This window comes from Pseudomonas sp. BCRC 81390 (genome assembly GCF_030341915.1).
In the GTDB taxonomy this organism is placed as follows: Bacteria; Pseudomonadota; Gammaproteobacteria; order Pseudomonadales; family Pseudomonadaceae; genus Aquipseudomonas.
The window spans coordinates 114211-170186 of the sequence record NZ_JATAAG010000013.1 but is presented as its reverse complement, the minus strand read 5'-3'; the positions used below and the strand labels follow the sequence as shown (position 1 = coordinate 170186).

At 63.4% G+C, this 55976-nt stretch carries 54 protein-coding genes and 1 pseudogene (1 of these 55 running past the window's edge); 31 read left to right on the top strand and 24 right to left on the bottom strand.

The genetic code is table 11. From position 1 onward, the window contains the following. The first annotated feature begins 369 nt into the window (after positions 1-369). From QSV36_RS07415 to QSV36_RS07405, 3 genes and pseudogenes are all read left to right on the top strand, one after another. A pseudogene (locus tag QSV36_RS07415) lies at positions 370-1520 on the top strand (IS3 family transposase). Between the two features lie 401 nt (positions 1521-1921). After that, positions 1922-2164, top strand: coding sequence for a hypothetical protein (locus tag QSV36_RS07410; protein ID WP_225778766.1), 243 nt, complete (start codon positions 1922-1924; stop codon positions 2162-2164). A 96-nt stretch (positions 2165-2260) separates the two neighbouring features. Continuing rightward, positions 2261-2557, top strand: coding sequence for a DUF3077 domain-containing protein (locus QSV36_RS07405; protein WP_289131013.1), 297 nt, complete (start codon positions 2261-2263; stop codon positions 2555-2557). A gap of 44 nt (positions 2558-2601) precedes the next feature. On the opposite strand, the gene QSV36_RS07400 is transcribed toward QSV36_RS07405, so the two are convergent. Continuing rightward, positions 2602-3903: a mechanosensitive ion channel family protein gene (locus QSV36_RS07400; protein ID WP_289131012.1), complete on the bottom strand. Its 1302-nt coding sequence runs from the start codon at positions 3901-3903 to the stop codon at positions 2602-2604. Positions 3904-4006: 103 nt separating this feature from the next. Between QSV36_RS07400 and QSV36_RS07395 the strand changes: the two genes are divergently transcribed. Next, the gene (locus QSV36_RS07395) at positions 4007-5368 is read left to right on the top strand and encodes a DEAD/DEAH box helicase (protein ID WP_289131011.1); all 1362 of its coding nucleotides are present in this window, start codon (positions 4007-4009) and stop codon (positions 5366-5368) included. Between the two features lie 169 nt (positions 5369-5537). Here QSV36_RS07395 and QSV36_RS07390 read toward each other — a convergent pair whose 3' ends face one another. Continuing rightward, positions 5538-5810: a hypothetical protein gene (locus QSV36_RS07390; protein ID WP_289131010.1), complete on the bottom strand. Its 273-nt coding sequence runs from the start codon at positions 5808-5810 to the stop codon at positions 5538-5540. A 245-nt stretch (positions 5811-6055) separates the two neighbouring features. Between QSV36_RS07390 and QSV36_RS07385 the strand changes: the two genes are divergently transcribed. The 4 genes from QSV36_RS07385 to QSV36_RS07370 all read left to right on the top strand — a co-directional run bounded on the left by QSV36_RS07385 (position 6056) and on the right by QSV36_RS07370 (position 8072). Further along, the gene (locus QSV36_RS07385; RefSeq protein WP_289131009.1) at positions 6056-6334 is read left to right on the top strand and encodes a BrnT family toxin; all 279 of its coding nucleotides are present in this window, start codon (positions 6056-6058) and stop codon (positions 6332-6334) included. Then, positions 6312-6566: a BrnA antitoxin family protein gene (locus QSV36_RS07380; RefSeq protein WP_170031305.1), complete on the top strand. Its 255-nt coding sequence runs from the start codon at positions 6312-6314 to the stop codon at positions 6564-6566. The genes QSV36_RS07385 and QSV36_RS07380 overlap by 23 nt, the downstream gene beginning before the upstream one ends. A gap of 77 nt (positions 6567-6643) precedes the next feature. Further along, entirely contained in the window at positions 6644-7039 is a 396-nt protein-coding gene (locus tag QSV36_RS07375) for a transcriptional regulator (RefSeq protein WP_225778760.1), read from the top strand. A gap of 106 nt (positions 7040-7145) precedes the next feature. Beyond that, the gene (locus QSV36_RS07370; protein ID WP_289131008.1) at positions 7146-8072 is read left to right on the top strand and encodes a DMT family transporter; all 927 of its coding nucleotides are present in this window, start codon (positions 7146-7148) and stop codon (positions 8070-8072) included. Positions 8073-8138: 66 nt separating this feature from the next. On the opposite strand, the gene QSV36_RS07365 is transcribed toward QSV36_RS07370, so the two are convergent. After that, positions 8139-9308, bottom strand: a complete 1170-nt coding sequence (locus QSV36_RS07365; protein ID WP_289131007.1) for an MFS transporter — start codon at positions 9306-9308, stop codon at positions 8139-8141. 105 nt (positions 9309-9413) lie between these two features. On the opposite strand from QSV36_RS07365, the gene ptrR reads away from it, so the two are divergent. Then, on the top strand, positions 9414-10307 hold the full coding sequence (gene ptrR / locus QSV36_RS07360; protein WP_289131006.1) for a putrescine utilization regulator PtrR: 894 nt from the start codon (positions 9414-9416) through the stop codon (positions 10305-10307). A gap of 124 nt (positions 10308-10431) precedes the next feature. After that, the gene (locus QSV36_RS07355; protein WP_009683677.1) at positions 10432-10560 is read left to right on the top strand and encodes a PA1414 family protein; all 129 of its coding nucleotides are present in this window, start codon (positions 10432-10434) and stop codon (positions 10558-10560) included. Positions 10561-10688: 128 nt separating this feature from the next. Here the strand turns inward: QSV36_RS07355 and QSV36_RS07350 are convergent, their stop codons facing one another. Further along, positions 10689-12068, bottom strand: coding sequence for a sodium:solute symporter family protein (locus tag QSV36_RS07350; RefSeq protein ID WP_289131005.1), 1380 nt, complete (start codon positions 12066-12068; stop codon positions 10689-10691). A 132-nt stretch (positions 12069-12200) separates the two neighbouring features. Continuing rightward, positions 12201-13151, bottom strand: a complete 951-nt coding sequence (speB, locus tag QSV36_RS07345; RefSeq protein WP_289131004.1) for an agmatinase — start codon at positions 13149-13151, stop codon at positions 12201-12203. A gap of 217 nt (positions 13152-13368) precedes the next feature. On the opposite strand from speB, the gene QSV36_RS07340 reads away from it, so the two are divergent. From QSV36_RS07340 to QSV36_RS07330, 3 genes are all read left to right on the top strand, one after another. Further along, positions 13369-14262, top strand: a complete 894-nt coding sequence (locus QSV36_RS07340) for a LysR family transcriptional regulator (protein ID WP_051099419.1) — start codon at positions 13369-13371, stop codon at positions 14260-14262. Between the two features lie 138 nt (positions 14263-14400). Then, positions 14401-15966, top strand: coding sequence for a methyl-accepting chemotaxis protein (locus QSV36_RS07335; protein ID WP_289131003.1), 1566 nt, complete (start codon positions 14401-14403; stop codon positions 15964-15966). A gap of 64 nt (positions 15967-16030) precedes the next feature. Further along, positions 16031-16630, top strand: coding sequence for a tRNA-uridine aminocarboxypropyltransferase (locus QSV36_RS07330; protein ID WP_289131002.1), 600 nt, complete (start codon positions 16031-16033; stop codon positions 16628-16630). Positions 16631-16670: 40 nt separating this feature from the next. Here QSV36_RS07330 and QSV36_RS07325 read toward each other — a convergent pair whose 3' ends face one another. The 3 genes from QSV36_RS07325 to QSV36_RS07315 form a co-directional block, all read right to left on the bottom strand. Beyond that, positions 16671-18029: a TolC family outer membrane protein gene (locus tag QSV36_RS07325; RefSeq protein ID WP_289131001.1), complete on the bottom strand. Its 1359-nt coding sequence runs from the start codon at positions 18027-18029 to the stop codon at positions 16671-16673. A 310-nt stretch (positions 18030-18339) separates the two neighbouring features. Next, positions 18340-18705 (bottom strand): YbaN family protein, encoded by a 366-nt coding sequence (locus tag QSV36_RS07320; protein WP_225778753.1) that lies wholly within the window; start codon positions 18703-18705, stop codon positions 18340-18342. Between the two features lie 7 nt (positions 18706-18712). Further along, positions 18713-19300 (bottom strand): YecA/YgfB family protein, encoded by a 588-nt coding sequence (locus QSV36_RS07315; RefSeq protein ID WP_289131000.1) that lies wholly within the window; start codon positions 19298-19300, stop codon positions 18713-18715. A 246-nt stretch (positions 19301-19546) separates the two neighbouring features. On the opposite strand from QSV36_RS07315, the gene recQ reads away from it, so the two are divergent. Beyond that, on the top strand, positions 19547-21694 hold the full coding sequence (recQ, locus tag QSV36_RS07310; RefSeq protein WP_289130999.1) for a DNA helicase RecQ: 2148 nt from the start codon (positions 19547-19549) through the stop codon (positions 21692-21694). 149 nt (positions 21695-21843) lie between these two features. After that, positions 21844-22281 (top strand): MarR family transcriptional regulator, encoded by a 438-nt coding sequence (locus tag QSV36_RS07305; protein WP_087502739.1) that lies wholly within the window; start codon positions 21844-21846, stop codon positions 22279-22281. 33 nt (positions 22282-22314) lie between these two features. On the opposite strand, the gene QSV36_RS07300 is transcribed toward QSV36_RS07305, so the two are convergent. Then, positions 22315-24501, bottom strand: a complete 2187-nt coding sequence (locus QSV36_RS07300; protein ID WP_289130998.1) for a patatin-like phospholipase family protein — start codon at positions 24499-24501, stop codon at positions 22315-22317. A gap of 67 nt (positions 24502-24568) precedes the next feature. On the opposite strand from QSV36_RS07300, the gene QSV36_RS07295 reads away from it, so the two are divergent. After that, entirely contained in the window at positions 24569-24850 is a 282-nt protein-coding gene (locus tag QSV36_RS07295; RefSeq protein ID WP_289130997.1) for an Rdx family protein, read from the top strand. On the opposite strand, the gene QSV36_RS07290 is transcribed toward QSV36_RS07295, so the two are convergent. Together QSV36_RS07290 and QSV36_RS07285 are read right to left on the bottom strand one after the other, a co-directional pair. Beyond that, the gene (locus QSV36_RS07290) at positions 24851-25741 is read right to left on the bottom strand and encodes a DMT family transporter (protein ID WP_289130996.1); all 891 of its coding nucleotides are present in this window, start codon (positions 25739-25741) and stop codon (positions 24851-24853) included. A 116-nt stretch (positions 25742-25857) separates the two neighbouring features. After that, positions 25858-26628, bottom strand: a complete 771-nt coding sequence (locus QSV36_RS07285; RefSeq protein WP_289130995.1) for a helix-turn-helix domain-containing protein — start codon at positions 26626-26628, stop codon at positions 25858-25860. A 127-nt stretch (positions 26629-26755) separates the two neighbouring features. Between QSV36_RS07285 and QSV36_RS07280 the strand changes: the two genes are divergently transcribed. Then, positions 26756-27568, top strand: coding sequence for a UDP-2,3-diacylglucosamine diphosphatase (locus QSV36_RS07280; protein ID WP_289130994.1), 813 nt, complete (start codon positions 26756-26758; stop codon positions 27566-27568). 39 nt (positions 27569-27607) lie between these two features. Here the strand turns inward: QSV36_RS07280 and QSV36_RS07275 are convergent, their stop codons facing one another. Next, a complete protein-coding gene (locus QSV36_RS07275; protein WP_289130993.1) occupies positions 27608-27919 on the bottom strand; it encodes an Mpo1-like protein in 312 nt (103 codons plus the stop codon). Positions 27920-28062: 143 nt separating this feature from the next. Between QSV36_RS07275 and QSV36_RS07270 the strand changes: the two genes are divergently transcribed. Further along, on the top strand, positions 28063-29124 hold the full coding sequence (locus tag QSV36_RS07270; RefSeq protein WP_289130992.1) for an AraC family transcriptional regulator: 1062 nt from the start codon (positions 28063-28065) through the stop codon (positions 29122-29124). Here the strand turns inward: QSV36_RS07270 and QSV36_RS07265 are convergent. Next, positions 29081-30535: a TrkH family potassium uptake protein gene (locus QSV36_RS07265; RefSeq protein ID WP_289130991.1), complete on the bottom strand. Its 1455-nt coding sequence runs from the start codon at positions 30533-30535 to the stop codon at positions 29081-29083. The genes QSV36_RS07270 and QSV36_RS07265 overlap by 44 nt on opposite strands. A 102-nt stretch (positions 30536-30637) precedes the next feature. Here QSV36_RS07265 and QSV36_RS07260 point away from each other — a divergent pair, with 102 nt between their 5' ends. Next, on the top strand, positions 30638-31195 hold the full coding sequence (locus QSV36_RS07260) for an NAD(P)H nitroreductase (RefSeq protein WP_289130990.1): 558 nt from the start codon (positions 30638-30640) through the stop codon (positions 31193-31195). A gap of 218 nt (positions 31196-31413) precedes the next feature. On the opposite strand, the gene QSV36_RS07255 is transcribed toward QSV36_RS07260, so the two are convergent. The 5 genes from QSV36_RS07255 to QSV36_RS07235 all read right to left on the bottom strand — a co-directional run bounded on the left by QSV36_RS07255 (position 31414) and on the right by QSV36_RS07235 (position 35039). Continuing rightward, positions 31414-32751 carry a sensor histidine kinase gene (locus QSV36_RS07255; protein ID WP_289130989.1) on the bottom strand — a complete coding sequence of 446 codons (1338 nt, stop codon included), beginning with the start codon at positions 32749-32751 and terminating at the stop codon, positions 31414-31416. Positions 32752-32808: 57 nt separating this feature from the next. Then, entirely contained in the window at positions 32809-33225 is a 417-nt protein-coding gene (locus QSV36_RS07250) for a Spy/CpxP family protein refolding chaperone (RefSeq protein WP_289130988.1), read from the bottom strand. A 101-nt stretch (positions 33226-33326) separates the two neighbouring features. After that, complete coding sequence (locus QSV36_RS07245; protein WP_170031258.1) at positions 33327-34004, bottom strand: response regulator transcription factor; 678 nt, start codon at positions 34002-34004, stop codon at positions 33327-33329. Positions 34005-34144: 140 nt separating this feature from the next. Next, positions 34145-34444 carry a YciI family protein gene (locus tag QSV36_RS07240; protein WP_012273585.1) on the bottom strand — a complete coding sequence of 100 codons (300 nt, stop codon included), beginning with the start codon at positions 34442-34444 and terminating at the stop codon, positions 34145-34147. Between the two features lies 1 nt (position 34445). Continuing rightward, positions 34446-35039 carry a septation protein A gene (locus QSV36_RS07235; RefSeq protein WP_225778740.1) on the bottom strand — a complete coding sequence of 198 codons (594 nt, stop codon included), beginning with the start codon at positions 35037-35039 and terminating at the stop codon, positions 34446-34448. A 67-nt stretch (positions 35040-35106) separates the two neighbouring features. Between QSV36_RS07235 and QSV36_RS07230 the strand changes: the two genes are divergently transcribed. The 6 genes from QSV36_RS07230 (at position 35107) to QSV36_RS07205 (ending at position 41571) form a co-directional block, all read left to right on the top strand. Continuing rightward, entirely contained in the window at positions 35107-35967 is an 861-nt protein-coding gene (locus QSV36_RS07230) for a PHP domain-containing protein (protein WP_289130987.1), read from the top strand. Between the two features lie 13 nt (positions 35968-35980). Then, the gene (locus QSV36_RS07225; protein ID WP_200627528.1) at positions 35981-36610 is read left to right on the top strand and encodes an L-threonylcarbamoyladenylate synthase; all 630 of its coding nucleotides are present in this window, start codon (positions 35981-35983) and stop codon (positions 36608-36610) included. Next, positions 36607-37461 carry a segregation and condensation protein A gene (locus tag QSV36_RS07220; RefSeq protein ID WP_502945640.1) on the top strand — a complete coding sequence of 285 codons (855 nt, stop codon included), beginning with the start codon at positions 36607-36609 and terminating at the stop codon, positions 37459-37461. Before QSV36_RS07225 ends, QSV36_RS07220 begins: the two co-directional genes overlap by 4 nt. Then, positions 37448-38218 (top strand): SMC-Scp complex subunit ScpB, encoded by a 771-nt coding sequence (gene scpB, locus QSV36_RS07215; RefSeq protein ID WP_289130986.1) that lies wholly within the window; start codon positions 37448-37450, stop codon positions 38216-38218. The genes QSV36_RS07220 and scpB overlap by 14 nt, the downstream gene beginning before the upstream one ends. Before the next feature lie 211 nt (positions 38219-38429). Further along, positions 38430-39497: a 23S rRNA pseudouridine(2605) synthase RluB gene (gene rluB / locus QSV36_RS07210; protein ID WP_289130985.1), complete on the top strand. Its 1068-nt coding sequence runs from the start codon at positions 38430-38432 to the stop codon at positions 39495-39497. A gap of 655 nt (positions 39498-40152) precedes the next feature. Continuing rightward, complete coding sequence (locus QSV36_RS07205) at positions 40153-41571, top strand: amino acid permease (RefSeq protein ID WP_289130984.1); 1419 nt, start codon at positions 40153-40155, stop codon at positions 41569-41571. Between the two features lie 89 nt (positions 41572-41660). Here QSV36_RS07205 and QSV36_RS07200 read toward each other — a convergent pair whose 3' ends face one another. Then, on the bottom strand, positions 41661-42545 hold the full coding sequence (locus tag QSV36_RS07200; RefSeq protein ID WP_289130983.1) for a LysR substrate-binding domain-containing protein: 885 nt from the start codon (positions 42543-42545) through the stop codon (positions 41661-41663). A gap of 152 nt (positions 42546-42697) precedes the next feature. Here QSV36_RS07200 and ydiJ point away from each other — a divergent pair, with 152 nt between their 5' ends. Next, complete coding sequence (gene ydiJ, locus QSV36_RS07195; protein ID WP_289130982.1) at positions 42698-45718, top strand: D-2-hydroxyglutarate dehydrogenase YdiJ; 3021 nt, start codon at positions 42698-42700, stop codon at positions 45716-45718. Between the two features lie 39 nt (positions 45719-45757). Here the strand turns inward: ydiJ and QSV36_RS07190 are convergent, their stop codons facing one another. The 4 genes from QSV36_RS07190 to phhA form a co-directional block, all read right to left on the bottom strand. Further along, on the bottom strand, positions 45758-46945 hold the full coding sequence (locus QSV36_RS07190) for an MFS transporter (RefSeq protein ID WP_289130981.1): 1188 nt from the start codon (positions 46943-46945) through the stop codon (positions 45758-45760). Between the two features lie 90 nt (positions 46946-47035). Continuing rightward, positions 47036-47164 (bottom strand): hypothetical protein, encoded by a 129-nt coding sequence (locus QSV36_RS07185; protein ID WP_263975009.1) that lies wholly within the window; start codon positions 47162-47164, stop codon positions 47036-47038. A gap of 214 nt (positions 47165-47378) precedes the next feature. Beyond that, positions 47379-47735 carry a 4a-hydroxytetrahydrobiopterin dehydratase gene (locus tag QSV36_RS07180; protein WP_003254532.1) on the bottom strand — a complete coding sequence of 119 codons (357 nt, stop codon included), beginning with the start codon at positions 47733-47735 and terminating at the stop codon, positions 47379-47381. Positions 47736-47774: 39 nt separating this feature from the next. Beyond that, entirely contained in the window at positions 47775-48563 is a 789-nt protein-coding gene (gene phhA, locus QSV36_RS07175; RefSeq protein ID WP_289130980.1) for a phenylalanine 4-monooxygenase, read from the bottom strand. Positions 48564-48819: 256 nt separating this feature from the next. Here phhA and QSV36_RS07170 point away from each other — a divergent pair, with 256 nt between their 5' ends. Next, on the top strand, positions 48820-50379 hold the full coding sequence (locus tag QSV36_RS07170) for a sigma-54-dependent transcriptional regulator (RefSeq protein ID WP_289130979.1): 1560 nt from the start codon (positions 48820-48822) through the stop codon (positions 50377-50379). A gap of 153 nt (positions 50380-50532) precedes the next feature. On the opposite strand, the gene QSV36_RS07165 is transcribed toward QSV36_RS07170, so the two are convergent. After that, complete coding sequence (locus QSV36_RS07165; protein ID WP_225778731.1) at positions 50533-50787, bottom strand: DUF2790 domain-containing protein; 255 nt, start codon at positions 50785-50787, stop codon at positions 50533-50535. A gap of 397 nt (positions 50788-51184) precedes the next feature. Here QSV36_RS07165 and acs point away from each other — a divergent pair, with 397 nt between their 5' ends. The 4 genes from acs to QSV36_RS07145 all read left to right on the top strand — a co-directional run. Beyond that, positions 51185-53146 carry an acetate--CoA ligase gene (acs, locus tag QSV36_RS07160; protein WP_186676385.1) on the top strand — a complete coding sequence of 654 codons (1962 nt, stop codon included), beginning with the start codon at positions 51185-51187 and terminating at the stop codon, positions 53144-53146. A gap of 592 nt (positions 53147-53738) precedes the next feature. Beyond that, the gene (gene aotJ, locus QSV36_RS07155) at positions 53739-54524 is read left to right on the top strand and encodes an L-arginine-binding protein AotJ (RefSeq protein WP_289130978.1); all 786 of its coding nucleotides are present in this window, start codon (positions 53739-53741) and stop codon (positions 54522-54524) included. Positions 54525-54612: 88 nt separating this feature from the next. After that, on the top strand, positions 54613-55302 hold the full coding sequence (locus tag QSV36_RS07150) for an ABC transporter permease (RefSeq protein WP_289130977.1): 690 nt from the start codon (positions 54613-54615) through the stop codon (positions 55300-55302). Then, positions 55299-55976 carry the 5' portion of an ABC transporter permease gene (locus tag QSV36_RS07145; RefSeq protein WP_289130976.1) on the top strand. It continues 21 nt past the right edge of the window, so the window shows 678 of its 699 coding nt (coding positions 1-678); the start codon lies at positions 55299-55301; its stop codon lies off the right edge, out of view. Before QSV36_RS07150 ends, QSV36_RS07145 begins: the two co-directional genes overlap by 4 nt.

Sequence of the window (55976 nt, the reverse complement as noted above, 5' to 3'; positions counted from 1 at the left end):
CGCCTGAACCCATGCTGGGGCATTCGGGCTGCTCCAGGGCACGTAGAAAAGCAGGCTCCCGATTAGTAGTAGCGCTGGCGAAAAAAGAAACAGCTTTAGGACTGCAGGCCTGCTGGATTTGATGACAAACTCCCTTTGCAGCATTCGAACCACCTACCCAATTTTCATGTGGGGGCATAATGCCACTGGGGCGGGCCTACGGTGAAGGCCAACCGTTTTTGGTGAGCGTGCCCATGATGCCCTCAGCGGTCGCTCCAGGCGAGGCTGTCAGCAGCCTGGTACTGCTGGGGCATATCGGGAGAAGGGTGAATCGCCCCTGGTTTCCTAGACACCTCCTAGCCTCATAGTGAGGCCCAACTAGGAGGTGCCATGAGTCGTCAGCGTTACCCTGAAGAACTCAAGATCGAAGCGGTCAAGCAAGTGACCGAGAAAGGCAAGCCTGTCGCCGATGTTGCCCAGCGCTTGGGCATGTCCGTTCACAGCCTCTACGCTTGGATCAAGCTCTACAGCAAACCCCAAGAGCAGCGTCAGCAAGACGATGACCAGCAAGCCGAACTGCGCAAGCTGCGCGCTGAACTCAAGCGCGTGACGGAAGAGCGAGACATCTTAAAGAAGGCCGCCGCGTACTTTGCCAAGGAGTGCGGCTGAAGTACGCCTTCATCAAGAAACACTCGACGGATTACTCGGTGCGGCGTCTTTGCCAAACCCTAAAGGTGCATCCCAGCGGCTACTACGCCTGGTTGGCCGAGCCTCAATCTGCCCGAGCAAAAGAAGATCATCGTCTGCTTGGCTTGATCAAACATGCTTGGCTCGAAAGCGGAGGCGTGTACGGCTACCGCAAAATTCATGATGACCTACCTGAGCTGGGAGAGACATGCGGGCCAAATCGAGTCGGTCGTTTGATGCAGGCAGAGGGGTTGCGTTCGTAAACAGGCTATCGCCGTCGACCTGGGTTTTATAGCGGAAAACCAACCGCGGCCTCGCCCAACCACCTTGCCCGGCAGTTCAAGGTCAGCGAGCCGAACAAGGTCTGGGTGACAGATATCACTTACATTCGCACCTATGAGGGATGGCTTTATCTGGCGGTAGTGCTGGATCTCTTCTCACGCCAGGTAATTGGTTGGTCAATGAAGCAAAGGATGTGCAGCGACCTTGCTATCGACGCGATGCTGATGGCCGTGTGGCGACGCAAGCCACAGCAACAAGTGATGATTCATTCAGACCAAGGCAGTCAATTCAGTAGCTCAGATTGGCAAAGCTTCTTGAAGGCCAACAACGTCATTAGCAGTATGAGTCGGCGAGGAAACTGCCACGACAATGCCGTAGCCGAGAGCTTTTTCCAGCTTTTGAAGCGGGAGCGAATCCGACGAAAGATCTACGCAACGCGTGACGAAGCCCGAAGTGATATTTTCGATTACATCGAGATGTTCTATAACCCAAAACGTCGACACAGCAGCGCTATGCAGCTGTCTCCAGCAGAATATGAGAAACGCTATTTTCTGAGCTTGGAGAGTGTCTAGGAAACCAGGGACGATTCAATTACCACATTAACAAATTGATGTACCCAGGCCAACGCAGTTAATCCACTAGCTCAGATTGGTGTTACATATTGTTACCGCTAACGGCTAAAAAATCAGATTTCGCCCCTTCCTTGTAGGGCATTTCCCAAAGATACTGCCCCCCCATTGTGGTGTTTCCAGTTGGCCACTAGTCTCGGCTAGTCGTTGCAATCCAACGACCGGCTTTGACAGGCCGACTCAAATTACAATCCTCAGCTTTGCCTTCAATGGCGGCTGTGCGTGGGGCGCCTTCGGGTGCGCCGGGTTTCTCAATTTGACCGGTCTGTCAACCCGTGCACAGCTGCCACCCTTTGTTTGACAGCAAATGGCGGTAGTCCCAATCACAAATTGAGGGTTACACCATGCTGAAGATAGTCCCCGACCCACCCTGCAACCTCCATTCCCTGGAAGATACGCTGCTGATGGCCGCCGATTACGCGCTATGCGCCGAAGCCGTCGCTCAGCAAGCCGTATTGATGCAACCGAAATCACCCGTCTCGGTGTTGATCATGACGTCGATGCACGAACTGGAAGCCCTCCGCAGGTTGCTCGAATCAGCGCTGGCTCAAGTCCAAAGGCCAGCAGACCCGCAGACGTTGCATTAATCGCATCATGATTCGCCTGGGGCTGCGCCTGGTGGGAGTCCGGCTTGCCGGCGTCAGCGCCAGCCCAGGCATCTGCAATTTCAGGGAGAAGAACCAATGGCCATTGAAGTATCCCCAGTCACCGTGGGCAAAACCACCTTCTACCAAGGCGAAAACCAGACCCATCCTCTGTTTCGCATCGAGCCCGGAATCCCTTGCCAGAACGCCCGCGAACAGGCTTCTGAACTGATGGGCTATGCCCGCGACTTGTCCATCGATGGACTGATGGAAGACAAACCCCAGCTACTCTGGGCCTCGCACTACCTCTGCGCCTTGGCCAAGGCCCTGCTCGATGATGCCGAACTGGGCATGATGAAAAACGCTGATAACCGCAGTCCAGCCGCTTCACTCTGAGCGGCCTTGAGAAGGGCAGGGGCTGCAAAGCAGCCCCGTTACTCTCAAACCTCGTTCATTTCTTCAAGGCGGCGCGGCGTCGGTTCTGACGCCGCACGCCCCGCCAGCCCCACCCGCATATCATTGCCACTCGGCTGCTGATACAAGCTCAGCCCAAACTCCGGCAGCACCGCCAGCAAGTAATCGAAGATATCCCCCTGAATCCGCTCGTAATCCGCCCACACCGTGGTCGTGGTAAAGCAGTAGATTTCCAGCGGCACACCCTCGGCGGTGGTCTGCATCTGCCGCACCATGCAGGTCATGTTCGGGTGCACGTTGGGGTGGTTCTTCAGGTAGGCCAGGGCAAAGGCGCGGAAGGTGCCGATGTTGGTGAGCTTGCGGCGGTTGGCTGACAGCTCGGCCACCGGCCCCATGGCCTCGTTCCAGCGCTGCAGCTCCTGGCGCTTGGCGGCCAGGTAGTCGGCCAGCAGCTGTACCTGGCTCAGCCGGTGTTCCTCCTCGCGGGTGAGAAAGCGTACCCCGGCGGCATCGATGAACAGGCTGCGCTTGATGCGCCGGCCACCGGACTGCTGCATGCCGCGGTAGTTGCGGAACGACTCGCTCATCAGGCGCCAGGTGGGGATCGAGACGATGGTCTTGTCGAAGTTCTGCACCTTCACCGTGTGCAGGGTAATGTCGACCACGTCGCCATCGGCACCGACCTGCGGCATTTCGATCCAGTCACCCACGTGCAGCATGTCGTTGCTGGTCAGCTGCACGCTGGCGACGAACGACAGCAGGGTGTCCTTGTACACCAACAGCAGCACCGCCGACATCGCACCCAGGCCCGACAGCAGCAACAGCGGCGAGCGGTCGATCAGGGTGGCGACGATGACGATGGCGGCGAAGATCCACAGCATCATCTTGGCCAGTTGCACGTAGCCTTTGATCGAGCGGGTGCGGGCGTGTTCGGTGCGGGCGTAGATGTCGAGCAGGGCATCCAGCAGGCACGACAGCGCCAGGGTCAGGAACAGCAGGGTAAAGGCCAGGGCCACGTTGCCGAGGAAGTGCTGGGCGGTATCGGACAGCTCCGGCACCAGTTTCAGGCCAAACTGCAGCACCAGCGACGGCGTGGTCTGGGCCAGGCGGTGCAAAACCTTGTTGTTGCGCAAGTCGTCCAGCCACCTCAGCGCCGGCTGGCGGGCCAGCAGGCGGGCGCCATGCAGCACCAGGAAGCGCGCCAGGCGGCCGATGACCAGGGAGATCAGCAGCAGCACCGCCAGGCCAATGGCCGCGTGCAGCATCGGATGGCGGTCGAGGGTGCCCCACAGGTCGAGGGAGTCACGCCAGATTCGTTGGATATCCATGGGCTTGCGTACAGTCTTGTTGCCAAACGAAGCGCCATTAGAGCGCGGATGGCAATGAAGTTGCCAAAAGAAATTCGGCTAAGGCGGCAGAAAACGTTACCCTATGCAACTGAATTTCCCGCACTTGCCTGAGGTTACCTCCGTGTTCTCCCAATTCGCCCTGCACGAACGCCTGCTTAAAGCCGTGGCCGAGCTTAACTTTGTCGAGCCAACCCCGGTGCAGGCGGCGGCCATCCCCCTGGCCCTGCAAGGGCGTGACCTGCGCGTGACCGCACAGACCGGCAGCGGCAAGACTGCCGCCTTCGTGCTGCCACTGCTCAACCGCCTGGTCGACCTGCGCGAGCGTCGTGTGGAGATCCGCGCGCTGATCCTGCTGCCGACCCGTGAACTGGCCCAGCAAACCCTCAAGCAGGTGCAGCTGTTCGCGCAGTTCACCTACATCAAGGCCGGCCTGGTCACCGGTGGCGAAGACTTCAAGGAACAGGCCGCCATGCTGCGCAAGGTGCCGGACGTGCTGATCGGCACCCCCGGCCGCCTGCTCGAGCAGCTGAATGCCGGCAACCTCGACCTGTCCCATGTGCAGGTGCTGATCCTCGACGAAGCCGACCGCATGCTCGACATGGGCTTCGCCGAAGACATGGAGCGCCTGTGCAAGGAGTGCGAGAACCGCCAGCAAACCCTGCTGTTCTCGGCCACCACCGGCGGTGCGGCGCTGCGCGACATCATCGGCAAGGTGCTGAAAGACCCGGAACACCTGATGCTCAACAGCGTCTCGCAGCTGGCCGAAGGCACCCGCCAGCAGATCATCACCGCCGACCACGACCAGCACAAAGAGCAGATCGTGCAGTGGCTGCTGGCCAACGAGACGTTCGACAAGGCGATCATCTTCACCAACACCCGTGCCCTGGCCGACCGCATCTACGGTCACCTGGTGGCCAAGGACGTGAAGGCCTTCGTGCTGCACGGCGAAAAAGACCAGAAGGACCGCAAGCTGGCCCTGGACCGCTTCAAGCAGGGCAGTTCCAAGGTGCTGGTGGCCACCGACGTGGCCGCCCGTGGCCTGGACATCGACGGCCTGGACCTGGTGATCAACTTCGACATGCCGCGCAGCGGTGACGAGTATGTGCACCGCGTGGGCCGTACTGGCCGTGCCGGGGGGGAAGGCCTGGCGATCTCGCTGATCACCCACAACGACTGGAACCTGATGTCGAGCATCGAACGCTACCTCAAGCAGCAGTTCGAGCGCCGCGTGATCAAGGAAGTGAAGGGCACCTACAACGGGCCGAAGAAGGTCAAGGCCTCGGGCAAGGCGGCCGGTAGCAAGAAGAAAAAGGTCGAGAAGAAGTCGGGTGACAAGAAGGCCGCGGCCAAGCGCAAGCCAAGCGCCAAGCCGAAGGCCAATGCGCCGCTGGCCAGCGCCGATGGCCTGGCGCCGTTGAAGAAGCGCAAGGCGGCGGCGGAGTAATCGGCGCCCCTCACAGGCTGATGCGTTCTTTGTAGGAGCGGCCTTGTGCCGCGAAAGGGCTGCGAAGCAGCCCCGAGATTTTCACACTGACGCATCCATCCAGGGGCCGCTTTGCGGCCCTTTCGCGGCGCAAGGCCGCTCCTACAGGGCGCACGCCGGCGGCAAGCGGTCAGTCAGCCTTCTTCTCTGCCGCTTTCAACTCCTTGATCCGCTTGTCGATCAGCTGGCACTTGTCGGGCAAGTCCTTGCTCGCCGTCCCCAGCGCCATCCCTTGCAACTCGTCATTGATCTCCTTGGCCTTCTGCGGGTTCTGCTCGGTCAGCTGGGTAACCAACCCGGCCAGCTCTTCACGTTTCTGCGTCGCTTCCTCCGGCGTGCAGGCCCAGACGGGCAGGGCGCAGACCAGGGCCGTGGCGCAGGCAATGGGCAGCAGCGGTTTCATCCTTTATACCTCTGGCGGTGGTGATGCCCGGTGGAGGTGTGTGCCTGGCCGTTAGTTCAGCGGCTTCGACCGATGGCCATACCAGGGCCGATTGAGCCTTGGTCTGGTCGATCAGGTTGGGTCCGCTTCATGCCGTAGTCCTTTTCCCAAAGCGTTCTGAAGCTATTGAAGAGCGATCGATTGCCCCCTAGCCTCGGCTTGAGTCAGGAGGTATCGTATGTACATATGTAAATACAGGGTGTCCCATGTTCTTTGAATGGGACGAGGCGAAGAACCAGATCAATATTCGCAAGCATGGCTTCGATTTCAGCGATGTACCGGATATGTTCAATCATCCAATGCTGATTCGTCGCGATGACAACCCGGACCATGATGAAGAGCGCTGGGTCTGCCTGGGCTGGCTGAAGTGTTTGATAGGCGTGGTCGTGTACACGGAGAGGCGGGGTGATGTCATTCGAATCATCTCTGCACGCAAAGCCACCAGATGGGAGGCCAAACATTATGACCAAAGCATCGAAAACTGATTGGAGTCGCCTGGCCGGACAGGACGACCGAGCTATTGATACCTCGGATATTCCCGAACTGGATGAAAATTTCTTCCGCGAGGCTGAATTGCGAGTGCCAGCCAAGCAGGCAGTGACCATTCGCCTGGATTCCGATGTCCTCGCCTGGTTCAAGGGGCAGGGTAGCGGCTACCAGACTCGGATCAATCAGTTGTTGCGCCAGTACATGCAGGCGCAGCAGCGCCAACGCTGAGATCTTTCGGAACGCTGGGCAGTCACGACAGGTCCCACCCTGTGTACCCCTTCCGTCCACAGCAGGAGCCCATAACCATGAGCATCGCCTACGACTGGGACCTGATCGAACGCTTGCTGCACGAAGTGCAGAACGGCGCCGGTCACAGCTTCACGCCACGCCCTTATGCCGAGCAGCACGCTGCGGCACTGGCCGCCAAGGGTGAGCCGGTGGGCGACCTGGACCACCTGAAAACCCGTGCCTGCGAATACGAAAAGCTGCTGTTCGAACGTGGCTACATCGAAAGCCGCCCCGAAGAGGATGGCGGCAACGGTGAGAATTTCGTGCTGACCGAACGCGGTTCGCGGCTGATGAGCCTGATCGACAGCAGCATCCCCGGCTTCGAGCACCCGCGCCAGGTGCTCGACGAGCAGGAGGATGCGCTGGACGAAACCACCTTCGAACAGGTGTCGGCGAAGGCGCAGATTGCCTGAGGTCGTTTTGAGGCTGGCAAGGGCAGCCCTGGAAACCCGATAATCGGTAGCTTACGAACACTGCCGAGCCCTTGCCCATGCCCATGATTACCCCGAAGGCCCGCCGATGAGCGCGGTCCGCAAGAACCCCGACGCGTTTGCCTTGCAGGTGATGCTGGGGCTGTGCCTGATCTGGGGCTGCCAGCAGGTGCTGATCAAGACCGCCGCTGTCGATATCGCACCGGTGATGCAGGCGGCGCTGCGCAACGGCATTGCCGCCGTGCTGGTAGGGCTGATGCTGTGCTGGCGTGGTGGCTGGGGCCAACTCGGCAGCACCTGGCGGGCCGGGGCGTTGGCAGGGGGCTTGTTCGGCCTGGAGTTTCTGTTCATTGCCGAGGGGCTGAAGCTGACCTCGGCGGCGCACATGTCGGTGTTTCTCTATACCGCGCCAGTGTTCACCGCGCTGGGCCTGCATTTCCGCCTGCCCAGCGAGCGCCTGCGGCTGCTGCAATGGCTGGGTATTCTGCTGGCCTTCGGCGGCATCGCCACGGCATTCGCCGGCGGCATGTCGTTCGAGCAGATGGATGGCCGTACCCTGCTGGGGGATGCCTTTGGCGTGATTGCCGGCCTGGCCTGGGGGGCGACCACCGTGGTGGTGCGCTGCTCGCGGCTGTCGGAAGCGCCCGCCACCCTGACCCTGTTCTACCAACTGGCGGTGGGCTTTGCCGGGCTGCTGCTGATTGCCTTGCTCAGCGGGCAGATCGGTGCGGTGGTGTTGACCCCGCTGGCAATCGGTAGCGTGCTGTTCCAGGGCATCGTGGTGTCGTTCATCAGTTACCTGACATGGTTCTGGTTGCTGCGCAAATACCTGGCGTCGAACCTGGCGGTATTTTCGTTCATTACTCCGCTGTTCGGGGTGACCTTTGGCGTGTTGCTGCTGGACGAGCCGTTGAGCATGAACTTCGTGATCGGCGCGTTGATGGTGCTGCTGGGCGTGGTGCTGGTGAGTGCCGAGCCGTGGGTGAAACAGCAACTGCGGCGGCTTGTCGGGTGATTGGTCGCCGTTGCCGGCCTGTTCGCGGGTGAAGCCGCGTACAGGCCAGTACCGGTAACACGTTATTCAGGAGGTGATCCTGGCCTGGCAGGCATTGTCCTGCTGTGCGTCACCCGCCAGTTGCACCAGCCCACCGGCCACCACCAGCCCTCCCGCTGCCAGCATCAGCGCGGGTTGCAGCCCGCCGCTGTAATGGCTGCTCAGCGCCGCCAGCAGTGGCCCGCTCAACTGCCCCAGGGCGAAGCACGCCGTCAGCAACCCGGCATTGCGCTGCGTCGCGTGCGGCGCCAGCTCTCGCGAACGTTGCATCACCAGCTGCATGCAAGCCAGGAATGGCGCGCCACACAACACCACGCCCAAGGCCAGCCCGACACCCCCGCCGATCAGGCAGGCCAGCACACCCAACCCTTGCAACCACAGGGTGGCGGTCAGCCAGGTCGAGGTGCGCCCGCCGCGGCGCAGGCTCACCAGCAGCACGCCGAGTGCCGCCGCCAGGCCGAACGCCGGCCAGAACAGGTCGGCCAGCCACTGCCCGTGAAACTGCTGACTGGCCATCTGCGACAGGAAGGTGGCCGGCAGGATGTAACCCACGCCATACAGCGCATACACCAGCCCCAGGCGGCCGATGCCGGCATGGCGCGACGGGCCTTGGTGCGCAGACGCTGCGGGCGCTGCCTGCAGTGCCTGGGGTAGCCAGGGCCTGATCGCCAGCAGCATCAGCAGCGCCGCCACGGCATAGATCAGCCACAGCGCTGCCGAGCCCAGCCCCAGCCGATGTGCCAGCAGCGCCAGCAAGCCGGTCAGCGCGATGCCCAGGCCGGGCCCGGCGAATACCAGCGCACCCAGGCGCTGGCGGTTATGGGCATTGGCCAGTTGCTGGCTGAGGCTGGTGATCATCACCAGCACCCAGGCGCTGGCCACGCCAGTACCGAAGCGCAGCAGCAAGTGGCCCCAGAAGCCGTCGGCAGCCCAGGAGGCCAGGGTCAGTACCACGCACAGCCACAGCCCGCCCTGCAGGCGCAGGCGCACCTGGCCAGGCGAGCGGGCGAACATCGCATCGAGCGCGCCGAGGAAGTAGCCCAGGTAATTGGCCGCCGCCACCAGCCCGGCCGCCGTCAGGTCGAACTGACCCTCGGCGATCAGTTGCGGCAGCTGCGGGGTCAGGGCGAAACGGCCAATGCCCATGGCCATCATCAGCGCCACGGCGCTGGCCAGCAGTTGAATGAGTGGCGACATCACAGGTCTCCTGCACGATGTAAGCGATGACCGGCAGGTTAGGGCGGTTTTCTTTTCAATAAAATTGAATAATGATGATCAAGTTGTTCTGTTTTGGAGAATGTCGTGGAATTCAGCCAGCTGCGTATCTTCCAGGCCGTGGCCGAGGAGGGCTCGCTCACCCGTGCCGCAGAGCGCCTGCACCGCGTGCCGTCGAACCTGTCGACGCGCTTGCGCCAGCTTGAAGAACACTTGGGCGTCGAGCTATTCCTGCGTGAACGCCAACGCCTGCAGCTGTCGCCGGCGGGCAAGGTGCTGCTGGACTATGCCCAGCGCCTGTCCGCCTTGCGCGACGAAGCCCAGGCTGCGGTGCGCGGCGGCCAGCCAGCCGGGGATTTTGTGCTGGGAACCATGTACAGCACGGCGGCGACGCACCTGCCGGGCTTGCTTGCGCGTTATCACCAAGCGTATCCAGCGGTGAACCTGCAGGTGCGCGCGGCGCCCAGTGGCGAATTGCTGGAGGGCCTGCTCAACCACAGCCTGGACGCCGCGCTGGTGGATGGCCCTCCGAGCCTGGCCGGGCTGGATGGCGTGCCGCTGTGCGACGAGCAACTGGTACTGATCACCAGCCCCGAGCACCCGCCGGTACAGACGGCCCGGGACGTGGCGGGCAAGGCAGTGTTCACCTTCCGCCAGGGCTGTTCGTACCGCATGCGCCTGGAGGCCTGGTACGCCCATGCCCACACGCCGATGGGCCGGGTGATGGAGATCGAGTCGTACCAAAGCATGCTGGCCTGCGTGATCGCCGGGGCGGGGGTGGCGATGATGGCGCAGTCGATGCTCGATAGCCTGCCCGGGCGTGACCGGGTGCGAGTGCACCGCTTGCAGGCGCCGTTCGATCAGGCAGTCACCTGGTTGATGTGGCGCCAGGGCATGCGTGGGGCGAATTTGCAGGCGTGGATCGACCTGCAACAAAGCGAAACGATTAACCAGTCGTCGGAATGCGCCGTTACGGCTTGATCCGCGTCAAAATGGCCCGTATCTGTAAGAACAGAGGCATGCGTTATACAGAACATGGGACTATGATCTGTATGAAACATCGCAGGACTGAATTGCCGTGAGGCGGACCCGTCAAGGGGGCATTATGAATAAACCACTGTCCAACTGGCTCCACGACCTGGCTGTCGCCTTGGGGCTGATCCCGCCACCCCTGCAGCCGGTACCGATCCCGACTGATGAAGAGCAGCGCAAGCGCCAACCGCGTCGTCGCTGATACAGACAAAGGCCGCTGCACCTGGGTGGGTGCAGCGGCCTTTTTGTTGCTGGCAGGTTTGGGTTGCCTGTTTCGGCCCTTTCGCGAGTTTACCCGCGAAAGGGCCAGTGGAGGTAATCAGTCCCCTGTCAGGCCAGCTTCACCGCCGCCGCCGGCTTGCGCGACATCAGGCTGACCACCACAAAGCTCACCAGCCCAACCACCAGGCTGTAGTAGATCGGCGTGTTGGCCTCCAGCCCGTCCTTGAACATGAACAGCAACGCGGTGGCAAAGCCCAGCGACATGCTGGCGATGGCGCCGGCGGTGGTCGCGCGTTTCCAGAAGATCGCCCCGATCAGCGGGATCAGCATGCCGCCGACAAGCAGGTTGTAGGCCAAGGTCAGGGCGCTGATAACGTCGTTCACCATCAGGGCGATGCCCAGCACCACCAGGCCGGTGAGCAGGGTGAACAGGCGGCTGACGGCCAGGCTCGATTGCTTGCCGCCACGCAGCTTGGGCAGCAGGTCTTCGGTCAGGGTGGTCGACGCGGCCAGCAGGCCGGCGCTGGCGGTGGACATCATCGCAGCCAGCGCTGCTGCCATCAGCAAGCCACGGATGCCATCGGGCAGGGTGGTCTTGATCATTTCGGCAAAGGCGTTGTTCGGGTTGGCCAGGTCGGGCATCAGCACATGCGCGGCCATGCCGATAGTGGCGCAGGCCAGGCCGTACAACACGCAGTACACACCTGCGGTGGTACCGGCACGCTGGCAGACTTTCTCGTCACGGGCAGTGAATACCCGCTGCCAGATATCCTGGCCGATCAGGATGCCGAAGAAGTAGATCAGGAAGTAGGTGATGATGGTGTCCCAGCCAATGGTGGTGAGCTGGAAGCTGGCCGCCGGCAGCTTGGCCACCAGGGTGTCCCAGCCACCGGCCTTGTACAGGCACACAGGCAGCAGGATGAACATCAGGCCGACGGTCTTGATCACGAACTGCACGATGTCGGTCAGGGTCAGCGACCACATGCCGCCGATGGTGGAGTACAGCACCACCACACCGCCGCCGAGCAGCAGCGAGGCCCAGAACGGCAGGTCCAGCAACACTTGCAATACGGTGGCCATGGCCAAGGTCGAGGTCACCCCGATCATCAGCGCGTAGGCCAGCATGATCACCGCGCTGGCCTGGCGTGCGGTGGGGTTGTAGCGCTGCTCCAGCACCTGGGTCACGGTGAAGATGCGCAGGCGCAGCAGGGGTTTGGCCAGGAACAGGTTCAGCGCGATGATGCCCAGGCCCAGGGCGGCACACAACCAGAAGCCGGAGATGCCGTGCACATAGCCCAGGCGTACGGTGCCAACAGTGGAAGCGCCACCGAGCACGGTGGTGGCCATGGTACCCATGTACAGCACCGGGCCGAGGTTGCGCCCGGCAACCAGGTAGTCTTCGTGGGTTTTCGCGCGGCGCATGCCATACCAGCCAAGCCCGAGCATGCCGGCGGTGTAGATCATTACAACAATGATGTCCAAGGCCATTGGGGGTCTCCCGATTATCTTTATTATGGCGAGATCGACCACCCGGGCGGGTTCACGGCGCCCGGCGGTCCTGTCGTGTGTTGGCGGGCCTCAATGGCCCTCCCTCATGGCTCCTGCCGGGGTGTAGCGGTATCAGCGACGCACCACGCCCGGTAGCACGCAGAGCATTTCGAACAGCAGGTTGGCACCGAGCAGCGAGGTGTTGCCGGTGGTGTCGTAAGGCGGGGAGACCTCGACCAGGTCACAGCCGATCAGGTCCAGGCCGTGGCAGCCGCGAATGATCTCCATCGCCTGGATGGTGGTCAAGCCGCCGATTTCCGGGGTGCCGGTGCCTGGCGCCCAGGCCGGGTCGATGCCATCGATGTCGAACGACAGGTACACCGGGCCGCCGCCGACCTTCTCCCGCACTTCGGCCATCAGCGGTACCAGCGACTGGTGCCAGCATTCTTCGGCCTGGACCACGCGGAAGCCCTGGCGGCGGCTCCAGTTGAAGTCATCGGCGGTGTAGCCCTGGGCGCGCAGGCCGATCTGCACCACGCGCTCGCAATCGAGCAGGCCTTCTTCCACGGCGCGGCGGAAGGTGGTGCCGTGGGCGATCTTTTCGCCGAACATGTGGTCGTTGACGTCGGCGTGGGCATCGATGTGCACCAGGCCGATCTTGCCGTGCTTCTTGTGCAGCGCGCGCAGGATCGGCAGGGTGATGGTGTGGTCGCCGCCCAGGGTCAGCGGGATGATGTTGTGCTCGAGGATCTCGTCATACGCTTCTTCGATGATGCGCACGGCGTCCAGCAGGTTGAAGGTGTTGATCGCCACGTCACCGATGTCGGCCACCGACAGCGAGTCGAACGGCGCAGCCCCGGTAGCCATGTTGTACGGGCGGATCATCACCGATTCGGCGCGGATCTGCCGTGGCCCGAAGCGGGTACCGGAGCGCAGCGAGGTGCCGATGTCCAGGGGCACACCGATGAACGCAGCGTCCAGGCCTTGGGCACTTTGCAGGTGGGGAAGGCGAAGCATGGTGGCGATGCCGCCGAAACGCGGCATTTCGTTGCCGCCCAGTGGTTGGTGGAGAATCTTGTCCACGGTGGGCCTCATCAGTCGGTCGATTGTTCTGTTTGTTCGAACCTGTGCCGCCGCGCGCCTGTTGGTTGACGGCGGGCAGGGCCATTTCGGCCAAGTCTGCTGAAGGCGCTGCCGGGGAAAAATCGCTGCCGGCAAATACTTAGTTCAGGAATTTCTGAACTGAACGCGTGTACAGCGGTTAGACTGCGCGCAAATACCGTTGTGGAACCGTTGCACCATGGCCTCGACCTTGCCCGACCTGAAACTGCTGCGCATCTTCGTCAGCGTGGTACGCCACCAGGGTTTCGCCAACGCCCAGCGCGAGCTGAACCTGTCGACTTCAGCCATCAGTACCTACATGAGCCAGCTCGAAGGTGCCTTGGGCATCGTGCTGTGCCACCGTGGCCGTGGCGGCTTCAGCCTCACCAGCAAGGGCGAGCTGTTCCACCAGGAAACCCTGCGCCTGTTGGCCGAGCTGGACGGTTTCGAACAGTACGCCGCTGCGCTCAAGGGCGAGTTGCGCGGCACGCTCAACCTTGGCGTGATCGACTCCACGGTCGGTGACCGGGCCTTGCCGCTGGCCGAGGCCATCGGCGCCTATAGCCAGGAACACCCGGCGGTGCACCTGCACCTGTCGGTGTCCAGCCCTTACGAACTGCAACTGGGCGTGCAGGACAACCGCCTGGACCTGGCCATCGGGGCGTTTTCCTCGCGCATGAGCGGGCTGCTGTATCAGCCGCTGTACCGCGAACAGCACTGGTTGTACTGCAGCAGCCGCCACCCGCTGTATGGCGAGCGGCGTATCCCCGAGCAGGTGGTGACCCAGCAACGCATGGTCGGGCGCGGCTACTGGAGCCAGGCCGAGCTGGCCCGGCATGGCTTCAAGCACAGTGCGGCGACGGTGGAAAGCATGGAGGCGCAACTGATCCTGATTCTTTCCGGCGCCTACATCGGCTACTTGCCCGAGCATTATGCCCAGGCCTGGGTCGACAAGGGCGACCTGCGCGTGCTGTCGCCTTCCACCTTCGGTTACCAGGCGCCGTTTTCCTTGATCATCCGCCGCGGACGCAGCCGTGAGCCGTTGATCCAGACCTTCCGCGACCTGTTGAAAAGCCAGCTCAACGTCGGCTGATGGACACGGCGTTCACAACATTCCGTCGGGACGCCTTAAATTCCTGCAAATGCGGGCCGCTAAACTGATAGCGCTCTGCTACATATCAACTTGCGCTGATGATTTTCCCACTAAATTGTCCTGCAAGGATCGCCCAAGATGCGCATGAACTTGCCCGTCACTGAGCACGAAAGAACCTTCTCCAGCGATCAACGCCTGATTTCCACCACCGACCTCAACAGCCGCATCACCTATTGCAACGACGCTTTCGTGGCGATCAGCGGTTTCACCTACGACGAGCTGGTCGGCCAACCGCATAACCTGGTGCGTCACCCGGACATGCCGCCAGCCGTGTTCGGCCATATGTGGGACACCATCAAGCAAGGCAAGCCGTGGATGGGCGTGGTCAAGAACCGGGCGAAGAACGGCGATTTCTACTGGGTCAGCGCTTATGTCACGGCGATCTACGAACAGGGCCGCATCAGTGGCTACGAGTCGGTGCGCTCGGTACCCACGCGCGAGCAGATCCGCCGCGCCGAAGCGTTGTATGCTCGCTTGCGTGCCGGCCGTACGCCGGTGCCGTGGGCGGCCCGCCTGGGGCAAGGGCTGGGTCACGGCTGGCCGTTGATCGGTGCCGGGCTGCTGTCGGCGGCAGGCTACCTGTGGCTGCCCCCTTATGCCGCGCTGGGCGTGCTGATGGCCAGCCTGCTGCTGGCCTGGTACCTGGTCGAGCTGCGCCAGAACCAGGCCATTCGCCGTACCCTGGCCGAACACCCCAAGGCCTTCACCAGCCCGCTGGTGGCGCTGACCTACAGTGACAACCCAGGCCTGCAGGGCCAGCTCGACCTGGCCATCATCAGCGAGGAAGCGCGCCTGCAAACAGCCCTGACCCGCCTGGTCGATGCCGGCGTCGGGGTGAAGTCGCGGGCCGCGCAGTCGGCTGGCCTGTCCGATGCCCAGGCGCAGATGCTCGACCGCCAGCGCAGCGAGACCGACCAGTCCGCCACCGCCATCGCGCAGATGGCGGCAACCATCCAGCAGGTTACCCACAACGTGCAGAGCACGGCGCACGCCGCCGGCGATGCCGACCAGCTGGCGCAGCAGGGCAGCGAGCTGGCGTTGCAGAGCCTGAAGGCCATGGGCAGCATGAGCGATGCGGTGAATGACATCGGCCAGGCGGTCAATGCCCTGGCCGAACAGACCCAATCGATTGGCAGCGTGGTCGATGTGATCACCTCGATCGCCGAGCAGACCAACCTGCTGGCGCTGAACGCGGCCATCGAGGCGGCCCGCGCCGGCGAGCAAGGACGCGGCTTTGCCGTGGTGGCGGATGAAGTGCGTTCGCTGGCCCAGCGCACCCGCGCATCGACCGAGGAGATTCACCAGATCATCGCCTCGTTGCGCGCCGGGGCCGAGCGGGCGGTGAGCACTGCCAGCCGTGGCGAACAGATTTCCCGCGACAGCGTGCACAGTGTCGAGGCGGTGCAGGCGGCGTTGAGCGGGATTGCCCAGGCGGTCAGCCGGATCACTGGCATGAGCCAGCAGATGGCGACCGCGTCGGAGCAGCAGAGCCATGTGGCCGAGGATATCAACCAGCAGATCGTGCGGATTGCCCACCTGTGTGACGAGAGCGCCGGGCAGGCCAGGCAAGGCGCGGAAATCAGCCAGGACCTGGAGCGCATGGCCGAGTACCTGCACAGCCTTGCCGAGCGCTTCAACCGCTGAGCTGGCTGGGGCCGCGTTGTCGGCCCCGGGTTTGTGGCAAACTGCTCCGGCCAAGGAGAACCCCATGCCCAGACCCCGCTGCGAGCGCTGCCAGCGCCCGCTCGACCATTGCCTCTGCCCACTGATTCCTGCACTCGACAGCCGCACCCGTGTCATCCTGCTGCAGCACCCCAGTGAAACCACCCATGCGCTCAACACCGCCCGCCTGGCCGCCCTTGGCCTGACCAATGCCGAGTTACGGGTCGGCGAAGTGTTCGAGGACCTGGACGCACTGCTGGCGACGCCCGGCTATCGGCCGGCGCTGTTGTTCCCGGGCGATGACGCGCAGGTGCTGACGCCTTACCACCAGGCGCACGACGAACCCGTGCTGCTGATCGTGCCTGACGGTACCTGGCGCAAGGCGCGCAAGCTGCTGTACCTGAACCCGCTGCTGGAGGCGTTGCCGAGGGTCACGCTGGGGTCTGTTGCGCCGTCGCGCTATCGGTTGCGCAAGGCGCCGGAGGCAGGGGCGTTGTCGACCATCGAGGCGGTGGTGGGGGCATTGAATGCACTGGAACAGCCGGCCAGCTTCGATGCGCTGCTGGCGCCGTTCGAGGCATTGATCGAAGGGCAGATCAAGGCCATGGGTGTCGAGACATTCCAGCGCAACCACGGCACCAAGTGACGGCTGGGGCCGCACAGCGGCCCCGGCAATCGCAAACCGATCAACGCATCTCGGGCAAACGCGCCTCGGTGGTCACTTCAGTAGAAGCCAGCGCCTCCGGCGGCAGCGAAATGCGCTGCTTGCTCAACAGCTCGCCCATGGTCGCCAGCACGCGGTAACGCGAGAACTCCTCGGTGTAACGCACTTCGGTGTAGCGGCGGTCGGCGTTGTACAACTCGTTTTCACTGTCGAGCACGTCCAGCAGGGTACGCTGGCCCAGGCCGAACTGGTCCTGGTAGGCGGCACGCACGCGCTTGGTCGTTTCGGCGTACTCACGCGCGGTCGGCAGCTGCTTGCTGGCGTTGTTCATGGCGTTCCACGCCAGGCTCAGGTTCTCGGTCAGCTCGCGCAGGGCGTTGTTGCGGATGTCCAGGGCCTGGTTGATCTTGTGCGCGTCGGACTGCAGACGAGCCTTGTCGCTGCCGCCGCGGAACAGGTTGTAGTTCATCTCCACGCCAGCCTGCCAGTCATTGTTGTTGTGGCCCTTCTCGCCGCCGGTGTTGTTGTTGGCACCGGTGGCCAGGATGGCGTCGAAGCGTGGGTAGAAAGTCGACTTGGCCACTTCGTACTGCTTCTCGGCAGCGTTGACATCAGCCTGGGCCGACTTGATGTACGGGTTGTTCTGGCGCATGCCCTCGCGTGCTTCTTCGAGGTTGGCGGGCATTACCACCTTGATCGACTGCGGTGCCTCCAACTCGTCCGGCATGCGCCCGACCACGCTGAAGAAGTTGGCCTCGGCGTCGGCCAGGTCGACTTCGGCGGTGTCCAGGTTGTTTTCCGCCAGGGCGCGACGTGCGCGGGACTGGTCAAGGTCGGCGGTGCTGCCAACGCCGCGCTCGTTGCGCAGGCCGATCTGGTCGTTGACCCGCAGGTGGGCTTGCAGGTTGTTCTTGGCAAGCGTTACCAGTTCACGGCGCTTGAGCACCTCCAGGTACACCTCGATCGCACGCAGGGCGACATCCTGGGCAACGGCCTGGGTGTAGTAGGCGCGGGAGGTCGAGACCGCCTCGGTGCGGCCCACTTCGTTCGAGGTGTTGAAGCCGTCGAAGATCATCTGCCGCAGGCGCAGCTCGGACTGGGTGTAGTTGAGGGTTTCCTTGTTGTGGTTGCCCTCGGCACGCGTGCTGGTGTTGTCCGAACGCTGGCGGCCATAGCCAGCGACCAGGTCCACGGAAGGGTAGTAGCCACCACGCGCAAATTTCACGTCTTCATCGGCCGACAGCTTGCTGTTGCGGTTGGAGCTGATTTGCGGATGGTAGTCCACGGCGCTTTGGACAGCCTCGGTGATCGACATCGCCTGTACGTTGGCACTCGCCAGGGCCAACAGCAGTGCACTGGTGATGGGGTTCAAAACGCGCATGGTACATCTCCCTGATCCTGGAATTGATCCTGCTGTCGCCAAAAAAATGACGAAATAGTTATCGCATATAGTGTTGCAGGTTTTTAACGACACAGCTAAGTACATTCAACGCGATAGATAAGAAGATTTATTCATATCAAACTGACATGTAAGCGCTGAAAAGTCTAAAACCTGGACCTGCCTGGAAGGATGATAGCGCGCCGGAAGACCTGAAAAGCCAATGGATAGAGGGGTTTTTGCCGGTTCCAGAACGATTTTGGATAAGCGCGCGGGTAGCTAGGCAAAATTGATATTTGGCGACAAAAAAATGTCACTTTGGCTTGGGCAGGGTTTTCTGACTGAGGATATACAAGCTCACCAGTACAGCGCTGGCCAGCATGAAAGCGCGGGCCCAGAACAGGGGGACCAGGTAGCATGACAGGCCGATGCTGGCCCACATCAGCCCAATGGCGTAGAGCTTGCCCTTGAGAGGGATGCCTTCACCACTGAGGTAGTCGCGAATCCACGGCCCGAGTTTGGGGTGGTGGACCAGCCAGTGGTGAAAGCGCGGCGAGCTGCGGGCAAAGCAGGCCGCCGCCAACAGCAGGAACGGGGTGGTGGGCAAGACCGGCAGGAAAATCCCCAGCACCCCCAGCGCAACGCTGAGCCAGCCAGTGGCCAGCAGCACGTAGCGCACAGGCGACTCAGTGGTGGCGAGGCTTGAGCAGCGCCGGTTTCTCGTCAGGAGCGTGCAGCAGCAGGAACAGCGCGGTCAGCGCTTCGGGGATCTGTACGATCATGTCGTCCTGCAGGTTGGCATTGCTGGCGATGTCGGCGAACTCCGGCTGCTCGTCGAACAGGCCCGAGCCGACCATGATCGGCAGCAGCATCTCGCTGACTTCTTCCTCGGCGTTCTCGAACCAGGCCTCTTCACGCAGGAACACGCCCTCCATGAAGCCGATGCACCAGCCGCGCAGGTCGGAATCGTCCGGCTCGTCAGTCAGGTCGAGTTCGCACGGCAGCTCGAACTCGTCGTCACTGGCCAGCTGGCGGGCGATATGTGCCTTCAGCGCAACCAGGGTGGCTTCGATTTCGGTGCGCTGGGCGTCGCTGGCGTAGTGCGGCTCTTCGGCGAACAGGGCGTCGATCCACTCGCGCTCCGGCACTTCTTCTGCGTTGATCGACAAAGCGGTCAGGTAGCCGTGGGCGGCGACGTAGTCCAGCGCTTCTTCGTGCAGCTCGTCGGCGTCGAGGAAGGTTTGCAGGCGGGTCAGTTGCTCGGCGAAGGACATTACGGGGCTACCTTGGGGAATAAACGATAACGAATTCTAGCACCTTGCGGCGACGGCGGGGCAAAGGGAACGTCTATCGTCGTGGTGCCCTGCGCAGGGCAGTGCTGCGGTATACTCCGCGATTTTTCACCCAGGCGCCGGTTTTGCCGGCGGCCTGGCAAAAACCGCTTACGCATTTGGCGTGTGCGGGGCGGGTTTTTCGTCCAGCCTGTGTCCAGGATGGTACGGCGATTTGTGGAGTTGCACATGCTCGAACAGGCTCAGCGCGTTCTCAAGGACGTCTTTGGCTACGACAGTTTCCGCGGGCGCCAGGCAGCGATCATCGACTGCGTGGCCAATGGCGGCGATGCCCTGGTGCTGATGCCCACCGGCGGCGGCAAGTCCTTGTGTTTCCAGGTGCCGGGGTTGCTGCGTCCGGGCCTGACGGTGGTGGTCTCGCCGCTGATCGCGCTGATGGACGACCAGGTTGCCACGCTCGACGAGCTGGGTGTGCCGGCCGCCGCCCTTAACTCCACGCTGACGCCCGAGCAGCAGCGTGAGCTGGCCGGGCGCCTGCGTCGTGGCGAAGTGAAAATGCTGTACCTGGCGCCGGAGCGCCTGGTGCAGCCACGCATGCTCGATTTCCTGCGCGAGCTGGACATTGCCCTGTTCGCCATCGACGAAGCCCACTGCGTGTCGCAATGGGGGCACGACTTCCGCCCCGAGTACCTGCAACTTGGCCAGCTGGCCGAGCTGTTCCCGCATGTGCCGCGCATCGCCCTGACCGCCACCGCCGACATGCGCACCCGCGAAGAGATCGTGCAGCGCCTGCACCTGCAAGGTGCCGAGCGCTTCCTGTCGAGCTTCGACCGGCCCAACATCTTCTACCGCATCGTGCCCAAGGAGGCGCCGCGCAAACAGTTGATGGCCTTCCTTGGCGAGCGCCGGGGCAACGCGGGCATCGTCTATTGCCTGTCGCGCAAGAAGGTTGACGAAACCGCCGCCTTCCTCTGCGACCAGGGCTTCCCGGCGTTGCCCTATCACGCTGGCCTGCCTGCCGAGACGCGCGCGGCCAACCAGCACCGGTTCCTCAACGAGGAAGGGCTGATCATGGTCGCCACCATTGCCTTCGGCATGGGCATCGACAAGCCCAACGTGCGCTTCGTCGCCCACCTCGACCTGCCCAAGTCGCTGGAGGCGTACTACCAGGAGACCGGCCGTGCCGGCCGTGACGGCCTGCCGTCCGATGCCTGGATGGCCTACGGCCTGCAGGACATGGTGATGCTCAAGCAGATGCTGCAGAACTCCGAGGGTGACGAGCGCCACAAGCGCATCGAGCAGCACAAGCTCGACGCCATGCTGGCGCTGTGCGAAGAAACCCGTTGCCGGCGCCAGGCGCTGCTGGCCTATTTCGATGAAACCCTCGAGCAGCCGTGCGGGCACTGCGACAACTGTGTCGACCAGGTGCAGACCTGGGACGCCACCGAGCCGGCACGCCAGGCGCTGTCGGCGGTGTTCCGCACCGGCCAGCGCTACGGCGTCGGCCACCTGGTCGACGTGCTGCTGGGCAAGGACACCGAGAAGGTACGCAATTTCGGCCACGAGAAACTCTCGGTATTTGGCGTGGGCAAGGGCCTGGCCGAGGTCGAGTGGCGTTCGCTGTTCCGCCAGTTGGTGGCGCGTGGCCTGGTCGATATCGACCTGGAAGGTTATGGCGGCCTGCGCCTGTCCGACAGTTGTCGGCCGCTGCTGCGCGGCGAGGTGACCTTGCAGCTGCGCCGCGACCTCAAGCCGCAGACCAGCGCCAGGGCTTCGTCGTCCGGCGGTGGCAGCCCGGCCAGCCAGCTGGTGCGTGCCGAGGAGCGCGAACTGTGGGAGGCGCTGCGCACCTTGCGGCGCAAGCTGGCCGAAGAGCACAGCGTGCCGCCCTACGTCATCTTCCCCGATTCGACGCTGCTGGAGATGTTGCGCAGCCAGCCGGTCAGCCTCAGCGACATGGCCCAGGTCAGCGGCGTGGGCGCACGCAAGCTGGAGCGCTATGGGCAGGCCTTCCTCGAAGTGCTGAACAACAGCGGCGGCACCGCCGAGGCGCCGAAAGTGGTGCTCGACCTGCGCCACGAGCTGGTCAGCCTGGCCCGTGCCGGCATGACTCCGGCGCAGATCGCCGGGCAGCTCAATTGCAGCGAGAAGAACGTCTACAGCCTGCTGGCCGAGGCGCTGGGCCGCCAGGAATTGAGCCTGGAGCAGGCGCTGGACCTGCCGGAAGACTTGTTGATGGAAGTGCAGGATGCCTTCCTCGACGGCGAGGGCGAGCTGCCCCCGGTATCGGCCATCGCGCCGTTGTTCGGTGGCCGCGTGCCAGAAGGCGTGTTGTATTGCGTACGGGCGGCGCTGGCAGCCGAATTCGAGCTGTGACCGGCACCCGGCTCGACGGCAACGCCGCCATCTGCTGACCTTGGTCATGTTTTTTGACGATAATCGGACATCACCAGGGCCCGAGCCTTGCCTCGTAGGGCGGGCCATGGTTAGCTGCCTAATAATTAGATCTGTTCAATGAGTTGCCTATGCCTCTGACCGACAACCAACACCGCTTCGGCATGCAGCTGGCCCAGATGTCCCGGGGCTGGCGTGCCGAGCTGGACCGCCGCCTGGCCGGGCTCAACCTGTCCCAGGCGCGCTGGCTGGTGTTGCTGCACCTGGCCCGTTTCGAAGACGCCCCGACCCAGCGCGAGCTGGCCCAGAGCGTCGGTGTCGAAGGCCCGACCCTGGCGCGCCTGCTCGACAGCCTGGAGGCGCAGGGGCTGGTGCGCCGGCAGGCGGTACTGGAAGACCGGCGGGCGAAGAAGATCGTGCTGTGCCCGCCGGCCAAGCCGCTGATCGACCAGATCGAGACCATTGCCAACCAGTTGCGGGTGGAGTTGTTCACCGGGGTGGACGAGGCCGACCTGCAGGTGTGCATGCGGGTGCATGCCCGGATCCTGGCCAACCTGGAGAAATCCTGAGGGGCCGTGGGGCCGCTTTGCGGCCCCGGCAGTTCAGAAGGTATGGCCCAGGTTCAAGTACACCGCCTGCTCATGCGCGCTGTTGGCGCCATAGGTGAAATTCAATGGCCCCAACGGCGTCTCCAGCCCCAGGAAGATGCTTGCCGCGTTGATGTAGCCACTGTCGAAGGCGTTGTCGTTGTTCCACGCCCGCCCACGTTCCAGCGACCCGCCGAGGTACAACGGGAAGTCCAGCGGCAGGTAGGCCCGTGGTGTCAGGCGGCGATAATAGACCACGCGCAGCAGGCTCATGTTCTGCCCTGATACCGAGTCCTGGCGGAACCCTGACAGCTCCCTTGCCCCTCCCAGTACGAAGCTTGACGTGACCACTTCGGTGGCATCCAGCGTGCGCCCGTAGCGCCCGCCCAGCACGAAGGTGTTCGGCCCGCTGCTGATGGCTTTGTCCAGGTTGAACATCCACTGCCGGTAATCCTGGTCGGAGTCCAGCGACTTGTCGTACTTGCGCAAGGTCAGGCCGATGTCCTCGCCGCGGTGCGGGAAATACACGTTGTCGAGGGTGTCGAACGAGTATTTCAGCTCGTAGAAGCCTTCGTTGAAACTGACCTTGGGCAGGTCCTGGTCGCCGATGCGCACCTCGGCCTCGCCCCAGGCCTTGCCCACGCCCAGGCGCACTTCACCGTTGGTACCGATCTGCCGCCCTACGTTCAGGCCGAAGCCGTAACGCTCCAGGCGGTACTCGGCGACGGGGTCGTTGTCCAGGGTCGCTTCGATGTTCTGCGAGTTGAAGTCCAGGTACGGCGCGATGAAATAGCGCGAACCCACGTCCAGCGGCTGGTAGAACTCGCTATAGAGCTCCTGCTGGTCGCCGATCTGGCCACGGGTCAGCCATTCGGCGCCGAGGCTGTTGATGCCGTTGACCCGGTAGCTGGCGCCCAGGTTGAAGGCGCTGTCACCGCGCAGGTCGTCCGACAGGTTGAGGCCCAGGCGCAGGTAGTCGGTGCCACCGCGTCGGCCGCGGGCGTTGATTACCAGGGTGTTGTCGTCTCCCTTGTGTACCACGCGATATTGCACTCGGTCGAAGTAGTCCAGGCCATACAGCGTGCCCATGTCGGTCTGCAGGCGGTCCAGCTCCAGCGGCGCATCGATTGGCTGGCGGATGTACGAACGGATGACGTCGTCGCTGACCTTGGAGTCGTTCTCGATCCGGATTGCGGTAATCACCGGGGTGCGCTGGCGTGGCGAGCGGGCCACCGCCAGGCTGCTGTCGGCCTCGGGCTGGCGCAGGGCGGCGAGGCGAGCATCGAGCAGGCGGGTTGCACGGTAGCCGGCCTCGATCATCTCCCGGGCGCGGCCGAAGTCGGTGACACCGAAGGCAGCCAGCGGCGGCTGGATGAGAATGTCGTCGCGGTGCAGGCTGGCCAGCTGCTCGTCCGAGTTGCGCCGGGTCATCAGGGTGATCGACTGGTTGAGCACGTCGACCACCGTGGCCAGTTGCTTGCGGTCACGCAGTGGGGTGCCGATGTCGACCACGATGGCCAGGTCGACGCCCATTTCGCGGGCCACGTCCACGGGAATGTTGTCGACCATGCCGCCGTCCACCAGCAGCCGGCCGTCCAGCTCGACCGGGGCGAACACCGCCGGGATCGACATGCTGGCACGGATCACCTGGGGCAGGTGGCCATGGCTGAACACCACTTTCTCGCCACTGGCGATGTCGGTTGCCACTGCCCGGAAAGGAATCGGCAGCTTGTCGAAGTCACGGGTGTCGGCGGTATGCGCCAGCTTGCTTTCCAGCAGCAAGGCCAGGTTCTGGCCCTGGATCACGCCCAGTGGCAGGCCCAGGCTGCCATCGTCGCGAAAGCTGAGTTTCTGCTTCACCAGGAAGTCACGGTCGTCCTGCTTGCGCCGGAACGGCACGTCCTTGCGCGGCGGGGCATCGGACAGCGCCTGTTGCCAGTCGAGGGTGGTGGCGAGCTTTTCCAGCTCTTCGACACTGTAGCCCGAGGCGTACAGGCCGCCGATCACCGCGCCCATGCTGGTGCCGGCGATGGCGTCGATACGTACGCCCTGTTCCTCCAGGGCCTTTAGTACACCGATATGGGCCAGGCCGCGCGCAGCGCCACCCGACAGCACCAGGCCGACCTTGGGCCTGGCCGGTTCGCTGGCAAAGGCCGTGAGCGAGGTGAGGGCGAGCAGGAAACAGAACAGCAGGCGGCGCATCGTGAGTCTCAAACCGTGGGCTAAAGACCGCTAGTATAAGCGGCCACTCACCTGGAGACGTTTCACCATGGCCGACAGCAAACCTGAAATCGTGATCACCTATTGCACTCAGTGCCAGTGGCTGCTGCGTGCCGCCTGGCTGGCCCAGGAACTGCTCAGCACCTTTGCCGATGACCTCGGGCGGGTGGCGCTGGAGCCGGGCACCGGGGGTGTCTTCCGCATCACCTGCAATGGCGTGCAGATCTGGGAGCGCAAGGCCGATGGCGGCTTCCCCGAGGCCAAGGTACTCAAGCAACGGGTGCGCGACCAGATCGACCCGCAGCGTGACCTGGGGCACAACGACCGCTGATCAGCTGCCCTCGGCGGCAGGCTGTTGCCGCGGTGCCTGCTCGGCAGCCAGGCGGCTGGACAGCACGATAGCAAAGATGATCAGCGCGCCGCCCAGCAGCATGCGCAGGGTTGGGGTTTCGGCGAACACCGCCCAGGCCACCGCAATGCCGTAGACCGGCTCCATGCCGAACACCACGGCGGCGGTGCGTGCCTTGATCACCGCCAGGCTGGCGACGAACAGGCTGTGGGCCACGCCGGTGCAGAAGATGCCGAGCAGGGCGATCCACAGCCAGTCCCGGCTGGCTACGTCGGCCAGGCCTGGTGCGGCGAACGGCAGCAGGCACAGGCCCACCACCAGGTTCTGCCACAACGCCGCCTGCACCGCCGGCAGGCGGCCGGAGCCGGCGCGGTTGGTGAGAGACAGCAAGGCGAACAGCAGCCCCGACAGCAGCGCCCAGAGCAGGCCACCGGTGGCCTGGCTGGCCAGGTCGAATGCCGGGGTGACCAGCATCAGGCCGATGCTTACCAGCAGCACCAGCATGGCTTCGTTGCGGCGGATCCGTTCGCGGAACAGCAGGCCCTCGAGGATCACGGTAAAAGCCGGGAAGCTGGCAAAACCGAGGGTGGCAATGGCCACGCCGCCGACTTTCACGGCGATGAAAAAGCTGACCCAATGGCCCGCCAGCAGCACGCCGCCAAGCAGCAGGCGGCGGACATCCTGGCTGCTCAGGCGTTGCCAGCCCGGGCCGCTCAGGCTGGCGAACAGGGCCAGGGCGAGCACGGCGAAGGCGGCGCGGCCGAACACGATGATCGCCGGGCTGGCGCTGGCGGCCAGCTTGCCGAAGACGCCGGTCAGGCCGAAGAACAGCGCGCCAATGTGCAGGGCGCCGAGGGCGGTGCGGTGGTTCATGAGGGGTCCTTGCTGAAGATCTCTGCTGGCAGTAACGGCCTCTTCGCGGGCTTGCCCGGAAGAGGGGGGCACAGGCAAAAGTGTAAAGGTTCAGGCCAACACGTTCTGTCGCAAGACTAGCGTGCGTTGTCGCCAGCCTCTCGCCGCAACGCCAAAGGCGAGCAGCCGAATGCCCGCAGCATCGCTGCCGAAAACGCGCTCTGCGAGCTGTACCCCACCTGCGCCGCAATCTCCCCCAGCGGCAGCAAGGTCTGCACTACCAGCCGCCGCGCCTTGAGCAAGCGGCGCTGGCGGATGTAGTCCATTGGCGTCATCCCACATTCGGCAGTAAAGCGCGCGTGCAGGCGAGCACTGGACAACCCGGCGATGCGCGCCAGGTCGGCGACCTGCAACGGGTAAGCGGCATGCTCCTCGATATGCGCATCGAACGCCGCGTACGGCAGCCGCTGGCAGGCGCCTATGCTGGCAGCCGCCGTGGGGGTTAGGCTGGCCAGCAGCAGCGCCGCGCCTTGCCGGGCAATCAGCGGGTCGTGCACCGGGCTGGCCGCCAGCCAGTCCACCAGCTGTTGCTGGCGCTCGTTCAGGCCCAGGGCGGCGGGGCGGTCCAGCAACCGGCGGCTGGCATCGGCATGCTCGCCCAGTTGTTCGCACAACCAGTGCTCCCCGGGCACATCCAGCACCAGGCAGTCGCTGCCTTTGGTGCTGGCGCAGGTGTGATGGGCACCCGCCGGTACCACCACCAGCCCCTGGCGATCGATCCCGGCGCCATGCCCCTGGACTTCGAACTCCAGGCGGCCGCGCAGGCCGAACACCAACTGCGGGTGGTCGTGGCTGTGGGCGATCAAGCTGTGGCGGTAATGGCGCAGCGAGAGGATCGGGCCGCTCATGGGAGTGTCCTGGCAGGGCAGATACGCATTGTGCCTGAATCCCGTCAGCCCATCACTCGTCACGGTATTGCCACGGCACTGTCATTCGCGCCTGCCAGTCTCCAGCAAACTGCGCCGGAGCCTACACATGACCCATGCCGAACTGTCCCGTCCCTCGCGCAAGCAGCGGGTGCGAACCTTGTGGATCTCCGATGTGCACCTGGGTACCCGCGATTGCCAGGCCGAACACCTGGCGCAATTCCTCAAGGGCTACCAGGCCGATCGCATCTACCTGGTGGGCGATATCATCGATGGCTGGAAGCTGCGCAGCGGGATCTACTGGCCACAGGCCCACACCAATGTGCTGCGCCGCCTGCTGACCATGAGCAAGCGCGGTACCGAAGTGATCTACGTCACCGGCAACCATGACGAATTCCTGCGCCGTTATTCCCGGCTGATGCTCGGCAATATCCAGCTGGTGGACGAGGCCGAGCACCTGACCGCCGATGGCCGCCGCCTGCTGGTGATCCATGGCGACCAGTTCGACGTGATTACCCGTTACCACCGCTGGCTGGCGTTTCTCGGCGACCGTGCCTATGAATTCACCCTGGTGCTGAACCGCTGGCTCAACCATTGGCGGGCCCGTTACGGTTATGGTTACTGGTCGCTGTCGGCCTACCTCAAGCACAAGGTCAAGGGGGCGGTGAACTTCATCAGTGACTTCGAGGTTGCCATTGCCCACGAATGCACGCGCCGCGGTTTTCATGGCGTGGTGTGTGGGCATATCCACCATGCCGAAATTCGCCGGGTAGGCGCAGTGGACTACCTCAATTGCGGCGATTGGGTGGAATCGTGCACGGCGTTGATCGAGCATTGGGATGGCACCATCGAACTGTACCGGTTGGCCGAGGCGCAGGCGCGGCAGGCCCGGCAGGCTGAGGCGTTGCGGGAGACGGCCTGAGGCCTGGGGGCCCTGGGCCGCAACGCGACCCCAGAATACCTACAGGCTGATCTTGCCCAGCAGGATATCCCTGAACATCACGAAATCCCCGGCCAGGCTGTAAAGCGGATGGCTAAAGGTTGCGGGCCGGTTCTTCTCGAAAAAGAAATGCCCGACCCAGGCAAAACCGTAGCCGAACACGGGCACGGCCAGCAGCAGCGCCCATTTGCCACTGCCGATGGTATAGGCCAGCAAGGCGATCACCAGGCTGGTGCCGACGAAGTGCAGGCGGCGGCAGGTCGGGTTATTGTGCTCTCCCAGGTAATACGGATAGAACTCGGCAAAACTGCGAAACTGCGCTGTGCGGTTCATGGCACTGCTCCGGCAGATACTTTTGGACAGGATGCACGGCGTGGAGCCTGATTCGAGTCTAGAGTCACTGGCGGCGCCTTCCAGTGACAATGGGCGCCAATTGAGTATCCTTGGGGTTCACCGCAGGAGCGGTCGGCACGGTCATGAGCGAAAGAACCACGTCAGCCAGCTGGGCAACCGGGATCGTGAAGGCACTCGAGCTGGAGGGGCTGGACTGCCGGGCCATGTTCAAGCAGCTGGGGCTGGACTTCACGGCCCTGGACGACCCCGATGCGCGCTTCCCGCAGGACGCCATGACCCGCCTGTGGCAACTGGCAGAGGAGCTGTCGGGCAACGAGGCCATTGGTCTGAACATGGCGCGGGTGGTGCGCCCGGCATCGTTCCATGTGGCGGGCTATGCGTTGATGTCCAGCCGCACCCTGGCCGAGGGTTTCGAGCGCCTGGTACGTTACCAGCGCATCATTGCCGAAAGCTGCGACCTGAGCTTCGTCGCCGACCCCGAAGGTTACTCGCTGATCCTGACCGTGCACGGCGACCATCTGCCGCCGACCCGGCACAGTGCCGAAGCTTCACTGGCCTGCGGGCTGGCATTGTGCTCATGGCTCAGCGGCCGGCCGGTGCAGCCTCGCCGGGTGCTGCTGCAGGGCCCGCAACCCAAGCATGTCGAGCCTTACAAGGCGGCGTTTCATGCCCCGCTGGTGTTCGCTGCGGCGCACGATGCGCTGCTGTTCGAGCGGGCCGACATGGAGGCGCCGTTGCCCACCGCCAATGAAGCCATGGCGGTGCTGCACGACCGTTTTGCCGGGGAGTACCTGGCGCGTTTTTCCGAAACACGGGTCACCCACCGGGTACGCCAGGTGCTGTGTCGCATTCTGCCGCAAGGCGAGCCCAAGCGCGAAACCCTGGCCCAGGCGCTGCACCTGTCGCAGCGCACCTTGCAGCGGCGGTTGCAGGAAGAAGGCACCAGTTTCCAGGCATTGCTCGACGACACCCGTCGCGAACTGGCCGAACAGTACCTGGCCCAACCGGGCATGACCCTGCTGGAAACCGCCTACCTGCTGGGTTTCGCCGACCCCAGCAACTTCTACCGGGCGTTCCGCCGCTGGTTCGATACCACGCCCAGCGAGTACCGTGCCCGCCTGGGCGCTACGGCCGCGGGGCTCAGTGACGCCAGAACGCTGGCATACACAGCACTAGCACGGTGATGATCTCCAGGCGACCGAGCAGCATGCCGCTGGAGAGGATCCACTTGGCCGCGTCCGGCAGGCTGGCATAGTTGCCTGATGGGCCGATCACCTCGCCCAGGCCCGGGCCTACACCGGAGACCGTGCCAGCAGCACCGGTCAGGGCAGTCATCCAGTCCACGCCAAGCAACGACAGCAGCAGTGCCATCACGCAGATGGTGATGGCGAAGAAGAACGAGAAGGTGAGGATCGAACGCACGATTTCTTCGTCGAGGCGGTGGCCGTTGTACTTCTGCTTGATCACCGCGCGCGGGTGGATCAGCTGGTTGAGGCTGGCCTTGAGCAGAATGTAGGCGACCTGGAAGCGGAAGATCTTGATGCCGCCCGCGGTCGAGCCGGAGCAGCCCCCGACGAAGCCCAGGTAGAAGAACAGCATCAACGAGAAGTTGCCCCACAGGCTGTAGTCGCCCAGGGCGAAGCCGGTGGTGGTGACCACCGAGGTCACATTCAGGGCCACGTGGCGCAGGGCGTCAAGCCAGTGCATCTGGGTGGTGGCCCAGTACCAGGTGCCAAGCACCAGCCAGGTGACCAGCAGCATGCCGAGCAGGCCCTGTACCTGCTGGTCGCGAAGCAGCGCCTTGCGGTTGCCACGCAGGGTCGCGACGTACAGCGTGAAGGGCAGGCTACCGAGGATCATCACCACCACCGCGACCCAGTGCACGGCGGGGATGTCCCATTTCGCCAGCGACTGGTCGGAGGTGGAAAAGCCGCCGGTGGAAATTGCCGACATGGCGTGGTTGATCGCATCGAAGGGGCTCATGCCGGCCCACCAGAAGGCCAGCGCGCCGAGGATCGAGAAACCGACGTACACCCCCACGATCGACTTGGCGACCATGTGCGAGCGTGGCATGACCTTCTCCGAACGGTCGGACGATTCGGTCTGGAACAGGCGCATGCCACCGATGCGCAACAGCGGCAGGATCGCTACCGCCATGCCGATGAAGCCGATGCCGCCAAGCCAGTGCAGCATCGAGCGCCACATCAGGATGCCCGGTGACATGCTGTCGAGCCCGCTGAGCACGGTAGCGCCGGTGGCAGTGATGCCCGACATGCTTTCGAAGAAGGCGTCGGTGTAGCTGATGTGCTGGGTCAGCAGGAAGGGCAGGGCGGCGAACACGCACACCACCAGCCAGCTGCTGACCGTCAGCAGGTACATGTCACGCGGGCGCAGGTGCACATGCTCGGGGCGGCCCTGGACCACCAGGGCCAGGCCGGCAAGAAAGGTGACCAGGCTTGACCAGAGGAACGACGGCATGTCGCCGGTGCGTTCGAAGATCACCAGGGTCGCCATGGGTACGGCCATGCTGACAGCGAGGGTAATCAGGAAGATGCCGATGATGAAACCAATGATCCTTAAGGTCGGCAACGCCATGTGATCTGCTCTGACTCGAAACGGAAGGGCGCCATTCTACCTATGGGTCTGGTGATGTAAACGCTAGAATGGCGCCACATTCACCTGCCAGGAGGGTAGCCGATGGAGGCTCTCGACGCATTGCTCAACCGTGTTTCCGTGCCACGCCTGACCGACCCGGCGCCCAATGCCGCCCAGCGCGAGGCGCTGTTCCAGGCTGCACTGCGTGCCCCCGACCACGGCCAGCTGCGGCCTTGGCGGTTCCTGACCATCGAAGGCCAGGGCCGCGAGAAACTGGGCGAGCTGTTCGCCGAAGCGCTGCAGCACAAGGGCGATGCCAGCCAGGCTGCACTGGACAAGGCGCGTGCCATGCCGTTGCGGGCGCCGTTGCTGATCGTGGTGATTGCCAGGTTGCAGGATCATTTCAAGGTGCCCAAGGCCGAGCAACGCCTGGCGGCAGGCTGTGCGGCGCATGGCATGCTGATTGCGGCACATGCACAAGGGGTCGGGGCGGTATGGCGGACCGGTGACATGGCCTATGATGCCCATGTGCATCAGGGCCTGGGGCTGGCCGCGAACGAGGAGCTGATTGGCTATCTGTATGTCGGTACGCCGCTGACCGAGCCGCGCACGGCGCCGGTTCTGGACAGCGCTGATTTCGTCAGTGCCTGGGGCGAATAACGGCCGAGAATGCTGGGCTGCTGCGCAGCCCTTTCGCGACACAAGGTCGCTCCCACAGGTACAGCGCTACCAATGAGTACTATGCAGTACCTGTAGGGGGGCTGCGCAGCCCTTTCGCGACTCAAGGTCGCTCCCACAAGTGCAGCGCCGTCAATGAGTACTGTGCAATACCAGTAGGGGCTGCGTCGCGAAAGGGCCGCCAAGCAGCCCCGGCGATTTCAAGCTGGGCGCGCTTGCGAAGGCAAATCCAGCCTGGCCACGAACCCGCCTTGGGGGTGGTTCTCCAGCACCAGGCTGCCGCCGTGACGCTCCGCCGCCTTGCGGGCAATCGCCAACCCCAGCCCATGCCCCGGCGCTTCCTGCCCCGGCGCGCGGAAGAACGGCTCACCCAACTGTTGCAGATGCTCGGCCGCCGCCCCGGGCCCATGGTCGCGCACGCTCACCAGGATACGGTCCTGCTCGCGCACGGCACTGACCTCGATCGGCTGGCCCACCGGGTTGAAGCGCAGGGCGTTGCGCAGCAGGTTGTCCACGGCGCGTTCGATCAGGGTTGGCCAGCCCTGCAAGGTCAACCCCGGCTGCGCCTCCAGGCGCACGTCCTGCTCCGGGGCGCTGAGCAGGGCGTCCTTGCGCACGCTGCCGAGCAGGGCATTGAGGTCGACCGGCTCGGCATGCGCCTGTTCGGCATCGACGCGCGCCAAGGCGAGGATTTCGCTGATCAGGTCCTCCAGCCGATCGCATTCGCGGGTCAGGCGTGGCCACAGTGCCTGCCGCTGCGCAGGCTCGGCGCGCTCGGCCAGGGCCAGGGCGATGCGCAGCCTGGCCAGCGGTGAGCGCAATTCGTGGGACACGTCGCGCAGCAACTGGCGCTGGCTGCCGATGGTGCTTTGCAGGCGTGCGCCCATCTTGTTGAAGTCCTTGGCCAGCACGCCGAACTCGTCGCGCCGTGCGGCCAGTTGCGCCAGGCTGTTCTGCTGGTAGGTGGTCTGCCCCAGGTCGTGCACGGCGCTGCGCAGGCGGCTGAGCGGGCGGGTGATGGACAACGTCACCAACAGGCTGAACAGGGTCAGTACCACCAGGGCGATCCCCAGGGCGCTGAGCGGCCACAGCAGGCTTTCGCGGTGCCAGGCATCCAGCGCCGGGTGGGGGATACGGTAGATCAGCAGGTAGGTCTCGCCGGTGTCGGGGCTGGTGTATTCCTCGGTCAGCCGGCGCCAGGGCAGGCGCCGCTGGTCGTTGTGCTGGCGCGCCTCGAAAGCTGCCGCACGGCGCGGAAAGGTGCCGGGCACGACGGCTTCGCCGCTGTCATCGAGCACTTGCACGTCGATCTTGAAGCGCTCTTTGCGCCGTTCCAGGAACTGCTGTGCCGAAGCCAGGCCTTCCTGCTCGTAGTGCCTGGCCCACTGGCTGGCCAAGGTATTCAGGCCCGGGTGGCGGCTGAGGATCCAGGCGTCCTGGTTGAGCATGTGGCCCAGCAGGATCGACAGGCCCGCGACCAGGGCGATGGCCAGCCAGAAACTGGCCAGGACGCGCCAGAACAGTGAACGCAAGTGCACCTCCTAAACGGGAAAACCCGGCCCGCGCTAGGGCGGGCCGGGCATCGGCTGGACAGCTTACTGGGCCTTGTTGCCTTTTTCAGCTTTCCAGGCCTGGAACTCCTGCCACTCGGCTCTCTGTGCGGCGCGTTCCTTCTGCAGCTCGTCAAACTTCTTCTGCTGCTCCGGTTTGAGCAGGGCACGGACCGCGCTGTCGGTCTTGTCGTGGCTGGCCTTCAGTTCGTCTTTCAAGGCCTTCTGGTCGGCGGCCGGCAGCTTGGCCAGATAACGCTCGGTGATCTCGTGGCGCTGCTTCATCTGTTCGCCCATCAGCTTGCCGATCTGCTGGCGCTGGTCACGGCTCAGGTCCAGCTGGTGGAACGGCGCATCACCGCGATGATGCGGGCCGTCGTGGCGCGGGCCGTCTTCAGGCATGGCCATGGCCACGGTCGGCAGGGCAGCGGCGAACATCAGGGCGATAAGGGTCTTGCGCATGGTGTCTCTCCTTTCATAGGCCGGTGGTTACCGGATGAGCACAGTCTAGGGAGAGCACCGTCAAGCGCCGTCAGCGCAGGGTAAAGGCTCGGTAAAGATGCTCAGAGGCAGTAGTAGTAGCCGCGACTGCGCAGGGCAACGATGCGTGGCCGACCATCGGCGTGCGGGCCGATCTTCTTGCGCAGGTTGCTGACGTGCATGTCCAGGCTGCGGTCGTACAGGGTCAATTTGCGGCCCAGGCCGATCTGCGCCAGTTCCTGCTTGTCCAGCGGCTCGCCGGGTTGGCGCAGCAGGGCTTCGAGAATGCGGCTCTCGGACAGGGTCAGGGTCATTTCGCGGCCATCGATGCTGGCCACGCCACGGGCAGGGCTGTAGACCAGGTCGCCCAGCTCCACCTGGCTGCTGGTGGCGGCAGGGTGGCTGCGGCGCAGCACGGCGCGCAGGCGGGCAGTGAGTTCACGTGGGTCGCACGGTTTGGCCAGGTAATCGTCGGCGCCCAGTTCCAGGCCGAGGATGCGATCCAGCGGCTCGCCACGGGCCGAGAGCATCAATACCGGCAGTTCGGCATGTTCACTGCGCAACTGCTTGAGCAGTTCCAGGCCACTGCCGTCGGGCAGCATCACATCCAGCACCACGGCCGCCGGGGCATGCGTGGCCAAGGCCTGGCGGGCGCTCTTGCCATCGTGGCAGGCACGCACGGTGAACCCTTCCTGGGTCAGCCAGCTGCCGAGCAGCTCGCACAGTTCCTGGTCATCATCAATCAGTAACAGCTCGCTCATGACTCACTCAATTCAACCATTGACGGCGACTATTCGGCCCGCCAGTGGCAAAGATACCGCAGACTGATGGCAATCGTATAACTGCCGGCACCGCGCCAGCCCTCGCGGGCAAGCCCGCGAAGAAGCTGGCGCGCATCAGATCAAGGCAGCACTTGCTTGAATGGCTTGACCACAACCTTGTCGTATACACCCGCGGCGATGTAAGGGTCGGCATCGGCCCAGGCCTGCGCCGCCGCCAGGGATTCGAACTCGGCAACGATCAGGCTGCCGCTGAAACCCGCTTCGCCCGGGTCATTGCTGTCGATGGCCGGGTGCGGGCCGGCCAGCACCACGCGGCCTTCGGCCTTCAGTTGCTGCAGGCGCTCGATGTGCGCCGGGCGGGCAGCCAGGCGTTTTTCCAGGGAGTTTGCGACGTCGCTGGCGATGATGGCGTAGAGCATGTCAATCCTTGGGTTTGGAGGTGGAAGGGTCGTCGTGCAGGTGGCGCGACAGGTACACGCCTTGCGCCACCAGGAACATCACGGTCATGCCCAGGCTGCCGAACACCTTGAAGTCGACCCAGAAGTCCTGGAAGGTGAAGGCGACGAACAGGTTGGCCGCACCGCAGAACAGGAAGAAACCGATCCAGGCCAGGTTCAGTCGGGTCCAGATGAGGTCGGGCAGGCTCAGGGCATGGCCCATGATGCGCTTGATCAGCACCCGGTCGCCGATGAAGTGGCTGCCGGCGAAGCCCAGGGCGAACAGCCAGTTAACCACCGGCGCCTTCCACTTGAGGAAGGTTTCGCTGTGGAAGGCCAAGGTCAGGCCGCCGAACACCAGGCACGCCACCAAAGTCAGCCACTGGCCCTTCTCCAGCTTGCGCTGACGCAGGAACAGCGCGCCGTAGACCACCAGCGAGCTGATGATGAGCATGGCCGTGGCGCTGTAGATCCCGCCGAATTCGAAGCTGTGGCCGGCGACTTCCATGGGGCGCGGGTCGAGCTTGTAGACAATGAAGAACAGCAACAGCGGAATGAAATCGATGAATTGTTTCACAATGGCAGCCAGAATCGGGATGTGACGGCATAATAACAAACATCGATTCCAGCGAAAGCGCTCCTCCATGAATGTTGATCTGCACTGTCACAGCACGGCCTCCGACGGCGCCCTGTCGCCCTCGGCACTGGTCGCCCGGGCCCATGAGCACGGGGTGCAAACGCTGGCACTGACCGACCATGACACCATCGAGGGCCTGCCCGAGGCGTGCCAGGCCTGCCGCGACAAGGGCATGCACTGGGTCAGCGGGGTAGAGCTGTCGTGCACCTGGGGCGGCGCGACCATCCATGTGCTGGGCTATGATTTCCCGCTCGACGCGCCGCCGTTGCTGGCGGCGATCGAAGCGCTGCACCGTGGCCGCTGGCTGCGTGCCGAAGAAATCGACAAACGGCTGGCGGCCAAGGGCATGCCCGGCGCCCTCGAAGGCGCCCGCGCCGTGCAGCACGAACTGGGTGACAGTGGCAACGCCCCGGCGCGCCCGCATTTTGCCGAGTACCTGGTGCGTGCCGGGCACGTCAAGGACCGTGGCGAGGCGTTTCGCAAGTGGCTGGGCGCCGGCAAGCTGGGCGATGTCAAGCAGCATTGGCCGAGCCTCGATGAAACCGTTGCCACCCTGCGCCAGTCCAACGCTTGGGTGAGCCTGGCGCATCCCATGCACTACGACCTGACCCGCAGCAAGCGCAGAAGGCTGATTGCCGACTATATTCAGGCAGGCGGGCAGGCACTTGAGGTGGTCAACGGGATGATGCCGGCCGAGCAGGTGGGCACGATGTCCATCCTCACCCGTGAGTTCGGCCTGCTGGCAAGCGCTGGCAGTGACTTCCACGGCCCCGGCACCTGGGGCGAGATCGGTGCCTACCGGCCTTTGCCCGAGGACCTGCCACCTCTGTGGCGCCGATTCAGCCATGAACAGCCTTTGGCGGTATGAACAGGACGACTACGTGAGCCAATTTTTCCAGATTCATCCGGAGAACCCGCAGCCGCGGCTGATCCGCCAGGCGGTGGAAATCATCCGCAAGGGCGGCGTGGTGGTGTATCCGACCGACTCGGCCTACGCCCTGGGCTGCCAGATCGGCGACAAGGCGGCGATCGAACGGGTGCGGCGCCTGCGCGGCCTGGACAAGACCCACAACTTCACCCTGATGTGCTGTGACATGTCGCAGCTGGGGCTGTATGCCAAGGTCGATACCGGTACCTTCCGCCTGCTCAAGGCGCATGTGCCGGGGCCTTACACCTTCATTCTCAATGGCACCCGCGAAGTGCCGCGCCTGCTGCTGCACGAAAAGCGCCGAACCATCGGCCTGCGCGTGCCGGACCATGCCATCACCCTGGCCTTGCTCGCCGAGCTGGGCGAGCCGCTGATGAGCGTGAGCCTGATCCTGCCGGGTGACGACGAGCCGATGACCGACCCGTACGAGATTCGTGAGCGCCTGGAGCATCATGTCGACCTGGTGATCGACGGCGGTTTTGGCGACCTCAAGGCCTCGACCATCATCGACCTGTCCGGTGACGAGCCGGAGCTGATCCGCGAAGGCTGCGGCGACCCCACACCGTTCCTGGTCAACGCGTGAGCCAGGTAGAAACACCCGAGGCACCGCCCGAACTGGCCGAGGCGCCGCGGCAACTGCAATTGGCGCTGGTCTATGGCGAAGCCTTGACCGAGCTGCCGCTGGACCTTTACATCCCGCCGGACGCGCTGGAAGTCATCCTCGAAGCCTTCGAAGGCCCGCTGGACCTGTTGCTGTACCTGATCCGCAAGCAGAACATCGACATCCTCGACATCCCGGTGGCGGAAATCACCCGCCAGTACATGGGCTATGTGGAACTGATGAAGAGCGTGCGCCTGGAGCTGGCGGCCGAATACCTGGTGATGGCCGCCATGCTCGCCGAGATCAAGTCGCGCATGCTGCTGCCGCGCTCGGCCGATGTCGAGGAAGAGGAGGGCGACCCGCGCGCCGAACTGATCCGCCGCCTGCAGGAGTACGAGCGCTTCAAGGCTGCCGCCGAAGGCATCGATGGGTTGCCTCGGGTTGGCCGCGAGGTCGTGGTGCCACGCCTGGAGGCACCGCAGGCCAAGGTGCGCAAGCTGTTGCCCCAGGTCTGCCTGGAAGAGCTGCTGGTGTCCATGGCCGAGGTGATGCGCCGCAACGACCTGTTCGAGAGCCACCAGATCACCCGCGAGACCCTGTCCACCCGGGAGCGCATGAGCCTGGTGCTGGAGCGCTTGAAAGGCGGCGGCTTCGTGCCGTTCGTCGAGCTGTTTGCTGCCGAGGAGGGCAAGCTGGGCGTGGTGGTGACCTTCATGGCGATCCTTGAGCTGGTGAAGGAATCGCTGGTCGAACTGGTGCAGAATGAACCCTTCGCCGCCATCCACGTGCGGCTTCGCCCGGCGCTTGTAGAAGAACCTGATGAACCTGAATGAACCCCGTGACCTGGCGTCACTGATCGAGGCCTTCCTGCTGGCTTCCGGCAAGCCGCAATCGCTGGAACGCCTGTACGAGCTGTTCGAAGAGGCCGAACGGCCAGAGCCCAAGGTCTTCAAGCAGGCCCTGGAGCTGCTGGGCGCATCGTGCGCTGGCCGTGCCTTCGAGCTCAAGGAAGTGGCCAGCGGTTACCGCCTGCAGATTCGCGAAGATTTTGCCCCCTGGGTCGGGCGCCTTTGGGAAGAGCGGCCGCAGCGCTATTCGCGCGCGCTGCTGGAAACCTTGGCCTTGATCGCCTACCGCCAGCCGATCACCCGTGGCGAGATCGAGGATGTGCGTGGCGTGGCGGTGAACAGCAACATCATCAAGACCCTCATGGAGCGCGAGTGGGTGCGCGTGGTCGGTTACCGCGAGGTGCCCGGGCGGCCGGCGATGTTCGCCACCACCAAGGGCTTTCTCGATCATTTCAACCTGAAGAGCCTGGACGAGTTGCCGGCCTTGGCCGAGCTGCGGGAAATGCAGCCTGAGCCGCTGCTCGACCCGGATGACGCACCGGTGCCGGCGCACCTGCAGGCGCTGGCCGATGCCAGCCTTGGCGAGGAGGAAGCGGTTGCCGAACCGAAGGAAGAAACCAGCTTCCGTAGCCTGTTGGTGGAGCTGGATGCCATGGAAGAGGGGCTGAAGACCGATTTCGATGACTTGCGTGAGGAGGAGCCTGAGGCCTCGATGGAGGAAGACGGCAAGGTGCAGCCCTGATTCTTCTGTTGCCTGCACGGGCTATTCGCGGGTTCGCCCGCGCAGAGGCCGGTACTGCCAACACATCACCATTAGGCAGATACTCCTGCCAACGCCTACAAAACCTTCTAACCTCCAGTGCGTTCCCGCGCCGAACCGCGTATGATGCGCGGCCTTTTGGCGCGTTCGTTGCCAAAAACCTGTTTTCATTCCTACACCGGGAGGTGCCCAGATGAGTGAGCAAGACCTGCAAGATAGCCAACCCACCCCTCCGTCCGGCGAAAAGCTGCAGAAAGTGCTGGCGCGTATCGGCGTTGGCTCGCGGCGTGACGTCGAGGCCTGGATCAGCCAGGGCCGTATCAAGGTCAATGGCGTCGAGGCCACCCTTGGCCAGCGCGTCGACCTGCACGATGCCATCGCCGTGGATGGCAAGCTGATCAAGCGCGAAGAGGCCGCCGAGGCCACCCGCCGGGTGATCATGTACAACAAGCCCGATGGCGAGATCTGCACCCGTGACGACCCGGAAGGCCGCCCGACCGTGTTCGATCGCCTGCCACGGCCGAAGGAAGGCCGCTGGATCAACATCGGCCGCCTCGACATCAACACCACTGGCCTGCTGCTGTTCACCACCGATGGTGAGCTGGCCAACCGCCTGATGCACCCGTCCTACGAGATGGACCGTGAGTACGCGGTGCGTGTGCGCGGCGAAGTCGATGACGAGATGATCGAGCGCCTGAAGGCTGGCGTGATGCTGGAAGACGGCCCGGCCAAGTTCACCGACATCCAGAAGGCGCCGGGTGGCGAAGGTTTCAACCACTGGTACCACTGCGTGGTGATGGAAGGCCGTAACCGCGAGGTGCGTCGCTTGTGGGAGTCCCAGGGCATGGTGGTCAGCCGCCTGAAGCGCGTGCGTTTCGGCCCGGTGTTCCTCAATTCCGACCTGCCGATGGGTCGTTGGCGTGAAATGACCCAGGGCGAAATCGACATCCTTGCCGCTGAAGTGGGCCTGCAGCCAGTAGCGCTGCCTGCCATGAAACTCAAGGCCAAGGACAAGCTGGAACGCCTGCAACGCAAGTCGACCCGCCCGTTGGGCCGTGGCGAGCGCGTGCGCAGCCTGCGCCCGGCCCACGAAGGCGGCGCTGGCGACGAGCGCCCGGTGCGCCAGCCGCGTGAAGAGGCTCCGCGCAAGAGCAGTCGTGGCAGTACCGTTGCCGAGCGCCCGAGCGAGATGCGCAAACGTCCGGGCAAGCCTGAGGCTGACAAGCCGGCAGGCCGCGGTCGTGGCAAGCCGCGTGGCTGATCAGCCGTAGTGGTAACGAGAAACCAGCCTTCGGGCTGGTTTTTTTATGCCTATGGGATTTGCGGCTGCTGCGATGGGCTGCAAAGAGACCCAAGACATTGAACAAAAAGAATTTTTCGGACGACTGGCAAGTTCTCGAACCGGCTTGTAAAGAAACTTATACAGATTGCGCTGAATCCAGTCCAGATTTCAGGATTTCCACGGCTCTGTAAACATTGCTTGCCGGCGCCACTGTACCCGAGCCTGCCCCCAGGCTCCGACCACCCTTGCCCAAACCCCCGCCCCACGGTGTTATAGCCGTCATTGCCGTGTGCAAAAGCCGGTCCGCAGAGCCCGGCTGACAAAACAACAAATGGAGGCGCCATGTACGCCGATCACTCCGCCTTTGAAGGCCTACACCACAGGATCGCTGCGTTTTTTCCCAGGGAAACGATGCAGTGCGTTGACGCCTGCGCGTTTGCAGGGGTATACAGTGCGCCGCGTTTTACCTGTGACTCCTTTGCGTACCGCGCACTCCTGATCACCCCTGGTTGACCCGCTCCGGCGGCAGCTGCGTTCAGGAAACCCAAGGTAACCACCTTGCCCATTCCGCTGCGCCACGAGCGCGGTGGGTCCGATTCCGTCACAGATAAAAACAATGCAGGTGACTTCGTTCATGAGTGGACAAAACATGCATTCAGGCGAGCTCAAGCGGGGCCTGAAGAACCGCCACATCCAGCTGATTGCCCTGGGTGGTGCGATCGGTACCGGCCTGTTCCTCGGTTCGGCGGGGGTGATGAAATCCGCCGGCCCGTCGATGATCCTTGGCTACGCCATCTGCGGCTTCATCGCCTTCATGATCATGCGCCAGCTTGGCGAAATGATCGTCGAAGAGCCGGTAGCCGGCTCGTTCAGCCATTTCGCCCACACCTACTGGGGCGGTTTCGCCGGCTTCCTGTCGGGCTGGAACTGCTGGGTGCTGTACATCCTGGTGGGCATGTCGGAGCTGTCGGCAGTCGGCAAATATGTCCACTACTGGTGGCCGGAGATCCCGACCTGGGTCACCGCGGCGGCGTTCTTCGTGCTGATCAACGCCATCAACCTGATGAACGTGAAGTTCTTCGGTGAAGCCGAATTCTGGTTTGCCATCATCAAGGTGGTGGCCATCGTCAGCATGATCGGCCTGGGTGCCTACCTGCTGACCAGCGGCAGCGGCGGCCCCGAGGCGACCGTGGCCAACCTGTGGTCGCATGGTGGCTTCTTCCCGAACGGTGTCAGCGGCCTGGTGATGGCCCTGGCGTTCATCATGTTCTCCTTCGGTGGCCTGGAAATGCTCGGTTTCACCGCGGCCGAGGCCGACAAGCCGAAGACCGTGATCCCCAAGGCGATCAACCAGGTCATCTACCGCATCCTGATCTTCTATGTGGGCGCCCTGGTGGTCCTGCTGTCGCTGACCCCGTGGGACAACCTGGTCGCCAGCATAGCTGCCTCGGGTGGCAGCTATGGCAGCAGCCCGTTCGTGCAGGTGTTCTCGCTGCTGGGCAGTGACGTGGCAGCGCACTTGCTGAACTTCGTGGTCCTGACTGCGGCATTGTCGGTGTACAACAGCGGCACCTACTGCAACGCCCGCATGCTGTTGGGCATGGCCGAGCAGGGCGATGCCCCGGCATCGCTGGCCCAGGTCGACAAGCGTGGCGTGCCTGTGCGTTCGATCCTGGCATCGGCTGGGGTGACCTTCGTTGCCGTGCTGCTCAACTACCTGATGCCGCAGAACGCCCTGGAGCTGCTGATGTCGCTGGTGGTGGCCACCCTGGTGATCAACTGGGCGATGATCAGCTACTCGCACCTGAAGTTCCGCCAGCACCTCGACCGCACCGGCCAGAAGCCGCTGTTCAAGGCCTTGTGGTACCCCTATGGCAACTACCTGTGCCTGGCGTTCGTGGTGCTGATCCTGGGCATCATGCTGATGATCCCGGAGATCCGCGTGTCGGTGTATGCGATCCCGATCTGGCTGTTTGCGATGTTCGTGATCTACATGGTCAAGCCGCGTCGCAGGATGAATACCGGTGTAGCGGCTACCGGCATGGCCAAGTAAGGCGCCATGCAGTAACCGGAAACCCGAAGTCAGGTACCTGGCTTCGGGTTTTTTCTTGCGTGTCCCGGCGAAAGGACCGCGACGCAAGCTCAGATCTGCTTTAGCAACCAGCTTCTGAATGCCCGCAACGATGGCAATGCCTCGTTCCTCGGCGGGTAGATCAGGTAATAGCTGCGCTGGCTGGCAAACGCCTCGCCGGGGCTGTACAGCTCGCCCTTGGCCAGCTCCTCTTCCACCAGGATGCGCGGCACCAGACCGATGCCGATACCGGCCCGTACCGCCTGGATCAGGTGCGAGGTCAGCTCGAAGCTCGGCCCCAGGCGCATCGCCCGGTGCGCCAGGCCATGGTGCGAGAACCACTCGCCCCAGGCATGCGGGTTGTTGGCCACGTTCAGCAGCACCTCTTCACTGATCCGGGCCGGGCTCCAGCCCTGGCTATCCACGCCAGCTTCCGGCGGCAGGATCACCACCAGTTGTTCGGCATGCAGGCGATGGCAGACCAGCCCCGGCAAATCGTGGCTGGCCACGCCGATGGCGGCATCGATCTCGCTGGTGTCGAAATTGATGGCTTCGATGCGTGAATGAATGTGCACCAGCATGCCCGGGTGGGCGCTGTAGAACGCGTGCAGCCGTGGCAGCAGCCACTTCGAGCCGAAGGTGGGCAGGGTGGCCAGGCGCAAGGTGCCGACGCCTGACTGGTAGGCCAATGCCTGCAGGGTGGCACTGCGGATGCGCCCCAGGGCCTCGCTGAGTTCGCGCTGGTACAGGCGCCCGACATCGGTGAGTTGCACCTGGCGCCCTTCGCGGCGGAACAGGGTCAGCCCCAGCTGCTGTTCCAGTGCCTGTACCTGGCGGCTGACTGCGCTCTGGGTCAGCGACAGTTCAGCGGCGGCGCGGGTATAGCTTTCATGTCGGGCGGCAGCCTCGAAGGCCAGCAGCAGCGACATGGATGGGGTCAGGTGGCGGTAATTCATTCATGGAAGTCATCGATAGCGGCAGGATTATCCGTTTGCCCCTGAGGCGAAACTACAGGAACATTGGCCTATACGTCATCCCCGCATGCTTTCACTCATGCCGGAGCGACAGGAATCCCGTGAATTAGCCTATTTCAAGAGGCCATCCTTCGATGATCGCCCAGCTGCCGACCATTGCGCCGAGCGCCAACTACCCCGAATTCCTCGAAGCCCTGCGCAACAGCGGCTTCCGTGGCCAGATCAGTGCCGACTACGCTACCCGCACGGTACTGGCCACCGACAACTCGATCTACCAGCGCTTGCCGCAGGCGGCGGTGTTCCCGCTGGACGCCGACGACGTGGTGCGGGTCGCCACGCTGATGGGCGAGCCGCGTTTTCGCCAGGTCAAGCTGACCCCGCGCGGCGGCGGTACCGGCACCAATGGCCAGTCGCTGACCGACGGTATCGTGGTCGACCTGTCACGGCACATGAACAACATCCTCGAAATCAACGTCGAGGAGCGCTGGGTACGGGTGCAGGCGGGTACCGTCAAGGACCAGCTCAACGCCGCGCTCAAGCCGTACGGCCTGTTCTTCGCGCCTGAGCTGTCCACCTCCAACCGCGCCACCGTCGGCGGCATGATCAATACCGATGCCAGCGGCCAGGGCAGCTGCACCTATGGCAAGACCCGCGACCACGTCCTGGAGCTGCACAGCGTGCTGCTCGGGGGCGAGCGCCTGCACAGCCTGCCGATCGACGATGCCGCACTGGAGCAGGCCTGCGCCGCGCCCGGCCGGGTCGGCGAGGTGTACCGCATGGCGCGGGAGATCCAGGAAACCCAGGCAGACCTGATCGCAACCACGTTCCCCAAGCTCAACCGCTGCCTGACCGGCTACGACCTGGCGCACCTGCGCGACGAACAGGGCCGCTTCAATCTCAACAGCGTGCTGTGCGGTGCCGAAGGTTCGTTGGGCTATGTGGTCGAAGCCAAGCTCAATGTGCTGCCGATCCCCAAGTACGCCGTGCTGGTCAACGTACGCTACAGCAGCTTCATGGACGCCCTGCGCGATGCCAACGCGCTGATGGCGCACAAACCGCTGTCGATCGAGACCGTCGATTCCAAGGTGCTGATGCTGGCGATGAAGGACATCGTCTGGCACAGCGTCGCCGAATACTTCCCGGCCGACCCCGAGCGCCCGACCCTGGGCATCAACCTGGTGGAGTTCTGTGGCGACGAACCTGCCGAGGTCAATGCCAGGGTGCAGGCGTTCATCCAGCACCTGCAGAGCGACACCAGTGTCGAGCGCCTGGGCCACACCCTGGCCGAGGGCGCCGAGGCGGTGACCCGCGTCTATACCATGCGTAAACGTTCGGTGGGTTTGCTGGGCAATGTGGAAGGCGAAGTCCGCCCGCAGCCGTTCGTCGAGGACACTGCGGTACCGCCAGAACAACTGGCCGACTACATCGCCGACTTCCGCGCGCTGCTCGATGGTTACGGCCTGGCCTATGGCATGTTCGGCCACGTCGACGCCGGTGTGCTGCACGTGCGCCCGGCGCTGGACATGAAGGACCCGGCCCAGGCCGCGCTGGTCAAGCCGATCTCCGATGCCGTGGCGGCGTTGACCCGCAGCTACGGCGGCCTGCTGTGGGGCGAGCATGGCAAGGGCCTGCGTTCGGAGTACGTGCCGGAGTACTTCGGCGAGCTGTATCCGGCGCTGCAGCGCCTGAAAGGCGCCTTCGACCCGCACAACCAGCTCAACCCCGGCAAGATCTGCACCCCGCCGGACAGCGCCGAGGGCCTGACCAAGGTCGATGGCGTGACCCTGCGCGGCGATCTCGACCGCACCATCGACGAGCGCGTGTGGCAGGACTTCGCTAGCGCCGTGCACTGCAACGGCAACGGCGCCTGCTACAACTATGACCCCAACGACGCCATGTGCCCGTCATGGAAGGCCACCCGCGAACGCCAGCATTCGCCCAAAGGCCGCGCCTCGCTGATGCGTGAGTGGCTGCGCCTGCAGGGCGAGGCGAACATCGATGTGCTGGCTGCGGCGCGCAATCGAGTGTCCTGGCTCAAGGGCCTGCCGGCACGCCTGCGCAACAACCGCGCCCGCAGCCAGGGGCAGGCAGATTTCTCCCATGAGGTGTACGACGCCATGGCCGGCTGCCTGGCGTGCAAGTCGTGCGCCGGGCAATGCCCGATCAAGGTCAACGTGCCGGACTTCCGCTCGCGCTTCCTCGAGCTGTACCACGGCCGCTACCAGCGCCCGCTGCGTGACTACCTGATCGGCTCGCTGGAGTTCACCATTCCCTACCTTGCCCACGCGCCGGGGCTGTACAACGCGGTGATGGGCTCGAAGTGGGTGAGCCGGCTGCTGGCCGACAAGGTGGGCATGGTCGACAGCCCGTTGCTCAGCCGCTTCAACTTCCAGGCTACCCTGACCCGCTGCCGTGTCGGCGTGGCCAGTGTGCCAACCCTGCGTGAACTGACACCGGCCCAGCGTGAACGCAGCATCGTGCTGGTGCAGGACGCCTTCACCCGCTACTTCGAGACGCCACTGCTGTCGGCCTTCATCGACCTGGCGCACCGCCTGGGCCACCGCGTGTTTTTGGCGCCGTACAGCGCCAACGGCAAGCCGCTGCATGTGCAGGGTTTCCTCGGTGCGTTCGCCAAGGCGGCGATCCGCAATGCCAGCCAGCTCAAGGCCCTGGCTGACTGCGGCGTGCCGCTGGTGGGCCTGGACCCGGCGATGACCCTGGTGTACCGCCAGGAGTACCAGAAAGTCCCGGGCCTGGACGGCTGCCCGAAGGTGTTGTTGCCACAGGAATGGCTGATGGACGTGCTGCCGGAGCAGGCAGCGAGCGCGTCGGGCAGTTTCCGCTTGATGGCGCACTGCACCGAGAAGACCAACGTGCCGGCCAGCACTCGGCAGTGGGAGCAGGTGTTCGCCCGCCTGGGGCTGAAGCTGGTGACCGAGGCCACTGGTTGCTGCGGGATGTCCGGAACCTATGGGCACGAGGCGCGTAACCAGGACACCTCGCGGACCATCTTCGAGCAGAGCTGGGCGACCAAGCTGGACAAGGAAGGCGAGCCGCTGGCGACGGGGTATTCCTGCCGTAGCCAGGTCAAGCGCATGACCGAGCGGCAGATGCGCCACCCGCTGGAAGTGGTGTTGCAGTACGCCCAGCGCTAGGTTTCAAGGCCTCGGGGGCTGCAAAGCAGCCCCCGGCCATTACCGATACTGCTTCTGACGCGCCTGCCGGTAAAGGTACAGGCTCAACACCAGCCCGCAAGCCGCCGCCGCCGCAGCAAACAGAAACATCGAGGCAAAGCCGAACCCCGCCGCCACCGCGCCCACCAGCGGCCCGGTCACCCCCAGCGACAAGTCGATGAACAGCGAATAGGCCCCGACCGCAGCCCCGCGGTTGGCCGCCGATACCTGGTTCACTGCCTCCACTCCCAGCGCCGGGAATACCAGCGAGAAGCCGAACCCGCTCAGTGCGGCGCCTGCCAGCGCCAGTTCGGCATTCGGTGCCAGCCACAGCATCAGCAGCCCAAGCGTTTCCACCGACAGGCAGGCGATCGCCACGCGGAACCCGCCAATCCGGTTGATCAGGTTGCCGAACAGCAGCCGTGCGCTGATGAAGCTGGCGCCGAACAGGCTCAGGGTCAGCGCGGCATTGGCCCAACCGCGGCTGGCGTAGTACAGGGTGATGAAGGTGGCGATGGTGCCGAAGCCGATCGAGCCCAGGGCCAGCCCCGAACCGTGCGGGAACACTTTGCCCAGCACCCGCAGGAACGGCAGGCGCACGCCGCTGACGATCGGCGCCGCCTGCCGGGGCCAGGCCAGCAGCAGGCCGAGCAGGCACAGCAGGATGATGCTCGCGCCCATGCTCCACAGCCCCAGGCCCTTGACCATCAGCACCCCCAGCGGGGCGCCGATGGCCAGCGCGCCGTAGCTGGCGATGCCGTTCCAGGAGATGACTTTGGCGGTGTGTTCGGCGCCGACCCGGCCGATACCCCAGCCGATCGAACCCGACCCCACCAGGCTCTCGGCGCTGCCCAGCACCAGGCGGCCGGCCAGCAGGCTGGCCAGGCTCAGCCAGGGCAGGTGGGTGAGAAAGGCGCAGGCCAGCATGAACACCCCGCTGAGGCCACACCCGGCCAGGCCATACAGGACGGCTTTCTTGCTGCCGTGGTTGTCGATGATGCGGCTGGCCGTGGGGCGGCTGAGCAGGGTGGCCAGGTATTGCACGCTGATCACCAGGCCCGCGACCACGGCGCCGAAGCCCAGGTCGTTGTGCACGTAGCCGGGCAATACGGCCAGGGGGATGCCGATGTTCAGGTAACCGATGAAGGTAAAGAGGACGATGGAGACGACTTGCAGGGTGACCGCAAGGGGGCGCGGTGAGTCGGGCATGGGGGCCTACGTGGGTTCTGGACGGTGTGAAAACGTGATGACGGGGGTAGCCCGCAGGTCAGCCGTTTTCACACAGTCGGGGTTGCGCGGTTAGTCCTGGTCAGCGCTGGATTGATCGTCACCATCCTGCTCGGCGGCAGCAGCCGGCTCGGCGTGAACGGTTACGGTTGGCTCTTCTGGGTTCAGGCTTGGGAAGGGAAGATTCGGGATTTCATGCATCTCGTCGTTCCTCGCAAGTGTGAGTGAAAAGTCTGCGCCAGGCGCGTTTGAAGCTTCGCAAAGCTGGGGCAGGATACACAAGTCTGGATGACAGTTTGGTTTTTTTGCCGGTCGCCGGTCGGTTTTGCGGGCGAACAGCGGACATTTTCCCCGCAAGAACTGGGGCCGCTTTGCGCCCCTTCGCGGGCGCGAAACGGCCCCACTCTTCAGACGATTACTTGCGGCCTTCAGCCGTCTCCGCCACCTTGTCAGTGCGCGCGCACATGATGAAGTCGTTGCGGTGCAGGCCCTTGATCGAGTGGCTCCACCAGGTCACGGTGACCTTGCCCCACTCGGTCAGCAGGCCCGGGTGGTGGCCTTCGGCTTCGGCGATTTCGCCCACGGCATTGGTGAATGCCAAGGCGTGCTTGAAGTTCTTGAACAGGAAGACGCGCTCCAGCTCCATGTGGCCATCGCGTACTTCGATGTTCCAGTCCGGGATCTCGCGGATCAGCTCGGCCAACTCTTCGTCGGTGACTTTCGGCGCGTCGGCGCGGCAGGCTTCGCAATGGGCTTGGTTCAAGGCATTCATGTGGTGTTTTCCGGTTTGAGTTGTTATCGGCAAGGTCGTTCAGGCGGCGACCTTGGGTGGAAACTTCGGTGCGTGCAGGCCCAGCTGCATGGCCTGGTGAACCATGCTCATGATGTCTTCATGGGCCAGGTCGAACAGGCGCTTCATGTTCGGTAGCACGAAATACAGCGGCTGCAGGATGTCGATACGGTACGGGGTGCGCATGGCTTCGATCGGGTCGAAGCCCTGGTGCTCTGGCTCGCCAGACAGACTGTAGACGGTTTCCTTCGGCGACGAGAGGATGCCACCGCCATAGATCTTGCGGCCTTGGGCGGTTTCGATGAGGCCGAATTCGATGGTCATCCAGTACAGGCGCGCCAGGTACACGCGCTGTTCCTTGGTCGCGGCCAGGCCGAGCTTGCCGTAGGTATGGGTAAATTCTGCGAACCAGGGGTTGGTCAGCAGCGGGCAGTGGCCGAAGATCTCGTGGAAGATGTCGGGTTCCTGCAGGTAGTCCAGCTCTTCCGGGGTGCGGATGAACGTGGCGACCGGGAAGCGCTTGCTGGCCAGCAGTTCGAAGAAGGTCTGGAAGGGGATCAGTGCCGGCACCCGGGCAACCTGCCAACCGGTAGTGGCGCCCAGCACCTTGTTGATTTCGCCCAGTTGCGGAATCCGGTCATGCGGCAGCTTGAGCTGGTCGATGCCGTCCAGGTATTCCTGGCATGCGCGGCCTTCGATCACTTTCAGCTGGCGGGTGATCAAGGTGTTCCAGACCGCATGCTCTTGCTGCGGGTAATCGATAAAACCGTGCGCATCGGGCTCGCGTGCCACGTATTGCGTCTGTTTCATGTGGCTCTCCTGGTGAGGGCTTTTCTTGTTATGTGCAGGACATGCCCAAGGAATATCCCTTCGCCGGCTGCTTTTCACGGGGGTAGGAGATAGGCGGGATGGGCTTCTGGCAGTGTTTTCGTAACGAATATTTTACAAAACCCGGCAGGTGTCGGAAAATCCGAGGCATCTGGCTGATGCCTAGGCTGTTTTTGTCAGCTTATCTTTACGACTTTTCTGCGCTGCGGTGAAAAACCTCGGCGCTTCGAGAGCCCTCATGCGTATCAAAGTGCATTGCCAGAACCGTATTGGCATCCTGCGCGACATCCTCAACCTGTTGGTGGAATACGGCATCAACGTGCTGCGCGGCGAGGTGGGCGGTGACCATGGCAACGCCATCTACCTGCATTGCCCGAACCTGATCAATTTGCAGTTCCAGGCGCTGCGGCCCAAGTTCGAGGCCATCGCCGGGGTGTTCGGCGTCAAGCGCGTGGGGCTGATGCCCAGCGAACGTCGCCACATGGAGCTGAACGCGCTGCTGGGCGCGTTGGACTTCCCGGTGCTGTCGATCGACATGGGCGGCAGTATCGTCGCCGCCAACCGCGCGGCAGCCCAGTTGCTGGGGGTGCGGGTAGACGAGGTGCCAGGCATGCCGCTGGCGCGCTACGTCGAAGACTTCGACCTGCCGGAGTTGGTACGCGCCAACAAGTCGCGCATCAACGGCCTGCGCATCAAGGTCAAGGGCGATGTGTTCCTGGCCGATATCGCGCCGCTGCAGTCCGAGCACGACGACAGCGAGGCGCTGGCCGGTGCAGTGCTGACCCTGCACCGCGCCGACCGCATCGGCGAGCGTATCTACAATGTGCGCAAGCAGGAGCTGCGCGGTTTCGACAGCATCTTCCAGAGCTCGCGGGTGATGGCTGCCGTAGTCCGCGAGGCGCGGCGCATGGCACCCCTGGATGCGCCCTTGCTGATCGAGGGTGAGACGGGCACCGGCAAGGAGTTGCTAGCGCGTGCCTGCCACCTGGCCAGCCCGCGCGGGCAGTCGCCGCTGATGGCGCTGAACTGCGCCGGCCTGCCCGAGTCGATGGCCGAGACCGAGCTGTTCGGTTACGGCCCCGGGGCCTTCGAAGGTGCGCGGGCCGAGGGCAAGCTGGGGCTGCTGGAGCTGACCGCCGGTGGCACGCTGTTCCTTGATGGGGTAGGGGAGATGAGCCCGCGCCTGCAGGTGAAGTTGCTGCGCTTTCTACAGGACGGCTGCTTCCGCCGCGTAGGCAGCGATGAAGAGGTGTACCTGGACGTGCGGGTGATCTGTGCGACCCAGGTGGATTTGTCCGAATTGTGCGCGCGTGGCGAGTTTCGTCAGGACCTGTATCACCGGCTCAATGTGTTGTCGCTGCACATTCCGCCCTTGCGCGAATGCATGGACGGCCTGGAAGGGCTGGTACAGCACTTTCTCGACCAGGCCAGCCGGCAGATCGGTTGCGCCATGCCGCGCTTGGCGCCGGCGGCGATGGACAAACTTGCCCAGTACCATTGGCCGGGCAATGTGAGGCAACTGGAAAACGTATTGTTCCAGGCGGTTTCGTTATGCGATGGCGGCGTGGTCAAGAGTGAACATATCCGCTTGCCGGATTATGGTGTGCGCCAGCCGTTGGGTGAGTTTTCGCTGGACGGGGATCTTTCGCAGATTGTCGGGCGCTTTGAGAAGGCGGTGCTGGAAAGTTTGATGGGGGAGTTTCCGAGTAGTCGGGCTTTAGGTAAAAGATTGGGTGTTTCGCATACTACCATTGCCAACAAGTTGAGGGATTACTCGCTTGGCAAGTCTGCAGATTAATCCGGCTTTATAAAAGGCGGGACTGCTGCGCAGTCCTTTCGCGACACAAGGCCGCTCCTACAAGTACTGCGCAGGCTTCAAACATTGCGCGGTACCTGTAGGAGCGGCCTTGTGTCGCGAATGGGGCCCGCAGGGCCCCCAATTCACAAGGTATCAGCCGTTGGAACAGCCGTTCCCCATCACGCGGTATTCGAGAATGTGCTTCTGGCCCTTGGAGTCTTCATAGGTCATGCGGGCTGGCACGACTTCGCACACATTGGGCACTTCGCTCATGGAAATGACGCGGGCAATGTCCAGGTGCTGCGAATAGTTGTACTGTTCAACCGGAATCTGCTCGGCCTCTTTCGCTTCGCCGGCCATCGCCGCGCCGCAAAGACTGCCAAGTACCAATACCAGTAAAGCTTTCATTTTCCATTTACCTGTCTAAGGTCGTGAGGGGGCGCGCGGCGCTTTTGGCGCCGCGAGTATTGCTGGTTTAACTATCGGGATATGATGGGGATTAACGCTTGCCTTCGTGGGGGCTGTTACCAGTTGTTAATCGCCTTGCCGTTGTTGGCGAGATGAATTTTAGGGTTGTCGCCAAGACTGAAACAGTGGGGCTTTTGATAAAGTGTTTTGACAGAATCTGTAACAATCGTCTGGGCAACGCTCCAGTTGTCGCTTCGTCACGGCCGTAAAGCGCATGCTAGAGCGGCCGTCCTGTACGGACGTACCAAATTACTACCAACGTCGAATGGCTTTTGTCGCTCTGGTACAGTTACAAACGGTTCCATACAAAAACAACTATTACACCGAGGTAACACAGATGAGTGCGGCTCCACTGTATCCCGTTCGTCCCGAGGTTGCGGCCACCACCCTCACCGACGAGGCCACCTACAAGGCCATGTACCAGCAGTCGGTGATCAACCCGGACGGCTTCTGGCGCGAGCAGGCCCAGCGTATCGACTGGATCAAGCCGTTCACCAAGGTCAAGCAGACCTCCTTCGACGACCACCATGTCGATATCAAATGGTTCGCCGACGGCACTCTGAACGTTTCCTCCAACTGCCTGGATCGCCACCTCGAAGAGCGCGGTGACCAGTTGGCCATCATCTGGGAAGGCGACGATCCTTCCGAGCACCGCAACATCACCTACCGCGAATTGCACGAGCAGGTCTGCAAGTTTGCCAACGCCCTGCGTGGCCAGGATGTGCACCGCGGTGACGTGGTCACCATCTATATGCCGATGATCCCGGAAGCTGTGGTCGCCATGCTGGCCTGCGCCCGTATCGGTGCGATCCACTCGGTGGTATTCGGTGGCTTCTCGCCGGAAGCGCTGGCCGGGCGGATCATCGACTGCAAGTCCAAGGTGGTCATCACCGCCGACGAAGGCGTGCGCGGCGGCCGCCGTACCCCGCTCAAGGCCAACGTCGACCTGGCGTTGACCAACCCGGAAACCAACAGCGTGCAGAAGATCATCGTGTGCAAGCGCACCGGAGGCGACATTGCCTGGCACCAGCATCGCGACATCTGGTACGAAGACCTGATGAAAGTGGCTTCCAGCCACTGCGCGCCGAAAGAGATGGGGGCCGAGGAAGCGCTGTTCATCCTTTACACCTCCGGCTCCACCGGCAAGCCGAAGGGCGTGCTGCACACCACCGGTGGTTACCTGGTCTATGCCGCGCTGACCCATGAGCGCGTGTTCGACTACCGCCCGGGCGAGGTCTACTGGTGCACCGCCGACGTGGGTTGGGTCACCGGCCACAGCTACATCGTCTACGGCCCGCTGGCCAACGGTGCCACCACGCTGCTGTTCGAGGGCGTGCCGAACTACCCGGACATCACCCGCGTGTCGAAGATCATCGACAAGCACAAGGTCAATATCCTGTACACCGCGCCAACTGCCATCCGCGCGATGATGGCCGAAGGCGAGGCTGCGGTGGCCGGGGCTGACGGCTCCAGCTTGCGTCTGCTGGGTTCGGTGGGCGAGCCGATCAACCCCGAAGCCTGGAACTGGTACTACAAGGCCGTGGGCAAGGAACGTTGCCCGATCGTCGATACCTGGTGGCAGACCGAAACCGGCGGCATCCTGATCAGTCCGCTGCCGGGTGCCACTGGCCTCAAGCCGGGTTCGGCAACCCGTCCGTTTTTCGGCGTGGTGCCAGCCCTGGTGGACAACCTGGGCAACCTGATCGAAGGTGCCGCCGAAGGTAACCTGGTGATCCTCGATTCCTGGCCGGGGCAATCGCGTTCGCTGTACGGCGACCACGACCGTTTCGTCGACACCTACTTCAAGACCTTCCGTGGCATGTACTTCACCGGCGACGGCGCGCGTCGCGACGAAGATGGCTACTACTGGATCACCGGCCGCGTGGATGACGTGCTCAACGTGTCCGGCCACCGCATGGGTACTGCCGAGATCGAAAGCGCCATGGTGGCCCATTCGAAAGTGGCCGAGGCGGCGGTGGTGGGCGTGCCGCACGACATCAAGGGGCAGGGCATCTACGTGTATGTCACCCTCAATGCCGGCATCGAGCCCAGCGAGCAGTTGCGCCTGGAGCTGAAGAACTGGGTGCGCAAGGAAATCGGCCCGATCGCCTCGCCGGACGTGATCCAGTGGGCGCCGGGGCTGCCGAAGACCCGTTCGGGCAAGATCATGCGCCGCATCCTGCGCAAGATTGCCACGGGCGAATACGGCGCCCTGGGTGACATCTCGACCCTGGCCGACCCAGGGGTGGTGCAGCATCTGATCGATACCCACAAGGCGATGAGCCTGGCTTCGGCCTGATAGCCGAGTCGCACACGATCCCCTGTGGGAGCGGGCATGCCCGCGAAGCAGGCGACGCGGTGGATGGCACCGGCTACGCCGGTGTTCGCGGGCGCGCCCGCTCCCACACAGGTCGGTGTAGCCATTAAAAACCCCGCCCGGGCAACCGGCGGGGTTTTTGCTTTACTGTTACCCGACATTCATCGGTAACTGTTCTGTCACCGTTGGCGCACGGCATCGGGGCGCCAGGAAACAATTCCGCTTCGTTTCGGTGCATTTCGCCGGCATTTTTTTCACCGCAGCACGCTACACTTGCCGTCCTACAAGGCTTTGCCAATAATAGGCCCAGGAATTGCTAGGTTTATAGGTTCTATTTCTTGCGCTTTTGCATATTTTGCACTGGCTGTCAACATCGCCCGCAGCGGTTTCTGGCGCTTCTGTAAGTAGTTGTCGCTTTGAAGAAATATCGACTACCGGGCTGTCGCTAGAATGCCACTCACACGCTCGTGGTCTGCGACCTTGGTCGATACCCTGCGCGGCTCGCGTTGTACCCATTCGCATATCGGGCAGCCGTTACCTGCCTTGTATTGCCCCGTACCGATGGAGTTACCTGATGAAGAAGCTCGCACTGCTTGGCGCCCTGGCGCTGTCCGTGTTTTCCCTGGTATCGCAGGCCGATGAAAAACCGTTGAAAATCGGCATCGAGGCCGCCTACCCACCGTTTGCCTTCAAGCAGCCTGATGGCAGCATCGCCGGTTTCGACTACGACATCGGCAACGCCCTGTGCGAAGAGATGAAAGCCAAGTGCACCTGGGTCGAGCAGGAATTCGACGGCCTGATCCCGGCGCTGAAAGTGCGCAAGATCGACGCCATCCTGTCGTCCATGTCGATCACCGAAGACCGCAAGAAGTCGGTCGATTTCACCAAGCGCTACTACCTGACCCCGGCGCGCCTGGTCATGAAGGAAGGCACCACCGTCAGCGACAGCCTGGATGAACTCAAGGGCAAGAAGATCGGTGTGCAGCGCGGTTCGATCCATGACCGCTTCGCCAAGGAAGTGCTGGCCGCCAAGGGTGCCACCGTGGTTCCTTACGGTACCCAGAACGAAATCTACCTGGACGTGGCTGCCGGCCGTCTCGATGGTACCGTGGCTGACGCCACCCTGCTGGAGGACGGTTTCCTGAAGACCGACGCTGGCAAGGGCTTCGCCTTCGTCGGCCCGTCGTTCACCGACGTGAAGTATTTCGGTGACGGCGTCGGCATCGCCGTGCGCAAGGGTGACAAGGCCAACGCCGACCGCATCAACGCGGCCATCGACGCCATCCGTGCCAATGGCAAGTACAAAGAAATCGAGAAGAAGTACTTCAACTTCGATATCTACGGTCCAGACTCGAACTAAGACGTCGGGTTTCACCTGTGCAATGGTGCAAACAGCAGAAACTCTGAGGTTTGCACCATTTTTCATTCTCTAGGTCGAGGACCTCATCATGTTGAAAGGCTACGGGGCAGTCATCCTCGACGGGGCGTGGCTGACGCTGCAGCTCGCCCTGTCGTCGATGGCCCTGGCCATCGTGCTCGGCCTGATCGGTGTGGCGCTGCGCTTGTCGCCGGTGCGCTGGCTGGCCTGGCTGGGCGATCTGTATTCCACGGTGATCCGCGGCATTCCGGACCTGGTCCTGATCCTGCTGATCTTCTACGGCGGGCAGGACATCATCAACCGGGTGGCGCCGCTGTTGGGCTATGAAGACTACATCGACCTGAATCCGCTGATCGCAGGTATCGGTACCTTGGGCTTCATCTTTGGCGCGTACCTGTCGGAAACCTTCCGTGGCGCGTTCCTGGGTATTCCCAAGGGCCAGGCCGAAGCGGGCGTGGCCTATGGCATGAGCAATCGCCAGGTGTTCTTCCGCATCCAGGTGCCACAGATGATTCGCCTGGCTATTCCTGGTTTCACCAACAACTGGCTGGTGCTGACCAAGGCCACTGCGCTGATCTCGGTGGTCGGCCTGCAGGACATGATGTTCAAGGCCAAGCAGGCGGCCGATGCCACCCGCGAGCCTTTCACCTTCTTCTTCGCGGTGGCGGCCCTGTACCTGGTGCTGACCAGTGTCTCGCTGCTGGCCCTGAAGTATCTCGAGCGCCGCTATTCGGTGGGCGTCAAGGTGGCTGAACTATGATCTTCGACTACAACGTCGTGTGGGAGGCGTTGCCGATGTACTTCGGCGGCCTGCTGACCACGCTCAAGCTGCTGGCCATTTCGCTGTTCTTCGGCCTGCTGGCGGCCATTCCGCTGGGCCTGATGCGGGTGTCCAAGCAGCCGGCGGTCAACCTGCTGGCCTGGCTCTACACCTATGTGATCCGCGGCACGCCGATGCTGGTGCAGCTGTTCCTGATCTACTACGGCCTGGCGCAGTTCGAGGCGGTGCGCGAAAGCATCCTCTGGCCGCTGCTGTCCAGCGCCACCTTCTGTGCCTGCCTGGCGTTCGGCATCAACACCAGCGCCTACACTGCCGAGATCATCGCCGGCAGCCTCAAGGCCACGCCGCATGGCGAGATCGAGGCGGCCAAGGCCATGGGCATGTCGCGCATGAAGATGTACCGGCGCATCCTGCTGCCGTCGGCCCTGCGCCGGGCGTTGCCGCAGTACAGCAACGAAGTGATCATGATGCTGCAGACCACCAGCCTGGCGTCGATCGTTACCCTGATCGACATCACCGGTGCTGCGCGCACGGTCAATGCCCAGTACTACCTGCCTTTCGAGGCCTATATCACGGCGGGCGTGTTCTACCTGTGCCTGACCTTCATCCTGGTGCGCCTGTTCAAGATGGCCGAACGCCGCTGGCTCGGCTAC

Coding starts and splice junctions, on each gene's coding strand:
- phhA (WP_289130980.1), bottom strand. CDS start 48,563: ATGAAACAGACGCAATACGTGGCACGCGAGCCCGATGCGCACGGTTTT.
- QSV36_RS07260 (WP_289130990.1), top strand. CDS start 30,638: ATGGAGGCTCTCGACGCATTGCTCAACCGTGTTTCCGTGCCACGCCTG.
- aotJ (WP_289130978.1), top strand. CDS start 53,739: ATGAAGAAGCTCGCACTGCTTGGCGCCCTGGCGCTGTCCGTGTTTTCC.
- QSV36_RS07370 (WP_289131008.1), top strand. CDS start 7,146: ATGAGCGCGGTCCGCAAGAACCCCGACGCGTTTGCCTTGCAGGTGATG.
- QSV36_RS07200 (WP_289130983.1), bottom strand. CDS start 42,545: ATGAATTACCGCCACCTGACCCCATCCATGTCGCTGCTGCTGGCCTTC.
- QSV36_RS07170 (WP_289130979.1), top strand. CDS start 48,820: ATGCGTATCAAAGTGCATTGCCAGAACCGTATTGGCATCCTGCGCGAC.
- QSV36_RS07190 (WP_289130981.1), bottom strand. CDS start 46,945: ATGCCCGACTCACCGCGCCCCCTTGCGGTCACCCTGCAAGTCGTCTCC.
- QSV36_RS07340 (WP_051099419.1), top strand. CDS start 13,369: ATGGCCTCGACCTTGCCCGACCTGAAACTGCTGCGCATCTTCGTCAGC.
- QSV36_RS07395 (WP_289131011.1), top strand. CDS start 4,007: ATGCAACTGAATTTCCCGCACTTGCCTGAGGTTACCTCCGTGTTCTCC.
- QSV36_RS07250 (WP_289130988.1), bottom strand. CDS start 33,225: ATGCGCAAGACCCTTATCGCCCTGATGTTCGCCGCTGCCCTGCCGACC.
- QSV36_RS07180 (WP_003254532.1), bottom strand. CDS start 47,735: ATGAATGCCTTGAACCAAGCCCATTGCGAAGCCTGCCGCGCCGACGCG.
- QSV36_RS07365 (WP_289131007.1), bottom strand. CDS start 9,308: ATGTCGCCACTCATTCAACTGCTGGCCAGCGCCGTGGCGCTGATGATG.
- QSV36_RS07400 (WP_289131012.1), bottom strand. CDS start 3,903: ATGGATATCCAACGAATCTGGCGTGACTCCCTCGACCTGTGGGGCACC.
- QSV36_RS07385 (WP_289131009.1), top strand. CDS start 6,056: ATGTTCTTTGAATGGGACGAGGCGAAGAACCAGATCAATATTCGCAAG.
- QSV36_RS07185 (WP_263975009.1), bottom strand. CDS start 47,164: ATGCATGAAATCCCGAATCTTCCCTTCCCAAGCCTGAACCCAGAAGAG.
- QSV36_RS07330 (WP_289131002.1), top strand. CDS start 16,031: ATGCCCAGACCCCGCTGCGAGCGCTGCCAGCGCCCGCTCGACCATTGC.
- QSV36_RS07300 (WP_289130998.1), bottom strand. CDS start 24,501: ATGCGCCGCCTGCTGTTCTGTTTCCTGCTCGCCCTCACCTCGCTCACG.
- QSV36_RS07335 (WP_289131003.1), top strand. CDS start 14,401: ATGCGCATGAACTTGCCCGTCACTGAGCACGAAAGAACCTTCTCCAGC.
- recQ (WP_289130999.1), top strand. CDS start 19,547: ATGCTCGAACAGGCTCAGCGCGTTCTCAAGGACGTCTTTGGCTACGAC.
- QSV36_RS07305 (WP_087502739.1), top strand. CDS start 21,844: ATGCCTCTGACCGACAACCAACACCGCTTCGGCATGCAGCTGGCCCAG.
- QSV36_RS07245 (WP_170031258.1), bottom strand. CDS start 34,004: ATGAGCGAGCTGTTACTGATTGATGATGACCAGGAACTGTGCGAGCTG.
- QSV36_RS07350 (WP_289131005.1), bottom strand. CDS start 12,068: ATGGCCTTGGACATCATTGTTGTAATGATCTACACCGCCGGCATGCTC.
- QSV36_RS07295 (WP_289130997.1), top strand. CDS start 24,569: ATGGCCGACAGCAAACCTGAAATCGTGATCACCTATTGCACTCAGTGC.
- QSV36_RS07290 (WP_289130996.1), bottom strand. CDS start 25,741: ATGAACCACCGCACCGCCCTCGGCGCCCTGCACATTGGCGCGCTGTTC.
- acs (WP_186676385.1), top strand. CDS start 51,185: ATGAGTGCGGCTCCACTGTATCCCGTTCGTCCCGAGGTTGCGGCCACC.
- scpB (WP_289130986.1), top strand. CDS start 37,448: ATGAACCTGAATGAACCCCGTGACCTGGCGTCACTGATCGAGGCCTTC.
- QSV36_RS07410 (WP_225778766.1), top strand. CDS start 1,922: ATGCTGAAGATAGTCCCCGACCCACCCTGCAACCTCCATTCCCTGGAA.
- QSV36_RS07405 (WP_289131013.1), top strand. CDS start 2,261: ATGGCCATTGAAGTATCCCCAGTCACCGTGGGCAAAACCACCTTCTAC.
- QSV36_RS07285 (WP_289130995.1), bottom strand. CDS start 26,628: ATGAGCGGCCCGATCCTCTCGCTGCGCCATTACCGCCACAGCTTGATC.
- QSV36_RS07240 (WP_012273585.1), bottom strand. CDS start 34,444: ATGCTCTACGCCATCATCGCCAGCGACGTCGCAAACTCCCTGGAAAAA.
- QSV36_RS07270 (WP_289130992.1), top strand. CDS start 28,063: ATGAGCGAAAGAACCACGTCAGCCAGCTGGGCAACCGGGATCGTGAAG.
- QSV36_RS07325 (WP_289131001.1), bottom strand. CDS start 18,029: ATGCGCGTTTTGAACCCCATCACCAGTGCACTGCTGTTGGCCCTGGCG.
- QSV36_RS07205 (WP_289130984.1), top strand. CDS start 40,153: ATGAGTGGACAAAACATGCATTCAGGCGAGCTCAAGCGGGGCCTGAAG.
- QSV36_RS07390 (WP_289131010.1), bottom strand. CDS start 5,810: ATGAAACCGCTGCTGCCCATTGCCTGCGCCACGGCCCTGGTCTGCGCC.
- QSV36_RS07355 (WP_009683677.1), top strand. CDS start 10,432: ATGAATAAACCACTGTCCAACTGGCTCCACGACCTGGCTGTCGCCTTG.
- QSV36_RS07280 (WP_289130994.1), top strand. CDS start 26,756: ATGACCCATGCCGAACTGTCCCGTCCCTCGCGCAAGCAGCGGGTGCGA.
- QSV36_RS07375 (WP_225778760.1), top strand. CDS start 6,644: ATGAGCATCGCCTACGACTGGGACCTGATCGAACGCTTGCTGCACGAA.
- QSV36_RS07380 (WP_170031305.1), top strand. CDS start 6,312: ATGACCAAAGCATCGAAAACTGATTGGAGTCGCCTGGCCGGACAGGAC.
- ydiJ (WP_289130982.1), top strand. CDS start 42,698: ATGATCGCCCAGCTGCCGACCATTGCGCCGAGCGCCAACTACCCCGAA.
- QSV36_RS07275 (WP_289130993.1), bottom strand. CDS start 27,919: ATGAACCGCACAGCGCAGTTTCGCAGTTTTGCCGAGTTCTATCCGTAT.
- QSV36_RS07165 (WP_225778731.1), bottom strand. CDS start 50,787: ATGAAAGCTTTACTGGTATTGGTACTTGGCAGTCTTTGCGGCGCGGCG.
- QSV36_RS07150 (WP_289130977.1), top strand. CDS start 54,613: ATGTTGAAAGGCTACGGGGCAGTCATCCTCGACGGGGCGTGGCTGACG.
- QSV36_RS07230 (WP_289130987.1), top strand. CDS start 35,107: ATGAATGTTGATCTGCACTGTCACAGCACGGCCTCCGACGGCGCCCTG.
- rluB (WP_289130985.1), top strand. CDS start 38,430: ATGAGTGAGCAAGACCTGCAAGATAGCCAACCCACCCCTCCGTCCGGC.
- QSV36_RS07315 (WP_289131000.1), bottom strand. CDS start 19,300: ATGTCCTTCGCCGAGCAACTGACCCGCCTGCAAACCTTCCTCGACGCC.
- QSV36_RS07265 (WP_289130991.1), bottom strand. CDS start 30,535: ATGGCGTTGCCGACCTTAAGGATCATTGGTTTCATCATCGGCATCTTC.